The organism is Embleya sp. NPDC005575 (genome assembly GCF_040605455.1).
Lineage (GTDB): Bacteria > Actinomycetota > Actinomycetes > Streptomycetales > Streptomycetaceae > Embleya.
The window spans coordinates 1-48,227 of the sequence record NZ_JBEXCV010000059.1; the positions used below are offsets into that span (position 1 = coordinate 1).

Here is a 48,227-nt window from a genome sequence, read left to right on the forward strand (position 1 = left end):
CTTCACGCAGATCGCCGAACGCGTAGTCGCCCTCGGCCTCGCCGAACACATGACACGCCAACGCGTCGCGCAACTGACCGACCACCCCGACTGGCACCGCCGCTGCGGCAGGCGGGCGCGGCGGCGGTCCGGAGGCGTCGTACCCGGCGTACAGGAGGCCTGTGCCGCCGATCGCCAGCACGCCGCTGGCCGCCGCCCAGAGTAGGCGGCGGCCACCGGGTCGGTGCTGCCGATCCGCGGCACTCGCGGGTGCCTCGGGTGCGGAACGGGTCATCGGTCAGGCGAGGTTCGAGGCCCGGCGGCGCAGCGCGACGAAGCCGGTGCCGGCCGCGCCCGCGAGCACCAGACCACCCGCCACGCGCAGCGCCGGATCGCCCTCCTGGGTCCAGCCGAAGCCGGCCGTGGAAGCCATGGTCGGTGCGCTGCCCATCACGTGCAGGCTGCCGATCAGCTCCTGGCCTTCGCCGCAGACCACCTTGACCTCGTAGTCGCCGGTGGCCACGTCCTTGATGGTGGCCTGACCCTTGAGCTCGTCGCCGGCGCGGGTCAGAGTGACCGTGGCTGTGAACGCGTCCGAGGAAGCGGTCGCCGTGTTCGCGGTGCAGTGCTTGTCATCCGACAGCAGCACCGTGTCGCCGGGACGACCGGAATCGGCCTGCATCGGCGTGGCGGCGAACGCCGCGCCTGCGGAACCGCATACGGTGAGACCCACGATGGTGCCGACGACTGCGAGATGGGCACAGCGCATTTCGTCCTCCAATGGACATGCGGAATCGAACCCGACGAACCGGGTTTCGGGGGGACTTCCGCTACAAGGAACGTAAAAAGACGGCCAACTCCCCGCCACCGCTGGCCGCCGAACGGTGGATCACGTCGGGCGTCGGGGTGGAACGGGCCCACTCGGGGGTTTAGGGCGTGGCTTCATTTCCCCCCTCACCCACCCGACGGGCCGCCATCACCGCGATGCCGTCCTCCACCGGCGGCACCACCATGCGATCCAGGATCGCGCGTGGGTACCGCCGCGCGTTGTCCACACACGTGGCCGCGCGGTGCGCGAGGTCGTGGGCCATCTCCACGTCGTCCTCGGCGAACGGCAGCGAGTCGCCGGCCCGGACCAGGCTCGGCGTGCCGATCGTCTCGCCCCGTGCGACCGGCGCCACCATCATCGCCGAGTGCATCGCCGCCGCCCGGTAGACCGCCACCCGGGACGCATCCGGCGCGGTGGTTCCCGGCGCCTCGCGCGCCGGCGCGGGGCGGGCCCGGACCCGCTCAGCCGGTGGGCACGCCCGACGGCTCCGCGAGGGCCGCCAGGTCCTCGTGCAGCAGCCCACCCGCCCGCAGCGCGCAGGCGACCCGGGCCAGGTCGGCACCGGCGGTGACCGGGACCACGGTGCGCGCCCGGGCATCGGCGGAGCGCGCGAACGGACCGAGCACGTCGCGGGCGCCGGTCTCCACGAACACCTCGATGCCGCGCTCGCGCAATGTGGTCACCGCGTTGCGGTAGCGCACGGGGTGCCGCAACTGGCCCACGACACCGTCACGGAGTTCGCGCTCGTCGGCGTAGATTCGGCCCAACAGCGGCGACAACACCGGATAACGCGGGGCCCGGAAGTCGACGTCCGCCCCGAGTCGGCGCCACTCGGAGGCGGCCGATTCGCGCAACCGGTTGTGGAACAGCGTGCGGACCGTCAACGCCTTGGACACCACCGACTTGCGCTCCGCCAGCGCCGCGAACGTGGCCAGCGACTCGTCCGGGCCGGAGACCACGGTGTGCTCGGCGGAGTTGTCACACGCCAGATCGAGGCCGGGCAACTGCGCCGAGCACAACAGTTCGAGCGTGTGCCCCGGCGCCAGGCGCAGAGTGAGCAGACCGCCCGGATCACTGGTATGGATCGTGCACGCCGCCGCCCGAGCCAGGTACAACCGGGCACCGTCGCCCGCCGTATAGACCCCGGCCGCGGCCAGCGCGGCCATCTCGCCCAGGCTGTGCCCGAGCAACACATCGGGGCGAATCCCGAAATCGCCTTCGAGCAGCCGGAACGCGGCCAGCGCACCGGCGTAGATGGCCAGGTGCAGGGACAACTCGTGCCGGTCCATCAACTCGTGGGCATCCGGTGCCTTGGGATCGGTGAGCAGACGCGAAGGCGAGAGCGTGGCCCGGTCGCCGATCGCATCGTCGACCTCGGCCAGGGTGTCCCGAACTGCGGGCCGATCCTGGAGCCGGCGCAGTGCGCCCGGCACATAGGAGCCAACGCCGGGCATGATGATCGCGGTTCGTGGCACGCTCACGGAGACTCTCCCTTGGCTCTCGGTGGTCTCTGCTGCCATGGCCGGGAGGTTCACCGAACCCCGGCTACGGTCGGGGGTGGACTCCGGAGAGCGGCGGTACGGATGCGCCGAACGATCTCGCGGATCGACCCCGCTCATGGCGGTAACCGGGCTCGCGTGAAGGGGCGCACGTCCGGGGCGGATCGGGATGGGGGCTGTTCGCAGCGGATCGGGACGGGATTGTCGTAGCGGGCCGGGAGGCGGGCGATCCGGGCTGTCCGTAGCGGATCGGGATGCGGGCTGTCCGTCGGGATTGTTCGGGGGGTTGGAAGGAGGGCCCGATTCCAGAAGAGTCGAGCCGGCCGGGGAGCGCAACCGCGCCCGCGTGCCGTACGCCTGCGCCCCGGTCGATCCGCCACCCGGACGGGCGGGCAACTCACGTGGTGTCGACGGAAGCTGACTTCAAGTCAGTCCGCCCCGCCGGCGGGCATTCGGCGGCCTTCGCACCGCCATTCGGGGTATTCATCCGGATGGTCCGGGCGCGCCCACTCACGCTCGCCGATTCGGTGGCCGCCGACGCCCGCCCGTCGCCTCCGATCGGCCCGATCGTTGGTCCGAACGTGATGAACCCCAGTCGTGTACTGGCCGCCGGACTCGTCTCGGCCGCCGCGCTCGTCGCGTCCGCACCTGCCGCGCTCGCCACCGCCACCGCCACCGCCACCGGCACCGGCACCGGCACCACGGTCGTGGTGACCGGCGACGATTACTACGTGGCCGCGGACGACGTCGTGGTCCGGCGGAATCCCACCGAACAGTCCGCCGTGGTCGAGATCGCCCACCACGGCGACGGTACGGGAGTGAGACGAGGCCGGCAGCCGAACGCCGGCCCGGTCGATCCTCGTGGGCGCGACGATTCGGGTCGGCGTCGAACGATCCACCCGAACGCGTGTGCATATGCTGGCGGGGCCGTGAACCGGACGTGTGGCCCGGCGGCGCCGGCAGGAGGAGTTGCCTGATGGAGGTTGGCGTCATCGGTCTGGGTGACATCGCGGAAAAGGCGTACCTGCCCGTCGTCTCGACCCTGCCGGACCTCGACCTGCGCCTGTACACCCGCACGCCGGCGACGCTGAGTCGGGTCGCGGAGATCTACCGGGTGCCCGTCGAGCACCGGCACGCCGACCTGGACGGGTTGCTCGCCGAGGGGCTGGACGCGGCCTTCGTGCACGCGGCGACGTCGGTGCACCCCGAGATCGTGACCCGGCTGATCGAGGCGGGCGTGCCCACGTACGTGGACAAGCCGCTGGCGTACAGCCTGGACGAGAGCGCGCGCCTGATCGACCTGTCCCGGGCGCGTGGCGTCGGCCTGATGGTCGGCTTCAACCGGCGCCACGTGCCGGCGTACGTGGAGAGCCGCGCATTGCCGCGCGACCTGATCGTGATCCGCCGCAACCGCGTCGACACCGCACGCGAACTGCGTACGGTCGTCTTCGACGACCTGATCCACGTGGTCGACACGCTGCGCTTCCTGGCCCCGGGCGAAACCGAGCACGTCGACGTGCGGGCCCGGGTCCAGGACGGCCTCGCTCAGCACTTCGTGCTGCACCTTTCCGGCGCGGGCTTCAGCGCGATCGGCACGCTCAATCTGCGCAGTGGGTCGAACGAGGAGATCCTGGAGGTTTCCGGTCGGGACGCCACGCGCGAGGTGTACAACCTGGCCGACGTGGTCGACCACCACCACGGCCGTCCGACCACACGTCGGCGCGGCGACTGGACGCCGATCGCCCGTCAACGCGGCATCGAGCAGGTCGTGCTGACCTTCCTGGACGCGGTCCGCACGGGCGAGTTTCCCGACCTGGACGACGCGCTGCGTACGCACGAGTTGTGCGAACTGGTGGTCGGTGAGGTGGAGAAGCAGTTGGGGTGAGTGGGGCGGGAGTGGGCCGGATGTGGGGCCCGGGCCCGGGCCGAACCGGGTCGGGTTCGGGGAGTTGGTGGCCGGTCGTTCGGTGGGTTGCGCGATGTGTCGGGTGAGTCGGGGGACGGATGTGCGGACGGAGTTGTTGCCGCCGGTCGTCGATCCGGGGCGACTGGCCGAGGTGGCCGCCGAGATCGAGCGGATCGGTGAGCTGATCCGGTGCGATGGCGGATCGGGCGCCGCAGAGGTTGCGATGGCCGCCTTTCGAGCGGCGACGGGGCACGACTACCCGATCGGGGACTTCGTCGAGTACCACGGGTCGCGCACGCTCACGGAGTTCGCCTTGGAGGCGGCTCGACCGGCTTGGCCCAGGGTTGTCGACATCACCCGGGCGGAACTGGTGGAGATCGTCCGGCGGATCCTGGCCGGTGATCCCGAACTCGACTGGTATCTACTGGTGTTGACGGTGAACGTACCGCACCCGAGAGTGAGCGACCTGATCTTCGGGTGGCCGACGGAGGCGGATGACGCTCTCGGATCCGCCGATGATCCGACCGGGCCACCCGAGGGTCTGCTCGGATCCGCCGAGGCGATCGTCGAAGCGGCGTTGGCTCATCGCGCGATCGCGTTGTGAGCGGGCGCGGGCTCGCGATCGGCTGCGGTGCCCCGGGCCGTTCGTCGGCAGTTCGGTCCCGGTGGGGGAGCGCTCAGTCGGTTCGGGGCGGGTGCGCGCCGGCGGCCAGGAGGGCGGCCGCGGTCTCCGGATAGGGGCCCCTGACGGCCCAGTCGACCGGGGCGTGGCCCGTACCGTGGTCCTCGCGGAGATTGGGGTCGGCGCCGTGTGCGAGCAGCGTGCGGACGGTGTCGGTGTGACCCCAGCAGGCCGCCGCGCACAGCGGGGTGCCCTCGGACCCGGTTCCGCTTTCGGTGTCCGGCGCTGCGCCGGCGTCCAGGAGGAGCAGGACCACGTTTGTGGCCCCGTGTACGGAGGCCGCGTACAGCGGCGTGGTTCCGTACTGGTCGGCTCGCTCCGGATCGGCGCCGGCCCGGAGTGCGGCCGTTGCCTCCGCGAGTCGGCCCAGACCAGCCGCGCCCACCAGCAGTTTCGACAGTCGCTTGCGCTCGCGATGGTTCACGCGGCCGAGGGTAGTGGGCCGGCCGCGAGCGTGCCCGCGAATATCGGCGTGGTCCGCGTGGGGTGGGTCGCAGTCCGCCTCGTGGTCGCAGTCCGCTCGTGGGTCGCGTCCTGCCCTATGGGGTGCGTGCCGTCTGTGGGCCGGGTTCGCTCAGTGGGTCGCGTCCGCCGCGCCGCCGGGCGGGAGTCGGCGGGTGGCACGGGCGGCGGTGATTTGGGCGGAGACGTCCACCCAGGTGCTGCCGTACTCGCGGTCGAGTCGGTCCCGCTCGCCCTGGGAGAGGTTTTCGAGCGCCGGCAGCAGATCGCGTTGCTCGTGCACGAGGAGCCCGTCCATCGCGGATGCGGCGTCCTGCGCCTCGTCGTGGAAGCCGGGGCCGTCCGGGCCGAGCCGCTCGGCGGAGTCGAGGAAGCCCTCGATCCGGCGGCCCTGCGCGATGGCGTCGTCGACGTAACCGCTGCGGTGATCGTCGGCGTCCCGGACCGCCGGATACAACACGCGCTCCTTGGTCGCGATGGTCGCCCGGATCGCGTCGTCGGCCTCGTCGAAGAGGGCGACGGTGCTCTGCGGGGTGGCCCGCCACCGGCGGATCAGCTCACGAAGGTTGCGGTTGTCCAGCACGGCTGTCTCCTTGCGCGTCGACTCGGCTCACGCGGCCGTCGGCGCGGACCGGCCGCGACCACACCCGTGCCACTGCCCTTTTCGAGGCGGATCATCCCTTTGCCACCACGCGGAAGGGATGCCCGTCCGGGTCGGCCAACACCACGAAGTCGGGGTCGTCCGGGTAGTCCCACGGCAGCTTCTCGGCGCCGAGGTCGAGCAGCCGGCGCACCTCGCCGGCCTGGTCGTCGGCGTACAGGTCCAAGTGCACCCGGACGGGTTCGGTGCGCTCGCGGACCTCGCCCGATTGGAGGCCGAGTCGTTCCGCGCCGCGGGTCGGGACGGGGGCGGCGTTGTCGTTCGCGGTGCTGCCGGAGTGGACGCTCGGGTCGATCAGGACCACGAAATCGGTGTCGGGGCCGACCGTGTCGCGAGTGCGCAGGCCGAGCGCGGTGGTCCAGAACGCGACGGCACGCGGCAGGTCGGTGGTGGTGAGCACGGCAGGTCCGATACGAAGGGTCATGACGCGACATCTACCCGTTCGATGGGATTCGAGGCCGGCTCCGATTGTGGACGCGGAGGTGCCTGGAGGCTGGGCGGTCGATCGATGAGCCGGCATCGTGGTGCGGGTGACCGAACCATCGCGTAATCGACCCGTCAGGTCCTTCGTGGCCACCACGGTCGTCGCCGCCGTGTTGCTGGTCGCGGCTGCCTGTTCGTCGGACGATCCGGTCGACTTCAAGGACGGCGACCGGTCGGATTCCGTCGACGGGACGCTCGGACGGGACTTCGCCGAGGCCACGTTGCAGCCGGAAAAGCCCTTGGCGGCAGCACAGTTGACCGCCGCCGCGGCAATCGTTCGCAAGCGCGCGAGTTCGGGCGGGCTACCGGTCAAAAGCGTGAGGGTGCGCGACGACACCCTGGTGGTGCGCGTCTCGTCGACCAAGTTCGGCGCCGATACGAAGCAACGACTCGCGGCGATCGTCGGAACCGGGCAGCTGACCGTGCGTTCGGTGAGCAGCGTGACACCGTTGCTGCCCACGGACGCGGGACCGGGGAGCGGCACCACCCCCACGGGCGGATCCGAGTGCGCGGACCCGTCGGTGTCTCGGGCGGACTCGGCCGGCTCGGAAGTCGTCGCGTGCGACGACAAGTTGAAGGAGAAGTACGTACTGGCACCTGCCGTGATCACCGGGGCCGACGTCGCCGGGGCCGAGGCCAAGGCGCCGGAAGCAACCGGCCTGGGCTGGACCGTGATGGTCAAGTGGACGAACAAGGGGCAGAACGCGTTCACGCAGCTCACGTCCGAGGCCGCCGGCGGTCGGTTGCCGACGAATCGCATCGCGATCGTGTGCGACGGCAGGGTGCTGGTCGCGGCGAGTGTGCAGTCCGCGATTCCGGGCGAGGCCATGATTTCCGGTACGTACACTGAGGCCGACGCACGGCTGCTCGCCGGGACCATCGACGGTGGAGTGCTGCCCACCGGGTTCAGGATCGCCTCGTACACGGAGGGGCAATTGGGAGCCGGGATCGAAGGCGGTTCGTCGCGACCGGGACCGACGGTGACAGGCTGAGGAGGGTCTCGGCGCTGCCGGCGGCGATACGGTCGCGCATCGGGCGGTGGGCCGGGGCGTCGATCAAGCGGCCGAGGGGATACGGCAGTTCGGCCTCGAACGCGCGGGCCGCAGCTGCCGTGGCCGCCCACTCGGCGTTCTGAGGGCAGTAGGCTCTCGGCCTCCCGCGTCACGGCGACGATTCGTTGGCTGCTGGAGGGAGCGCGTCGGACCGGGTCGGCTCGGCTCGAACGCCCTTTCGCCGTATGGCGGCCACCTACCCGGCCCGACACATGCAGCCAACCAATCCGCCGGTTTCCCTTTCTCCGAAGGACTCGCTCATGACCAGCTCATCGCGATCCCCGTCGCCGTCTCCGAATCCCCCGATTGCCCTACATCCCCCCATCGAGCCGTACGACCACGGCATGCTCGACGTCGGCGACGGCAATCACGTGTATTGGGAGACCTGCGGCAATCCGGCCGGCAAGCCCGCCCTGGTCGTGCACGGCGGACCGGGGTCCGGCTGTTCGACGGGAGTGCGGCAACTGTTCGACCCGCAGCGCTATCGCGTCGTGCTCTTCGATCAACGGGGATGTGGTCGCAGCACCCCGCACGCGAGCGATCCCACCACGAAAATGCGGTTCAACACCACCGAACACTTGCTCGCCGACATGGAGCGACTACGCGAACACCTCGGACTGGCCAAGTGGTTGCTGTACGGCGGCTCATGGGGCTCCACGCTGATCCTGGCGTACGCCCAGCGCCACCCCGAACGCGTGTCGGAGATCGTCATCCCCGCCGTCACCACGACCCGCCGCTCCGAAATCGACTGGCTGTACCGGGGCGTCGGCCGCTTCCTGCCCGCCGAATGGGAGCGCTTCCGCGACGGCGTCCCATCGTCGGACCGCGAGGACCTCGTCGGGGCCTACGCCCGCCTGGTGGACGACCCGGATCCGGCGATCCGCGAGCGCGCCACCAACGCCTGGTGCACCTGGGAGGACGCGGTGGTCGCCACCGAACCGAACGGCCGCCCGGACGCGTACTCCGGCCGTCCCTCGGCAGCCCGCGCCGCCCTGGTCCGCATCGTCACCCACTACTTCGCTCACGGCGCCTGGCTTCCCGAAGGCATCCTCCTCGACAACGCCGACCGCCTCGCCGACATCCCGGGCACCCTCATCCACGGCCGGCTGGACCTCGGCAGCCCACTGGACACAGCCTGGCACCTGTCCAAAGCCTGGCCCAAAGCCACTCTCACGGTGATCTCCGACGCCGGCCACCTCGGCAGTCCCACCACGCGGTCGCAAATCCTCTCCGCCCTCTCCCACTTCGCCACCCGCTGAGCCGCGCCTCCGGCACGCCGGGCCAGGCCACGTGCTCGCGCACGATCGGCGTCTGCCTTGGCAGGGTGGTTGGTGGCCCGGCATGCTGGGGCGATGTTGATCAGGGAAGCCACCGAGGGTGACTGGGCGGGTATCTGGCCGTTCTTTCACGAGATCGTCGCTGCCGGCGAAACGTTCACGTATCCGCTCGATTTGGGTGCGGGCGAAGCTCGTGCGTGGTGGTTTCCGGCCGCGCCGTCTCGGACCGTGGTTGCGGTGGACGAGGGTGGGACGGTTCTCGGTACGGCGAAGATGAATCGCAATCACATGGGCAACGGCTCGCATGTCGCGAGTGCGAGTTACATGGTCGATCCCGCGCGCTCGGGTCAGGGGGTCGGGCGGGCGCTGTGTGAGTACTCGATCGAGTGGGCTCGTGCGCAGGGGTATCGGGCGATGCAGTTCAATGCGGTGATCGAGACGAACGTGTATGCGGTGCGGCTGTATCGCGACCTCGGGTTCGAGGTGATCGGCACGTTGCCGGAAGGCTTCAAGCATCCGAAGCATGGTTATGTCGGGTTGCACATCATGCATTTGGCGCTTTGAGACTTCGTGGCTCCGCTGCTCCGCCGCTTCGCCGCTTCGGTGCTTTCGAGGGAGTCGGGGCGTTGATGGCCTCTTGGCGGTTCGCGGGTTGCCCCGAGGACGAGGCGGATCAGCGCGCGGGGCTGCCCGTATGCACCGCCATCCAACGTCGCCGACCGGCCCGGGAGATCGTGGCGACGTACGAGCCACACACCTGCACCGGGCTTTTATGAGGCTGAATCGAACCATCGGGTGCGTCGCGGGTGTTCCGAGCGGATGAACGGCGAACCCTTCGTGGGTGATGATCCCGGAGACGTATGTAGCCATCGGGATAGGCGTGAGGGCGTACTTTCGTCACCCCCTCAGTGCGTCGTCGGGAGTAGTACCCCTAGGGGCGGCTCCTCCCCAAGCAGTAATCGGAGTACCTACACACGACTGATTCCCTGCCGCTTGGTCGCCCCTAGATTTAAGGAGCCGAAGACGAGGGACAGCCGAAGAAGAGGACCGGGGGACCCATGAGCGCCGCAACCAAGTCGGGGACAGTAGCCGCGTTCATGCGTTTCGTCTTCTTCGGTGGTGGCACCGGACTGGCGTCCGGCGCCGTGCTCGTGGCCCTGTCCGGGCACCTGTCCATCGTCGTCGCCAACGCCATGGTGACCGTGGTCTTCACGTTGCTGGCCACCGAACTGCACAGCCGGTTCACCTTCGGCGCGGGTCGGGCTCGCGGCCGGGTCCATGCCCAGTCGGCGCTCTCGGCGGGCGTCTCCTACCTGTTCACCACCGGCGCGATGCTGGCGCTGCACGCGCTGCAGCCCGTACCGGGGGTGCTCAAGGAGCAGGCGGTATACCTGACGGCCTCCGGTACCGCGGGGATCGCCCGGTTCCTGTTCCTGCGGTTCGTGGTGACGCCCAAGGCGGTCACGGCGACGGTCGTTCCGGCGATCGCGAGTGCGGGTGTGGAGATGGGGACAGTGGAGCCGACGGTCGTGGCCGGCACGGCTGCCGCTGCCGAGGCGCCGACATCGACCTCGACGCCGACGCCGAGCGCGGTCCCGATGCCGATGCCGATGCCGATGCCGATCCCGACCCCCGTTCCTGTGCCGGTGCGGGTGCCCGTGCGGGTGGCCGTCCCGACCTGGGCGTCCGCCGCCACCGTCGCGCTCCCGACGACGGGCGAGCGGACGGTGCTGACCCGCGCGTCGCTCGTCGCGACGGCGTAGGTTTCGAAGTTTTCCTGGAAGCGTTCGAACAGGAGTCCCGGTATGACCAGCGCCGCTGCCGACCACTACGAGCGGCTGCTCGCCGAGAACTACACCTGGATGTTGGGCGGCGAACTGATGCCGATCGTCGCCGGGCAGTTCGAGTTGCTCACCGAGTTGGGTATCGCGCCGACGGAGACGTCCGCGATCTCGGTGGATCTGGGGTGTGGGCCCGGCAACCAGACTCTGGCTCTGGCGGGCCTGGGCTTCACCCGGGTCCTCGCGGTCGACACCAGTCGCATCCTGCTCGCCGAACTCGCCGAACACGCGGCCGGATTGCCGGTGATCGAGCCCGTCCACGAGGACATCCGCACCGTATTGCCCGGGCTCACCGCACCGGGCGCGGTCGCGGCCGTCGTATGCATGGGCGACACGCTCACCCATCTGCCGTCGAAGGACGACGTGACCGCACTGCTCGGTGACATCGCGAAGGCCCTCGCACCCGGCGGTCGGCTCGTCGTCACCTATCGGGACCTGACCGAAACCCTCCACGGGATAGACCGGTTCATCCCGGTACGGAGCACGGACAACCGTGTGCTCACGTGCTTCCTGGAGTATCCGGACGACGACACGGTCCTCGTATACGACCTCCTGCACATCCACGACGGCACCGCCTGGACCCAGCACGTCGGCAGCTACTCCAAGCTCCGGATCGCCTCGACCTGGCTCGCCGATCGCTGCCGCGAAGTCGGCCTGACCCTCGAACGCAACGAACCGGGACCACGCGGCATGCAGGTGCTCGCGGCGCGCAAGGAGTGAGGGACGGACCCGGCTCGTAGCGAGGTGCGCGGGGGCCGGGTGCGTCGATGCCCGGGTGGTCGGCGACCGAGTACCGGGGTACCGGGTCCCGGGTGTGGCTTACGAGGACGCGCAGCGAGTACCGGGGCCGCGAAATTCGCATGCGGTTCGGCCGACCGTCGTGATACTCCAGGCTCCTATGAAAGATCTTCGAACCACACGGCTCGTGCTGCACCCACTGACCGTCGCGGAGACGGAGCGGGTGGTGGCCGGTACGCCGGCCGACGACGCGCACTGGACGCCCGGTTATCCGACGCAGGGGGATGTGGCCGGAGGTCGGCGGTTCCTGGACACGTGTGCGAGCAGCGGTGATCCGAGGCCGTTCGGCAATTACGAGATCCGCCGCCGCGCCGACGGGCGGGCGATCGGTGGGCTCGGCTTTCACGGAGCGCCCGATGCGAGCGGCACGGTCACCATCGGCTACGGCCTCATCCCGGCGGCGCAGGGCCACGGCTACGCGACCGAGGCCCTGCGCGAACTCCTGCGCTTCGCCCGGGAGGCGGGCGTCACCCGCGTACAAGGCGACACCGCGCACGACAACGTCGCCTCCCAGCACGTGATGACGGCGGTCGGCATGCGGCTGACCAAGGAGGACGGCGACCTCAAGCACTACGCGACCGACTGGCCGGAAGCGGAAGTGGAAGCGGAAGCGGAAGCGGGATCCGACCCGAATGTGCATTCGAGCACGGCCTCGGACGCGGTGGCCGATGCCCCACCGCCGCCCGCGCAGGCGGCGACCCAGGCGTGATCCGCCGGGAGCGCGCCCGCTGCGCGCTCCACCACTGCCGGTTGGTACGGCCGATACGGGCGCGCGATCGGCTGGGCCGAATGCCGCGTTTTGTGGGCCGGAGCCGGAAGGGAAGGCCCGGGCCGCCGTCTTTGGTCTTCCTCGGCACTGGCGGCGTGTGCTCCTGTTCCGGCCGCGCGTCCCTCTACTGCGGCCGCAGTACCCGGCGCATCGGGCTGTTCAGCAGGCCCGCGACGCCCGCGACGCCGACCGCGGCGGCGCACAGGATGGTTGCGGTGCTCGGACCGGTGCCGTCGGCGAGTGCGCCCAGGACGTTGTTGGCCAGTAGCAGCGCCACGGTCTGGACGAGGGTGAGCAGTGCCTGCGTCCGGGACAGGTGGGTGTCCGGTACGCCGGTCAGGACCAACGGGGCGATGTGACAGGCGAACAGCCCGGAGCCGATGCCGACGACGATGCCCGCGATCACCGCGACGGTGATGGTCGGGGCGAGGGCGATTCCGGCGATTCCGACGGCGGCGACGCACAACCCCAGGGCCGCGCCCACGCCGACGCGGCGCACCAGGCCTCGGCGGGTGATCAGCAAGGCCACCGCGATCATCCCGAGGCTCTGGCCGCCGGCCACCAGTCCGGCCGCCCCCGCGTCCCATCCGTGCCGACGCGTCAGCAGCGGGTTCAACAGGGACGCCACGGGCAGCAGGCATCCGGCCGCGACGGCCGTCAACAGCAGCGCGGGCCGCAGGATCGGGTCGGCGAACGCGAGTTTGACCCCGGCGACGGCTCCGGTCGCCAGGCGCTCGTCCCGAGGGGCCTGTTCGACATCGAAGGCGGGCCGGACGCAGACCAGTACGACCAGGACGATCGCAAATGTTCCCGCATCGAGCAGGGCCGCGCCGGCCGCGCCGGTGGAGGCGATCAGCACGGCCCCCAGCGGCGCGCCGAGCAGCGCGGCGACCTGACCACCGGCCTGGCGCAGGGCCAAGGCCCGCGGGAGTTGCGCCGGACCGACCAACCGGCGCGGCATCGAGCCGGTGGCAGGCAGATAGAACGCGTCGACCACGCCGATCAGGGCGGCGATCGCTACGAGCAGCCAGACCGGCGTGCCGAACCGGTAGGTCGCGACAGCCAGTCCGAGTGTGGTCACGAGCATCGCGGCGTCGCCGACGATCAGTACGCGGCGCGCGCCGAATCGGTCGCCGACCGCGCCGCCGAGCAGCAGGAGTAGGGCGCGCGGCAGCGTCACGGCGGTGAGCACCAGGGCCGCGGTGCTGCCGCCGTGTGCGGTGGCGGCCCAGCCGAGGGCGAAGTACAGGGCGGCGTCGCCCAGAAGCGAGGCCTGGGTGCCGGCGAGCCAGACCAGGTACATGCGGGGGAGCGGGGTGGGACGGGCGATCGCGGGGTGGTCGGTGCCGAGTGATGCCATGGCAGTCGACCCTACGAGCCGCAGGCGACATCGCGGCCGTTCGCCGGGTGAAGTGGTGGCCGGCGACGGCCGTGGTGGCGCCGTGGTCGGGAGTGGCGATGCCTGCGGAGCAGATGGGGTTCGATGCGGTACGGGAACGGCTGATCACTCGTGCCCGGTTCGTTCTGTGTGCGGCCACCCTGTGCCGAGGCCGACGGTCGTGGCGGGCTCGGCGTGGCGCGCCTTACGTGCGGGGGAGGATGGCGCGACGGTAGGCGTCGGGGGTTTGGCCGGTCCAGCGGTGGAAGGCGCGGCGTAGGGCGCGGGCGTCGGTGTAGCCGAGTCGGCCGGCTATGGATTGCACCGGCAGGTCGGTTTCGCGCAGGAGGGTGCCGGCGCGTTCGTGGCGGACGGATTCGATCTCGTCGCGCCAGGTGGTCTCCAGGTCGCTCAGCCGCCGCTGGAGGGTGCGTGGGCTCATCGCCATGCGTTGGGCGACCAGTTCGAGGCTGAGTTCCTCGCCCAGGGCGTGCGCGACCTCCGACCGGAATCTGCCGTGCCAGCCCGATGCGGGGCGGGAGTTCTCCAACAGGCCGTCCGCGTATCGGCGCAGGATCACGCCGAGTTCGTCGTCCGGGCCGGGCAGGCGGGGCGGCTCGGTGTCCAGGTCGAGGAAGGTCATCGAGTTCGCCCGGGCGCCGAAGTCGATGGACCGGGTGCCGAACGCCTCGATCAGGTGCCGATGGTTCTTCGGGGCCTCGTGCGCGAGGGCGACGTGGACGGGGACCACCGCCGGTCCGCGTGCGTCCCGGGCCCGCTTGAGCATCAGCGCCATCGCGAACTCGTCGATCGCGGTCACTGCCGACGGCGAGTAGAGCGCGATGCCGTAGGTGATGGTCAGCCGGCGGTCCTCCTCGATCACCGTCATCTCGACGCCCGGGTCGGTCACGGTCGGCAGGTAGCGGGCGGCGTCGCGGCAGCCCTCGGCGAAGGTGCCGGCGATGGTGAACAGGTAGTCCCACACGTGCAGCCGCCCCTGTGCGGCCGTCTCGGCGGCCCGGATGCCCGCACCGGTCGGGCTGTTGCGCGCGATCAGCTCCCAGATTCGGACCAGGCTCGCGGTGGGTACGCGCAGCAGCGGATCGGCCAGCGTCTCGGGTTCCAGGCCCGGCAGATGCGCGAGTTCACTGTGGGCCACCCCGGCCCGGAGCGCGGCATCTCGCACAACGCGTGTCATGTGCGAGGAAACCGTGTAGTCGATCACGGGCGGAGCATATCCGGACGGTCAAGCGCAATACAGATCCGGGGCGTGTCGTGGATGGTCCCCTTCTCGGCGTGAAGTGTCCCCCTGGTTTTCGGCAGCCGGGTACGACTGGGCGGCGGTCGGAATCCGGGCCCGGGAGCTCGGATCCGCCGCCGCCGTGGGTGGAACGGGCATGGCAACGGGCCGGCCGCGACGGTCGATGTCGCGGCCGGCGGGTGGGTCAGGGGCCGACCGTCCCGTCGATGCCCTCGCGGAGGAAGTCGGCGTGGCCGTTGTGCCGGGCGTATTCGTGGATCAGGTGGAGCATGACCAGGCGCAGCGACACGTCCTCGCCCCATTTGGCGTTGTGGCCGGTCACGTCGAGGGATTCGGCGGCGGTCTCGATTCGGCGCGAGTGCTCGATCTCGGTCTCCCAGGCGGCGAACGCCTCCGCACGGGTGGACGTGCTCGCGTCGTAGGCCACCTGGAAATCGCCTTGGTCCGACCACACGAGCGGGATGTCCTCGCCGTTGATCACCCGCCGGAACCAGGTCCGCTCCACCTCGGCCATGTGGCGGACCAGGCCGAGCAGGGAGAGCGTCGAGGGCGGCATCGACTGTCGGCGCAGGTCTTCGTCGGAGAGGTCGTCACACTTCATCGCGAGCGTCGCCCGGTGGTAGTCGAGGTAGCTGCGGATCATCTCGCGCTCGCCGGCGATCTTGGGCGGCTCGGGGCGTTCGGTGGGCATGATGGCTCGCTTTCGGTCGGAGTGGGTGGTGGGTGGGCGCATCCGTGTGCGGGTCGCGTACGGATATGGGCTGCGTGGGCGCGGGAGGATCACGGTGTCGTGCCTTCCGACAGCCTCGATTCTGCGCGAAGTGGTTGGGCGGGGGCGCTCGGGCGTGTGTGCGCGGGTGGGCGGGGCTTGGGGGGCGCTGCGCCTGGGTGGGGGTGCGTGTTTGGGCGGTCGGGCTCGCATGGGTGGCCGGTGCGCGTGCGGCTCAGCCTTCGGTGGAGGCGGCCGGAGTTGGGGCGTACCCCTGGCCGAAGTCGCGCAGGATGCGGGTGACGGCGCGGCGGGCATAGGTGGTCACGCCACCGCCGGAGCCGATGCCACCGTCGGCTCCGGCGCCACCGTCGGCCCCGGCGTCGGCTCCGGCCACCGCCCCGAAGCCGCGGTCAGAGGCAACCCCACCCGCCCGAAGCCCCCGGAGTACCCTCGCCGCCTCCGCCCGAAAGCGCGGGCTCAGCATCCCGAGCGCCGCAGCGCTTCGCCGAGTCGAGACGGGCGTCGCGCCCGAGTCGGCCAGAAGACGGCGCAGTTCCCCGGCCGCCTCGTCCACGAACCGAGGACTGAGTTCGCCCAGCAGCCGAGCCGCACGAGTGCGCACGTAGGCGCCGGCCGCGGAATCGGCCAGGACGGCCCGCACGGCCTCGGCGGCTTCGGGGACGTACGGCAGACCGAAGTCGAACAGGTGTCGAGCGATCGAGACGCGGTCGTGGGCGCCGGTGTCGGAGGAGGTGAGCAAGTGGCGGAGGGCGCGGATGCCCTCGGCCTGGTATCCCTGCCCGAGGTGAGCGAGATTCCTTGCCGCCGTGCCACGAGCCGACGGGGTGAAGTCGGGCGACACGAGGAACGTGCGCAGTCGATCGGCGCCTTCCTCGACGTAATCGATGCCGAGGCTGCCGAGCGTCTGCGCGGCATGAATGCGGGTGGTGGGGCTCGCCGCCCGATCCGTCGACAAGTCACGCAGCATCCCGTCGACTTCGCTTGTGCTGCCGCTTTCGATCATGAGGAGCGCGGCTGCTGCCCTGTAGCGCTCGTCGGCATCTCCATGCGGCGCGTCGAGCAACTGCCTCAGTACGTCGCCGGCTTCGGCGACATACCCCGGTCCGAGCAGGCCGAGGGTTTGTGCGGCCTCCGTGCGTAGAGCCGAGTCGTCATCGGCATCCCGGATGATGGTCCGCAACACCGAGGCCGGCTCCGCTGCGAAGCCCGGGCCGAGGTCGGACCAGCGCGCGGCGATCTCGACCCGAGATCGCATGTCGGAATCGGGCTCGACCAGGATGGCCTCCAGTATCCGCTCGGTCTCCTCGACGTACCCCTGCCCGACGAATGCCAGGAGTCGACCCGCCAATGCGCGGTCGGTGGCCTTCGTCGTCGTGGAGGCGGAGACCTCCCGGAAAACGTTCACCGCTTCGGTGTGGCACTCCCGCCCGAGAAAGGACACGGCATAGGCGATCCAAGCACGGTCGTTCGCAGTGGCGTCGTGCGCCGCGAGGAGGGAGCGCAGCGCGCTGGTGCCTTCCGTGCGGAAGGGTTTCCCCCGGCCCGCCAGCGCCTCCGCGGCGCGGCGTCGGTTCGCGATGGCGGTATGCGGCGCGTGGAGAACGGCACGAAGGACGTTCGCCGCTTCGGCGACACTTTTCGGCTCGACGATGCTGAGGATGCAAGCGTTCTCGATGCGGTCTTGGGCCGAGGCGTCCGGAGCGGCGAGGAAGACTCGGAGCACCTCTGCCATCCGCGAGCCCTGTTCCGGTGCGATGTTGATCAGGTTCTGCGCGATGGTGTTGCGCAGCGTATCGGCGGATTCCGGAGCGGCGAACAGTCGACTCAGGACGTCGACGGCCTCCGGCACGAATGCCGCGCCGAGTCGGGACAGGTCCAGGGCGGCGTTCGCGCGAACCGAGGCGATCGCATCGGGAGCCGTCAGCACCGCACGCAGCCCTTGCACGGCTGCCGGGACGAAGGCGGGCCCGAGCCCGGCCAGACCGACCGCGGCCCGCCGGCGTTCCTCCCCGCTCGCGTTCGGGGCATCGCGAAGCCCGCCCAACATCGCCGCCGCCTCCGGGATGTACTCCGGGCCCAACTCGCCCAGCCGTAGGGCGGCTCCGCTTCGCTCGTAGGCGCGCGAGATCGGAGCCTCGAAGACCGCACGGTTGGCGGCCACGGCGTCGACGACGTGCGCCGGGTCGAGCCGTGCCATGGTTTGCGCGAGTGCACATTGTGCCGATCCCAGGGTCGTGGGCGCCGACAGCAGCCGGCGCAGTGCGTCGAGAGCTTCGGCGAGGCTGTCCGGCGCCAAGCGGACCAACGTTTCGGCGCTCGCCTCGGCGATGTAGGTCTCGGTGTCGCGCGCGATCAGGTGCGCGCGCAGGAGGCGGATCGCCTCCGCCGCCTGGTCCGGACCGAGCGCGGCCAAGGACACGACGGCCGTGTGGCGGTCACCGGCACTGGCTTCGGGTGCTGCGAGGACGGCGTGCAGCGCCTCGGCCGCCTCGGTGAGGTAAGCCGGGCCCAGGTCGGCCAACCACTCCGCGGCATGCGTGCGATCGGTGACGGAGGCGTCCGGAGCCGTCCGGATCGCGCGTAGTGCGTCGGCGGCCGTCACGTCGTGCTCCGGACCGATTTCCCGCAACGCACGCGCTGCCCGACCGCGCTCCTCAGCGGTGGTGTTCGCGTCGCCGAGAATGCCGCGCAGCGTCTCGACCGCGGCATCGGTGTGTTCCGGCCCCAGGGCAGCGATTCCCGTCGCGGCATCGATCCGGGCGAGGACGTCCGTCAGTTCCGAGCAGCCGGCCGTACGCAGGGCCTCGGTCGCCTCGGCGACGTGTTCGGGCCCGCATCGCACCAAAGCCCGCATGGCCGTGACCCGTACAGGTGCGGTGGTGTCGGCCGCGGCCAGCACGTCGTGCAGGATGTCGGCCGCGGTTGCGGGGTCGTGGGCGATCAGCGATTGGGCTATCCCGACCCGCAGTTCACGATTCGTGTAGCAGCTACCGAGGTAGTCGTCGAGGACGCGGCGTATCGCCGGTTCCCGGATCAGCGCCGCTGCGTCGGAGACCACGCGCCGCAGTCGTTCCCATTTCGGCGGCTTGGTCAGCGTCAGCACCAAGTGGGCGGCGAACGACTCGACGTGCCGGGCCGAAGCGGGAACCCCGCTTGCCAGGAGCTCGCCCATCAGGGCAGCGTAGCCGCCGGTTCCTCCGGTCAACCAGGCCAGGACGGCGTCGCCCGACCCGTACCGATGCGCGTGGTGGGTGAGTACGGCGTGGGCGAACAGGTCGCCGGTGACGGCGCGATGCACCGTGTGGGCCCAGTCGGGATCGGTGGCGTCGAAGCGGGTCGGCAGTCGGTCGGCCCGTACGTCGGCCGCGATGTGTTCGGCGAAGCTGTAGTGGGTGAAGCGGAGGTAGTCGGTGTGGTGGGTGAAGACACCGGATGTGCCGAGGACCGAGGTGACCAGGGCGGACCATTCGGGGACGTTGCGGCGGGTGGGGCGGCAGCCGTGGGTGTCGAGCCAGTCGAGGGCGAGGTCGAGCAGGGCTCGGGTGGTGGCGGTCGGGTCGGTGACCACGGTGACGGCCAGGTGCTCGACGAGTTGGGCTCGGTGTTCGAACAGGAAGGCGGCGCTTGCCCGGTGCACGGCCGGGCGCAGGGTCCAGCGGTGCAGGACGGTTTGTTGCTGCTCGTGGACCTCTTCCAGGTGCGCTTCGGTCAGGAGCGTGAAGTAGTCGCAGTAGAGCGTGAATCGGCTGCCGGGGAGCGGTGTTCCGGGGTGTTTGCGGTAGACGAGCGCGGCCACGGTGGCCAGCAGTGGGACACGGACCAGGTCCCGGATCCCGGCCGCCTCCGTCTGGCGCAGGAAGCCGTCGGCCAGTACCGCCCCGTCCGCGTGGTCGCGGAACCAGCGATGCGCGAACTCGCGCAACTGATCGCGGTCGAAAGGCTCCAGAGTGTATGTCCCGGTCGCCGCGTGTTGCAGCGGAGCCAATTCGTCGTTGGGCAGCGGGCGGGTGGTGATCAGCAACCGGAAGCGGCCGTCGGGATTTCGGACCCGGCCGGCCAACTCGGCGACCAGCGCGCGTCGGCGCTCCGGATCGGTGATCTCGTCGAGGCCGTCGACGATCAGCAGGCAGGTGGTGCCCTCGGGCAGGTTCTCCAGCAAGTCGTCCGGAAGGGCGTAGTCCAGATGCGGGGCCAGTTCGTCGGACAGGATTCGAACCAGGCGCGGGATCAGCGCGCTGCGGTCGGCGGCCAGTCGGCCGGCCGTGACGCGAAGCGGCAACAGCCGTTCGGGGCAGGCCCTCTGCCCGGTGTGCGCCGGGCCTTCGGGGCCGGTCGTGGCGTCGGCCGCCTGCGTCGAGCGCGCCGCGTAGTCGGCCGCCAGGGACGCCGCCAGCTGCAGACTCAGCGTGGATTTGCCCTGGCCCGCGCCGCCGGTGATCAGGACGTGGCGGTGCAGCCCGAGGGTGTCCTCGGCGGCCCGCGCGGGGGCCACCGGTTGTACGGCCGGCTCCGTGGGCACGAAGTGGTGCTTGCGGCGCTCCGCGTCGTGGCGGCCGTGCTCGTGGTCCCGGAAGTCCTCGCGGGTTTCGACCGTGGTGCCGGTGGTCGTCGGTGCGCTGCGGGCCTGTTGGCGTACGTACACGGTGGCCAGGCCGTCGAGCGGGGCGTCGTACAGTCGATAGGTGAAGTTGCGTGCGGCGATGGTCTGCGCGTGCAGCAACTCCTGTATGTGTGGCGGCAATCCGGGCGCGTGATCGGCGGCCGCCGGGTGCCGGTTCCAACCCAGTACGATCCGGGCCCCATGGTCGTCGTTGCGCTGGTGCGGCGCCGGGAAGCCCGACTCCGACAACACGCGGTGCAGGTGGGTGTGCACGGTGGCCAGGTCCAATGCCCGCGGCCCACCCGGGACACCGTGCTCCAGGACGTCGATCAACCGGCCGGTGAAGGCCGTGTATCGCTCACCCGCAGGGGCGATCGCCTGCCGGGTCGCCGAGGCGGCGGCCAGGACGTAGGTGCCCTCCACCCGGGAGAGTTCGGTTAGTCGGGCGTCCTCGGGGCCCATCGCGCCGGTCAGGGCGCGGCCGGCGAAGCAGCAGTCCAGGAGGACCGCCTTGGCGGGGACGCGGCGGGCCGAGCGCAGCACGTTGCGGACGTCCTGGAAGGGCAGCGTGGTGTAGGCCCGGTCGGGCCGGCAGCGCGGCAGGGACAGAAGCAGGTCATCGGTGTCCGGCGAGATCAGGCCGTGGCCGGCGTAGTACAGGAGCACCAGGTCGGTCGCGGCGGCGGCTGCGTCGGTCAGCGCGTCCAGGACCTCGTCACGGTGTTCGGGCTGTTCGATCACCACACAGTTCTGCGCAGGCACCCCCCACACCTGCGGGTCGGTGAGCAACTCCCGCAGGCGGGACAGGTTTCGGGCCACCGCCGGCAGCGGCGCCAGGTGCGCGAAGTCGTGCGCGCCGACCAGCACCACCCGAGAGCCCTGCGGATCGTGCGGCGCGGCACTCACGTTGTCCCAGCCCGGCCGCCGATTCGGTCGCCGCTGCGCACACGCATCCATCCCCCTTGGCCGAGAGCGAGCAGCTCAGCGTAGTGCGCGCGAAGGGCGGGGGAGGTGTGGATCGTGCCGGCGGCGGCGGCGGCGGTGGAGCGGGTGCGTGGTCGGTGGCGGGGGCGGCTCTGCGGGTGGCGCGCCGAGCGTATTCCGACGATTCGTCCGAGGGTTGGCGGTATGGGTACGAAGTCGGCGGGTTGGGACGTGGCCGAGCTGGTGGATGCGGTGGAGCGGGCTTGGGGTGGGCGGTTTCGCCCGGGCGCCGAACAGGAACGAGCGGAGCCGGCCCCGAGTCGGCCGGGTGCCGCCGGGAGAGTGCCTCCGCGCCTGCGCGAGTACACCGGGCGGGGTCCGTCGCGAGTGTGTCCCAGGCGTGCTGCGGGCGGGTCACAGGCCGGATCGAGGCGTGACGTTCGTCCGGCGGCGATCGTTTCTTCAACCGAACGTTTGCAGCCGCAAGAAGGCTCTTGTCCCCGTTCGAGTTGGAGGCCGTCGTGTGTGGATCCCAGGTGCCCGGACCGCGCCCGCCGGCCGCGTCCACCTGGCCGGAGCGGTATGCGGAACCCGCGGTCGGCGCGGCCTGTTCGATGTGCGAGAAGGACTTCACCGCACCCGACATCGGCTGGGGGCTGTTGCTCAGGCGCGGCGTGTACGGCAACGCGTATCTGTGGCGCGCCGGTCGGGTGCGCGGCTACGTCGTGGTGGTCTGGACCGGTGGACACGTCGCGCGACTGACCGCGCTGTCCGCCCGCCAACTCGCGGGCTTCATGGCCGAGGTGACCTCGGCCGGACGCGCGATCGAGGCGCACTATCGGCCGGTGCCCAAGATCAACGTATCGCTGCTGGAAAACGACATCCCGCACCTGCACGCACATCTGATCCCACGTGACCCCGACGAACCGACACCGGAACGCGCCCCGGCGTTCGCCCACCTCGAACACGACCACCAGGACGAGGACGGGCTCCAGTCCGACGCCGCGGCGTTGCGCGCGCTTTTGGCCTATACGGGGGCAACCCATGGTGTGGCCACGGGAGATGGACCGTGCGACGACAGCGTCGGAGGGGGATCGGCCGACCCGGGCGGGGGTGCGGGGTCGTGAACGGCGGACGGACGGCGGCGTCGAGGGTATCGGGGGTGGGTCCCGCCGTTGGCCTGCCGGACCAGGTCATCACCGTGCCGTGCGATGTCGACGGGCATGCCCCACTCGCGCAACTTGCGGCTTCAGGTCTGGTCGGTGCCGTCCTGCCGCAGGTGTCCCTCCCGGCTGACGCCGTGGATGCGAACTCTCGTTGGTCCTGGTCCGATGCCCCCTGGCCGGTTGCGGCAAGAGGGCATCGGACCAGTCGCGCGGGGTGGGCGGTGTGTCAGGTGGTGATGGTGGCGACGGGTTCGAGGCCGTAGGTGCGGGCGTAGCCGTTCTCGGTGCCGACGAGGAGGTCGATGACCTCGAAGTAGCGGTCCCAGAACGGGGTTTCGCGCAGTGCGTCGATGAGGAGCTGATAGGCGTGGTGGTCTTCGGCTTCCCACACCCAGATGTCGGTGACGCGCGCGGAGTAGAACTCCGTGTCGTAGAAGCGTGACCGGACACCGGTGGTCTTGGCCTTGATGGCCGGCAGGACCTGGGAGGTGAAGGCGTCCACGCGTTCCTGGACGGTCAGGGCGAGCCACTCGGGTGTGGTCTTGACGAGCATGAACGCCGTGACCGGCGGTTCGGTTTCCTCAGCGGGCATCAGGACGCCTCCAAAGGCATAGGTGGTCTTGGTGCGCTGGGCACCATGTGTTCCGGCGACGGGTGGTGGGCCTCAGGAGAGGACGGCGGGCTTGAGGGTCTGGGCGCACCACTGCTCGAAGCCGGTGGGGGAGGCGGTGTCCGGGGTGCGGGCGACGCCGGCGTCGAGGCCTTCGTCCTTGGCCCGCTTCATGTCGACGATGCCTTGGACGAATGCCTCGTTGAGGCCGTAGCCGACGAGGGTTGTGTACAGCTCGTCGAGCGGCTGGCGTTCGTAGCGGACGGGGCGGCCGAACTGTTCGGTCATGATGCGGGCCAGGTCGTTGGGGGACAGGTCCTGCGGCCCGAGGACCGGGATGTTGTCGGTACCGGTCCACGAGCGGTCCAGCAGCAGGCCGGCTGCGGCGGCCGCGATGTCGGCGACAGCGACGAGGGGAGCCTTGCGGTCGGCGTCGACGGTGTCGGTGAAGACGCCCTTGTCGCGGATCGAGTCGGCCTCCTCCAGGAAATTCTCGAAGAAGGACGGGCAGGCCAGGGCCCGGTAGGCGACGCCGGTGTCGGCGATGAGGTCGTCCATGGCGAGGGAGGCGGTGACGACGCCGGCCCGGTCGGCGAGCGCGGTGCCGCGGCCGAGCGCGGAGACGCCGACGACGTGCCCGACGCCGTGGGCGGCGAGCGCCTTCGCGGCGGGGCGGGTGAAACCGCTCCAGGCGTCCGCCGGGGCCAGGGAGGAGTCCGGGGGGACGAGCCAGAAGACGGCGTCCGCACCCTCGAAGGCCCGGTCGAGAACCTCGGCTTCCGCGTGCGAGCCGGTGACCACCTCGACGCGTCCGCGCGCCGCGTCCGGAAGCCGGGCGGGATCGCGCACGATCACGCGCAGTTCCTCGCCCGCGGCGGGGGCGGACTCCAGGAGCCGGGAGAGCAGGTGACGGCCGATGTTCCCGGTGGGAGCGGTAATGACGATCATGAAAACCTCGTAGGTCGTGCCGGTTCGGTACGCCTCTCATCCTGCTGAGGGCCTCCGTGCTGCCACAATGGGAACTTCGGCACGGAATCATTGACTGAAATGGAATAATGCTGGTGAGCAGCCCGGATCCGGTCATCGACGCCAACCTCGCCATCGCGCTGGATGCTCTGCTGGCCGAGCACAGCGTGACCCGCGCCGCCGCACGTCTGCACACCTCGCCCGCCGCCATGAGCCGCACCCTCGCCCGTCTGCGCCGCATCCTCCAGGACCCCCTCCTGGTCCGGGCCGGACAGACCATGGTCCCCACCCCACGCGCCCAGTCCCTGCGCGAGGAAGCCGCCGCAGTGGTTCGCAGCCTCGGAGCGCTGCTCAGCCCTGGCGCGAGCGTCGACCCGGCAAGCCTCCGCAGCACTTTCACCCTCCAAGCCGCCGACCTGGTCGGCGCGGCACTGGCCCCCGGGCTGCTGCAACTGGCCCAGCGGGAGGCACCGGGGGTCTCGTTCCGGATCCGAGCCGAGGAACTGGAGGCCGGCCCCGCGCTGCGGGACGGCCGGATCGACTTGGAGATCGGATCCATCGACCACGTGGACCCCGAAACCCAGATCGAAGAACTGGTCAGCCTCCGAATGGTGGCGGCCGTCCGGCCCGGCCATCCGCTCACCGAAGGGCCACTGACCCCGGTCCGGCTTGCTGCCGCCCAGCACGTCGCGGTCAGCCGCCGGGGCCGGTTCACCGGTCCCCTCGACACCGCCCTGGCCGAGCAGAACCTCCACCGGCGGGTCAGCGTCGTCCTGCCCAGCCACCTCGCCGCAATGACCCTCGCCACCCGCAGCGACATCGTCTGCCTCGTACCTGCCGCACCCCCCGGCGCCGCCCCCTCACCCCTCACCGAAGACGCCACCGCCCTCGGACTGCGCCTCCTCGACATCCCCCTGGCACTGCCACCACTGACCATCGGCATGGCCTGGCACCCCCGACACACAACCGACGGAGCCCACCACTGGCTCCGCAACGCCATCCGCCGAACCCTTCGCACACCGGGAAGCCCAACCACATGATCCGACCGGGACACCGGGACGGCCTCGACCAGGGAAGCCGGCCGCCGCAGCCGCCGGCCCGTTGTCGACCTCGGCCTTCCCCGGCCTCGACCAATCTCCCCACCGGCGGCACAGCCTCCACAGCCGGCGACGCATGGCGGAACCGGCGGCCCGGCGGCCCGGCGGGTGTCCTGGCGACCCGGTTCGTCGCGCGGTGGGAGCGGGAGCGCGTTGGACGGTGCAGCCGGTGTCGGTGCCGGTGCCGGCAGGGTCGGTCGGGCGGTGGGCGGTCGGAAGCTAGGGTCGGACCGTGTATGCGATGCAGGTGCCGGAGTCGATGAACGCCACACGGTTGATGCGCTTGACGTGGTCGACGGATTCGGCAGTCGACCCGCTCGGGGTGCTCGGCTCGGTCGAACCGTATCCGTCCGGCATCCTCGGCATTCCGATCAGGTAAGGACGATCGCGACGGCGAGGCCGCGCGAGTGGGCCGGGTCGTACTGGCCTCGACAGGGGCGGCTGGTCGAGATCCGGGACAGCTGCACCCTCATCCCGCTTGATCAACCGGACGAACTTGCCGGAACCATCCGCGAGTTCACCAGCACACCCAAGACGGAACGGTGACCCCGGCCCGGCCCGGCGCGCCCTCCTGCCGACGAGCCGGGTCTCACCCGCTTCAACGCCCCACCGACACCGGCGACCGGCCGTCGTCGCCACCGTCGCGCACACCGGCGCGGACGCGACCCCGAAACCGACCCGGGCTCCGAAACCGACCCGGGCTCCGATCCTGATCCCGGACCCGGACCCGGACCAGGACACGCAACATCGCGATGCCCACCGCGATCGCGATCACGTGCAGAATCGCCGCGCAGGTGAGGTCCTCCGGCAACGTGGTGCCAACCGGGCTCGCCAGCGCCACGTACAGCGTGAGCGGCAGCTTCCAACCGCTCCAGGCGAACAGCGAGCCCGAGCCGATCCAACCCAGGGCCACCGGAAGTCGGCGCGCCAACCGGCCCGGGCGGCCATAGCCGATCACGGTGGTGGCGACGGCTGCCACGAGTGCCCAACCGCCCCAGATGCCGGTCAGGATCCGCCAATCGGCGTCGCGTGCCTGCGGGTGTGCGACGCCCAGCGTGCCGCCGATCGCCCAGTACAACCACACCGCTCCGAGCCCGGCGCCGCCGACCGCCGACCAAGGGATGCGCCGAAGTCCCGATCCGATGGGCGTGATCCGACCGCGGACCGCGTCGCCGACCCGCCCCGCGAATACGTCCGGCCAACGCCGACGCAGATACGCGGGCAGCGCGAGGGCCAATCCCAACCCCATCCCGACGAAGCCGATCTGGATCAGGACCGCCTCCCAACCCGGCATGGACGCGTCGTCCGCACTCGCGCCCCCGCCTGTGCCGGCGGCCGATTCCGGGTCGTCACCGGAGGATGTCACCAACGAACTCAGCACCGCGTACGGCAACACGGGAACCAGAAATCCGGTCCCGACCCAGGCGCAGAACGCCAACGGAGCGCCCGGTATCCGCATTCCCCACGGGCGGACCAGCGCGAGTGCCACGGCGATCCCGATCGCCGCCATGCCCACCGTCGCCGTGTTGAGCACCACCCACTCGGTCAGCCCGAACCCCGAGCCGATCGGTAGCACGCCGATCAGGGAACCGATCACCCACGACATCTTGATCACCGGATAGGGCGTCAATGCGAGTGCCGCCCCGTATGCTGCGACGCGACCCACCCGATCCCACCGTTGCACCGGAACTCCCCTTTCAGCCGAAGGAATTCCAGCCTCTGCTGCGAAGCCCGCCGCCGGCATCCACCCGCAGGCGTGCGCCAGTCCCCCGATCGGGGGACGGCAACGACCGCCCCGAGGTCGACTTCGCCCCCGGCGCGGTCCAGCCGGCCTCACCCCACCCGACCGGCCCGAACCGCCGGCCCCAACCGGCAAACTGCCTATCGGCGGGCGACACCCACCCACGCGCCGGCCGACCCATCCCGCTATGCGCGAGGTTCCCCGTACCAGCGCCAGGTTGTGCGTCGCGCCTGTCCCGGCAGGTCCGCGCGGCCGGTGGCCCACAACATCGTGGGCCAGGGGTCGGTGTCCTGCGGGACGTCCGGGAAGAGCCGGGCGAGTACGCGCGCGCACAGGTCGGCGGGCGGGGCCCAGGTCACTCCGAGGCCCTCGGCCAGGTCGTGGGTGTGAACGAGCGTCTCCACGATTCCCATCGCGGCAAAGCCCTCGGGGTCGGCGACGCCGAAGCCGTGGTGGGCGCGTACGCTCGACGGCGTCGTCCGCACCATGGCCACCAGCAGCGCGCCGCTCGCCTCCAGCACCTGCAACAGCCCGTCCGGGCCCGCCGCGTGGTCGGCGTGGATCGCGTTGGCCGGGCCGCCCGGTCGCCGACTCGCCCAGACGAACGGCACCTCGCCGGACATCGGCGGGACCCTGGGGCCCAGTTGGGCGGCGTATGCGAAGAGATCGTCGCTCAGGTGCTCGACCGTCTCCCAGCGGTCCCATTCCAGCGGGCCGGCCTTCGCCTCCCACGCCGTGGGCGGCACGCCCCGCAGCGCGGCCACCGCGAGCTGCACGGCCCGATCCAGATCGTCGGCGGTCACCGGCCCGGGTCCGTGCTCCGGCGGCGCGGACGTGGCGACCGTCGAGGTCGTGGACGCGTTGTCCTCAGGTGATTCGAGCATGGCAGGACCGTATCGTCACACATGCCCGACCCGCCGAGGCCCCGCCGAGAGCCGACCGCATCCGCCGGCGCGGTTTACATCGGCGAGCCGGCGTCTTGGCGTCGCGTCGTGAATCACGCCGGTCGACACGTTCAAGGGACTTCGGCAACGCGGGCGCGGTCCCGGGGCCCCGGCTGCGGCACGTGATCCGACCGCGGCCGGGGAATTGTTGTACGAAGCCGTGCGCCGCGACCGGCGGTGGTGGATGGACGAACGCGGCCACTACCTGGCCGGGTTGATCCACGCGGCGGGACTGCCTTTGGATCCTCTCGCCGGCATGTCGGCCGGTACCGAGGAGGAGTGCGAGCGGGCCGCTGCCATATTGAATCCGTCGGCCGAGGGCGGGCATCGCCTCGGCGCCCGACCAGGCGCCGATGCGGGCCCGGTTGGTCGAGTTGCGCGAGGTGCCGATGGAGGAGGACGGGTTCGGGGCCGCCGCGTTCGGGCGGTTGGCGGCGGGCAGGCGGCAGCGTGGCGCCGTGAGCGTCGACCGACAACTCGCGGCTGCCGCCGCCGAGTCGGCGCGCAGCCGCTTTCCCGGGGTAGGACTGGTCCGGAGCTGCCGCGCTGCGACTGGACGACAGGCCGATCCTGACCGGTACCGCTTCGGAGGTGCCGAACAACGCGGTGCGGCTATGCCACGAGAGCTGCGCGATCTGCGAGGCGTACAAGCACGGGTGGCGCGTGCTCGCCTCGGTGCGCGTGACCGTCGCCGACGAGGATCGCGGCGTGCCGGCTCCCTGCCGGGTGTGCCAGGAACGTCCGCCTACGGCCCGGATGTGGCCGTCGGCGGACCGGAGGCGGACGACCCGTGACGATGCCGTCCCTGCGGCTGCGGGACGCAACCCCGTTGGTTCGTGCGGGTGTTCCTGGAGGACCTTTGGCCCTACCCGCGGCCGGGCGAAGCGGAACAGGTCCGGTGGCGAGGGTGGTTGCGCGGCTGTGCGGCCGCCGTGGGGAACGTGCTTCCGACGGTTGGGGCGTGACGTCCCTCCGTGGCTCGTCGTTGGTCCGGGCGGAGGTGTGCGTTTCGGCGCGCGGGTCGGATTCCGAGGTCCGAAGCGCGCCGGCCGGCGACACCGCCGCGTAGCCGGGAGCCACTCCCGAAGCACCCGGACCGACCATGGGGAGAGCGACACTTGAGCGACCACCGCCACAACGCCATCGCGTATGCCGCCATCATCCTCGAACGCGCGGACGGCGCGGTGCTGTTCATGGAACGCAAGGACACCGGCTTCGCCGACGGCCTGCTCGCCCTCCCGGGCGGCTTGGCCGACCCGGGCGAACTCCTCATCGAGGCGTGTGCCCGGGAGACCAAGGAGGAGATCGCCATCGACGTCGCCACGGCGGACCTGCGCACAACGTACGTGTCCCAGGTCCTCGGCGAGACCGGCGCGCCGGTGATCGGCTGGTACTTCCACACCACCGCCTGGTCGGGGGACCCGGTCAACGCCGAACCCGACCACTGCGCCCGGCTGGCCTGGCTCGACCCGGCGGACCTGCCGGCCGACGTCGAACCGACCGACGCCGGCGCGGTCACCGCCTGGCACCGCAGGACCGCCACGACCCGATGGGCCTGATCGGGCCCCGAAACCGGCGGACGGCGCCCGTCTCGCACACCCCGCGAGCGGCCTACCCCGCCTCCCGGTCGGGCCATTGCACCCGACCGTCTCGGAAGACCAGCGGCCGGGCCTCGGTGTCCTCGATGAAGCGCAACCACCCGAGCACGACCGAGCCGTGCGAATCCGTGTGTGCGTCCTCGGCTCGCGCGGCCAGCCAGGCCAACAGCTCGCCGACCTCGTCGAATTGGTCGGGATGCAGTTCCCGACGCACGGTCAGCGCCCACCCGCCGCCGATCGGCGCCAAACCGGTGGCCGACTCCCCGCCGATCCGCAGCGCGATCCCGTCCGCGCCCAACACGGGATGCGGATCGTCCACCACCGCCGGTACTCCGAGGTCGTCCACCACGACCACCGGGAACTCGGTCACGATGCGGCGATCGCCCACGTCCGGAATCGCCCCGGCCGCGAGGCCCACATGCCACCGCAACTCGGCCACGTCCGGGCCCGAGAGCCGCCCGGCGCGCAACGCCAAGTCCATGGTCAACTCGTACAGATCACTCACGCGTCGAAACCCTACCGCCACGCCTTCGCCAGCAGACGGCGCCTGTGGGCACGGGACTTGGCCGCGCCCGCCTACTCCGGGCCCAGTCCCGCGCGGTACGCGATGATCACCAGGTGCACGCGGTCGCGCGCGCCGAGTTTGGTGAGCAGGTGGCCCACGTGTGTCTTGGTGGTGCCCTCGGTGATGTGCAGGGTCCGGGCGATCTCGACATTGGTGCGACCGGCGGCGACTCGGGTACGGGCGTCGCAACGGCCCGCACGCCGGGCGCGTCCGGGCGGCGGGCGAACTCGGCGATCAGCCGCCGGGTCACGCTCGGTGCCAACAGTGCCTCGCCGGCGGCGACCACCCGGATCGCATCGAGCAGGTCTTCGGGCGCGGTGTCCTTGAGCAGGAATCCGCCGGCCCCGCCGCGCAGCGCCGCGTAGATGTGCTCGTCCAGATCGAACATGGTCAGGATCAACACCCGCACCCCCGGCACACCCGGCGAACCGCCCGCACCGGTGATCAGCCGGGTCGCCTCCAGGCCGTCCATGCCCGGCATGCGTATGTCCATCAGCACCACGTCGGGCCGCTCCCGACGGGCCGACTCCACCGCGGCCGGACCGGTGCCCGCCTCACCCACCACGGTGAAGCCCGGTGCCACGTCGATGATGCCGCGAAAGCCCGCGCGGACCAGCGTCTGGTCGTCCGCGACCAGCACCCGCACGCTCATGCGACCCGCTCGCTCAACGGCAGCACGGCGGCCACCCGAAAGCCCCGCCCGGGCAGCGGTCCCGCACTGAACTCCCCGTCGTACAGCCCGACTCGCTCGCGCATGCCGGCCAACCCGTGCCCGTACGGCGGCTCGTACGACTCGGCCGACTCGGTGCCCGCGAACGCGGGACCCAGATCCACCCCGTCGTCGGTGATCTCGATCGCCAACGCGTCCGCGCGGTAGTCGACCCGGACCCGACCAGACCCGGTCCGCGCGTGCCGGCCGATATTGGTCAGTGCCTCCTGGATGATCCGGTACGCGGACAACTCGATTCCGGCGAGCGTGCGTGTCCCGGCGGACATGTCTCGTTGCAGGCCCCGTTGCCATCCAACGTGCGGATTGCCATGCAGCCCGCCATGCAAGTACCAGGTCAGGGGGCTTTTACGTCGGTTTACAAACCGCCGAAGGCAGGTGCCTATCGCGGGTTCTGTCGGTTCGGCCTCGGCCGGCTCGGGGCGGGCTCGCGGTCGGAGTGCGCCCTGCCGGTGAGGGCGAGGAAGACATCGTCGAGGTCGGGGGTGTGCACGGTGAGCGACTCGGCCCGGATGTCCGCGTCGGCGAGTGTGTCGAGGACGGTGCGCAGCGTCGGGATGTTGTCGTCGCCGGGGATGCTGAGGGTCAGCGTCTCGTCGTCGCAGGTGGTGGCACGGAAGAGGTCGGCGGCCACGTCGAGGTGGTGAGGGTCGCTGAACCGGACCCGGATGTGCGCGCCGGGAATGCGGCGCTTGAGTTCGGCGGCGGTGCCCTCGGCGACCAGCCGGCCGTGGTCCAGGACCGCGATCCGGTCGGCGAGTCGGTCCGCCTCCTTCAGATACCGGGTGGTGAGCAGGATGCTCACGCCGTGCTCGGCGACCAGGTCGCGGATGATGTCCCAGATGATTCGGCGGCTGCGCGGGTCCAGGCCGGTGGTGGGCTCGTCGAGGAAGATCACCCGGGGGTGGCCGACCAGGGTCATTGCCAGGTCGAGCTTGCGGCGCATGTCGCCGGAGAGGGTGACGACGGGTTTGCGAGCGGCGTCGGCGAGGTCGAATCGGGCCAGCAGTTCGTCGGCCCGGCGGCGGCCCTCCACCCGGCCCAGATGGTGCAGGTCCGCCATCAGAAGCAGGTTCTCCCGGGCGGTGAGCAGATTGTCCATGGCGGAAGACTGGCCGGTGACGCCGATCGCCCGGCGTACCGCGTCGGCCTCGCGGGTGAGGTCGTGGCCGGCCACGTGCACGCGGCCGGCGTCGGCGCCGACGAGCGTGGACAGGATCTGCACGGTGGTGGTCTTGCCCGCACCGTTGGGACCGAGCAGGGCGAAAACGGTGCCCTCGGCGACGTGCAGGTCGATGCCGTCCAGCACCACCTTGTCGCCGTAGGACTTGGCCAGGCCGACGGCGCTGATCGCCGGTGTACGGGTGGCGGAAGTCGTGATCATGGCAGTGGTACCCCTTCGGTCATGGCTCTGCGGTCTCGGCCGGGCCGCGCGCCGAACTCAGGCGCGCCGGATCAGGATGTGGCCGAGGGCGGTCCGGGCGCGGACCTCGACGGTCTGCTCCGACGCGTCGGGACTCCCGGTCGAGCCGAGCGAGTTGCGTACGCTGCCCATCCGGGTCTGCACGTCCACCCAGGCGGCGGTGGCCTTGCGGATGCCGACTTCCAGGTCGCCGGCGCCGGTCTGTAGGTGGACCTGGCCGCACGCCACCTCGTCGACCCGGATCGCGCCGTGGGCGCACTTGGCGTCGACGTCGGCGTGCGCGACGCCGATGGTGATCCGGCCGTTGGAGGAGTTGGCCCGCAGGTCGCCGCCGACCTCGTCGATGGTGGTTTCGCCGTTGGTGTTCCTTATCGTTGCCGCGCCCGTGACGGTGCCGACCTCGATCCGGCCCGCTGCGACGATCTCGGCGTCCCCGGTGATGCGGGCCACCCGGATGTCGCCGTGGTCGGCCCTGGCGTACAGGGTCCGGGTTTCGTCGATCCGGATGGTGCCGACCGAGGTCTTGAGTCGGCAGTCGCCCAGCGGGCCCGCACACGTGAAGTCCGCCATGGGCGTGGCGCCCTGCACGTCGGAGCCGGCCGGCAGTTCGACGATGATCCGCACCGAACCGCTCTTGCCGAGCGGCGAGCGCTTCTTGGGCCCTTTGATCAGCAACCTGCCGCCGGAGCAGGTGACCGTGGTCTGCTGGGCGGCCCACACGTCGATCTCGTCGGCGTCGTTGCCGGGTAGTACCTCGACAACCGTGTCGGTGCGGTCGCTCGCTCTGATCCGGACCGAGCCGAGGTCGAATTCGAGGGTGGCGGAGATCGGCTTCGGGGTGTCGAACGTGGGCATGGCGGTGCCTTCCTCTCGGCTGTGGGCTCCGGCCGGCCGGGCGGGGCGGCGGGAGTCCGGCCGGCGCGGCGTCGGGGCCGGCGCCGTGCCGCGGTGCGCGGGCTGCGTCTGTGTCCGCGTGTGCGGTTGTGCGTGCGCTGCGTGTGCGGTGGTGCGGTGCCGTGCGTGGCAGGGGTCAGCGGACCCAGCCGGTGTAGCCCTGGCGGACCCGGTGCCGGCTGGTGGGGTCCGGTGCGCCGTGGCGGGCGGGGTCGGGCGCCAGTGCGCCGGTGGCGGCGCGTACCAGCCAGGCGTTGACCGACAGGCTCTCCAGCGCGGCGACGTCCTCGACTCGGGACTTGAGGTGGGCGGGCAGCCGGAAGTTGATCCGCGCCATGCCGCCCTCGTCGCCGTCCGGCGGTGCCGCGGTCGGCATCGGTGCGGGTGCACTCGGCGCGCTTTCGGGCGTCGCGGGTTCCGCGTATGCCTCCGGACCCGGTGGCGCGGTCACCACGAACTCGGGGTCGAGCCCGCGCAGTCGAAGCTCGACCGACCCGGGGGCGAGGTCGCTGGTGACCTCGGCCATGGCGGCGGACAGCGCTCTGAGCAGGACGAGCCGGGTGGCCGACTCCAGCGGGGCGGTGAGGCGTTCGGCCAACTTACGCGCATCGCCACCGCCCGCGTCCGCGGCAACCGCAAGCTCGTTCCGAAGGCTGTCGACGTACGGCGTGAGGTCCATGACGCCATTGTGGCACATTAAGTGGCGCCGAGACGAGATTATATGACGTCACAAATGCGCCATCCATATGTGCATCACGGTGCGCAAGTGTCGAGAAAGAAGCATCCGAGCCGCTGAAGGCTGGTAAATGCCAGGTCGGATCAGGCCGGATCGATCTTTGCGGCGAGGTGCACCGGCTGCGCCATGACGGCTTCCGGTTGTGCCACGGCGGCACATCGGCCGCGCCCGCCCACGCGCGACTCCGAGCGACGGCCGGTCCGCGGGTGCCGGGGCGGGGCCGGGCGGGTATGGGGGGCGGCTCGTGGCCGGCACGCCGATGCACGGCACCGGACGCTGCGGAGCCCGGCGGGGCATGGAGACACGCCCTAGAGTGATCATGACGGGGTGGCACGACGGGTGGCACGACGCGGTGTGCGGCGAGGGGGCTTGGGGACGTGGCGATACGGGATCAACTGCGGGGCATCGGTGGGGCGGTGGGGGCCGCGGCGGCTTCGGGGCGTGCGGCCGTGGGAGGTCGGATCGGCGCCGGTCGGGCTCGGGTCGCGTCGGGGGACTGGGTGCACGGGACGTTGGACGCGCTGCCCGCGCCGGCCGCGCCCGCCGCCGTGGCCTGGGAGTTCTCGTTGGGTGCGCTGGTGTGTCGGCACCCGAAGGTGCCGGCGATCACCGCGCGACCGCTGCGGCTGCTCGACGGCCTGGGTGCGGTGCGGTTCGGCCCGGAGACGGTCGGCTTCGACGGGGAGGACATCCCGTGGGAGAAGGTAATCCGACTCACCCTGCACGACGCGTTCGCCTCGATGACCACGGCCGCACTCGACACCGAGGTGGACCGGATCCGCGATGTACTGCCGCCGTTGCCCGGCCGCAAGTGGGCGGTCACCAAGGTGGTGGAGGGCCTGCTCACGGTGGTCCTCGCGTCGCTGGAACAGGCCGACGACCGCCGCTTGGACAGTGCGGAGGTGGCCTGCGAGATCACCTACCGCGGCCTGCTCGGTCGGGAGAAGACGCTGCGCGCGAGCCTGTTCGCCACCGCCCTGCTGGCCCGGCAGACCGCCGTCGCGGACAGCCTGGTGGCCACCGCGCGCGCCCACGGCGTCGAGGTGATCGCGGCCGTGCCCGAAGGCGGCACCGGCGATGCGGCGGCGGCCGAGCGAATCCGCGTCCTGCGGGCCCGGACCGACGGGGTCTCGGCCAAGCTGCGCGCCCAGCGCGAGCAGGCCGCGGAGATCGCCCCGCCCGTCGAGCCGACGGCGGCCGCGGGTAGCGCGCCGAACGCGACACCCGCTCCGGCCTCTCGCACAGCCGGCCCCCACGGCGCCGCCCACCCCAGCGACGCCACGGATCCCACCGACCCCTTCGCCTGCTGATCGACTCGGTGCGACCGGGCCGGCTCACCTCGCTCGACGGGACGGCTACGCGCGGGCTTCCATCCCATAGGGACGCAGGCCCCGGGCACGGTAGTTGACGAGGGCATTGGAGTGGTCCTCGGAGGACGTGTGCAGCCAGACTCGGCGCACCGGCTCGGCGCTCGAGTAGGGGGCGGTGAGCCAGGCCTGGCGGAGCACCAGGGTCAGTGCGCAGCCGCCCAGGCCCTTGCCGACGTATTCGGGAAGCAGGCCGAACGTGGCCACCTCGACGTTCCCGCCGGGCTGCGGCTCCAGGTTGCCGATGCCCGCGGTCTCGCCGGCGTGCGTGATCAGCCAGGGTTGTAGCAACGGGTGCGCGGCGTGAAGTTCCGCCCATTCGTGCTCGGTTCGGGACGCGCTGCGCCACCCGTACGGTGCGCCGATTCGGGCCTGCAGGGCGTGCAACAGCGGCGTGGCCGGGTCGACGCGGCGCAGCGCGAGCGCCGGCACGGGGCGGGACGGCCGGAGGTCGTCGAGCGAGGTCATCTCCAGGTACATCACGGTCTTACCCATCGCGCCAGGCTATCCCCGGCCACCGACACCCGGCCCGGGCCGGCGATCCCAACCTCGTCACGCCCCACGCGTCGTGCGGCGGACGGTGGGTCGGCTGCCTCGGGGGCCCCAGGGATCCTGTGCGTCGTACGTCGGTTGCCACAGGTTCAGGTAGGTCGGGCGGACGGATTCCGGCAGTTGGCCGAGGATGATCGCGGTACTCTCGGGGCTCGGGTGATCGAGCAGCCACGGCAGGTAGCGACACGTACCGGAGCCGATCCGTCGGCCGTGTTCGGCGCCGAAGCGGCGTATCTGCTCGGTGGTGACCACGGCGTCGATCAGTGGCAGTGCCTCGTCCTCCTCGTGCCCGAGATGCCCACGCAGCCCGCCGACCCGTCCGTCGAGCAGGTCACCGAGCCGCAGACCTCCCGTGTCGCGGTCGGCCGGCGCCGTGTCGATGGCTTCCAACAGCGGGTCGAATGTGGCGTGTTCGGCCTCCATCACCGCAATCAGGCCCAGCTCGTCCGGCCGATCGGCCGGCGCCCGGCGCAACACCGGCCACAGCAGGTCGCCGGAACAGGTCCCACCCGGTGCCGACCCGCAGGATGTGCCACGGGTCGTCGTCCGTACGTGCGGCGACCCGGGCAAGTCGCTCCAGATCGCGGCGCAGCGCGTCGTGGATCGCGAACATCATCGTCATGTCGTGTCGGAAGTCCTTGCCGCGCACGGGATTCCTCGCTTGTCGAGCGTTGTCGTCGTAGGGACGAGCGGAGCGGGTGGAAGGTGGGCGAAGGTGCGGGACGGATCGTCCCTCCGGCGCCGCGACGAAACCGCCGCCGTGGTGCCGGCATCATCCTTCGTCCCGGGCTGGGAACCTTCATTCCGGGCCCGGAACGCTTCGTCCCGGGCCCGGAATCCCCCGTCCGGGCCGGGAACGTCCCTCCTTCCCGAGCCCGGGAGCCTTCGTCCCGGTGCCGAAGCAGTCGGCTCGTGGACGGAACCTCCATCCCTTTGACGGACGCCGGCCCCTTGATGTGACCGCAGCGCTGCTTCCCCCGTTCCGTGGCCGGGCGCGTCGTCACCGGCAGGCACGCACCGCCGCTCGGACGGACGCGCGCCCTTGCGTTGTCGGTGGCCGGCGATAGAGTGCCCGGTCGTGATCGAACCCGACTTCTTACACGCCACCCGGGTGTCCTACGACGCCGTCGCCACCGAGTACACCGAACGCGCTCGGACCGAACTCGCGAACAAGCCACTGGAGCGGGCCCAACTCGCCGCCTTCGCCGAACTCGTGCGCTCGGTCGACCCCGGGACCGGACCCGTGGCAGACGTCGGGTGCGGGCCCGGTCGGATCACCGCGCACCTGCGCGATCTCGGGCTGGATGCCTTCGGGATCGACCTGTCGCCGGGGATGATCGCGGTGGCCCGCCGCGAGCACCCGGATCTGCGCTTCGAGGTCGGCTCGATGACGGACCTGGACCTTCCGGACGGCTCCCTTGCCGGTCTGGTGGCGTGGTACTCGATCATCCACGTCCCGATGGAGCAACTTCCCGGCGTGTTTGCCGAGTTCCATCGCGTTCTGGTCCCCGGCGGCCGACTCCTGCTCGCCTTCCAAGTCGGCGATGAACCGCTGCGGCTGACCGAGGCGTTCGGCCGATCGGTTTCCCTCGACTTCCACCGCCGCCGACCGGAGCGGATCGCCGACCTGGTGACCGATGCGGGCCTGACCATGCATGCGCAGATGATCCGCGAGCCCGACCCCGGCGAGAGCGTACGACCCGCGCAGCAGGCCTACCTGCTGGCCCGGAAGCCCTTGCCCGCGGAGGACGACTGACCTGATCCGCGGGCCGCGGGCCGGCCCGAACAGGGCGCGGGCGTCGGCCGGGCGTCGGCCGGGCGTCGGGTCGACGGACCCACGCGCCGCGCCGATCGGTGGTCGCGGATGGGGTCGGTGCTCGCCGGTCGGATCGGTGGCCGCTGACGAGATCGGTGCTCTCCGGTCGGATCAGGGCTTGCCCACGGGATCATCGCCCGCTGACGAGATCGGTGCTCACCGTTGGGTTTGGTGCCTGCGGATGGGATTGCTGCTTGCCGGCCGGTTCGGTGCTCGCCGACGCGATCGGTGCTCATCAACGGGATCAGCGCCCGCCAATCGGATCGGTGCCCGCCGACGCGATCAGTGCTCGCCGACGGGTTCGGTGGCCGCCGATGGGACCAGCGCTCGCCGATGGGACCAGCGCTCGCGGATGGGATCAGTGCTTGCCGAACGGGTTCGGTGCCCGCCAGCGAGATCGACGCCCGCTCACCGCGCAGGCGAATGCCTTCCACCGCCTCCGGCACCGGAACGCGAGCCGTTGCGCGGCCACTCCGCGCGGAGCGCCATCCACCCCCCTACGCCACCGGCGCTGTTGCGGGCGGCGAGTCGGTGACCCGGCCGAGGCGGTGGTGGTCCATCGCGCCGGCCCGGTCCGACACCGAACCGGTCGACCCCCCCGGGAGTGACAGCTGGTCGCCACTCGGGCGGCGGCGTCGAGGGGTGCGGTGACGCGTGCGGTCATGGTCTGGACCGCGCGGTCACCGACGCCCTCGACGCCGTCCGTACCGCGGTCGGGTCGGCCGGGTTCAGCCCAGCGAAGCCGTCAGGGTGATCTCGGCGCCCGGCGAAAGCAGCCTGGAGATCGGACAGTTCTGCTTGGTGACGTCCGCGATCTTGAGGAACTCCGACTCGTCGATCCCGGCGGCCACGACGGCGGTCTCCAGGTCGATCCGGGTCACCGTCGGGGCACCCTCGACCTGGACCAGGTGCACCTTGGCCGTGGTGTCCACCGAGTTCGCCGGGAAACCCGCGTCGCCCAGGCCCTTGGCCAGGGCCATCGAGAAGCAGCCCGCGAGCGCCGCGCCGATCAACTCCTCCGGGTTGGTGCCCTCGCCTTCCTCGAACCGGGACTTGAACGAATAGGCACCCTCCAGACCGCCCTTGCCGGTGCGGATGGTGCCGGCACCATCGAGGATGGTGCCCTGCCACTGAGCCGTCGCGCTACGAATAGTCATGGGCCGATGCTAGTACCGGGACAAGGGCTCGATGGCCAGGCACGCGCGCGAGCCCCGAGTCGGGCATCGGGCATCGGCGCGGACCGGGACGTGCGACGCCGCCCCGGAACGGTTCCGGCGCGGCGCCGGCGGTGTCGACCGCCGGCCCCACTTCCGGCTCTCGACCTGCGAGGTCTGCGACGACTGCTACGACCCGCTACGCCCGCGCGGACCGCTATGCCTGCGCGTCGTCCGCCGCCGGTGTCCCGAGGTCGAATCGGATCTCCGGCGTGGCGGCCTGCTCCGTACCGGCGTTCGCCACCGCCTCGGCGGAGCTCATCGAGCCCTTGCCCTTCGGCATCAGCAGTACCGCGAACAGCAGGGCGACCACGCCCAGGCACGCGGCGGACAGGAACGCGTCGTGGTTGACCGCCAGTTGCGCCTCGCGGATCCGGTGCCCGTTGTCTCCGGCCGCGGCCATGTCGTCGGCGAAGCCGCTGTACGCAATGGTCGCGACCACCGCCAGGCCCAGCGCGCCGCCCGCCTCCTGGCTGGTGTTGATCAGGCCGGCGCCCAGGCCCGCCTCTTCCTCGCCGATCCCGACGAACGCGGCGATCTGAAGGGTCACGAAGCACATGCCGCAGCCGAGGCCGAGCGCGATGAACGCGGGCAACACGTCCACCGGGTAGCTGCCGTCGACCGGTGCACGCCACAGCAGCAACAGCCCCACGGTGGTGATCGCCAGGCCCACGATGAGCACCGGCCGGGCGGCCACCTTGGTGATCAGCTCGGACGCGACACCCGCACCGATGGCCACACATACCGCGAGTGGCACGTATGCGAAGCCCGCCCTCAGCGGCGTGTACTCGTACACCTGCTGCATGAACAGGCTCGCGAAGAAGAACATCGCGCCGAACATGCCGAACACCAGGATCGCGGAGAGGTTCGCGGTGCGCATCGTGGCCAACCGGAAGACCCGCAGCGGCAGGATCGGCGACGCGGCCCGCGCCTCGATCACCACGAAGGCGGTCAGCAGGACGAATACACAGCTCAGGCTCACGATGGTGCGGGTGGTGGCCCAGCCGACCGTGGTTGCCTCGCCCAGGGTGAAGATCAGCAACAACAGGCCGCTGGTCAAGGTGATCGCGCCGGCCAGGTCGAACGGCCGACCGCGCTCCTCGGCCACGCTCTCCGGCAACACGCGCGGTGCGAGTACGGCCACGCCCAGGCCGATCGGCACGTTGATCCAGAAGATCCACTCCCACCCGGGCCCGTCGGCCAGCACGCCGCCCAGGATCACCCCCAGGATCGACGCGATGCCGGCCAGCGAACCCCAGATGCCCAGCGCCTTGTTGCGTTCGGCGCCCTCGGCGAAGGTGTTGGTGAGGATGGACAGTGCGGCGGGCGCGATCATCGAGGAGCCGAGGCCCTGGAAGCCGCGCGCGGTGATCAGCATGGTGCCGTTCTGCGCGAGACCTGAGGCCAGCGAGGCAAGCGCGAATACCACGAAGCCCGCCTGGAGCAGGCGGCGGCGCCCGAATGTGTCCGCGAGTCGGCCGCCGAGCAGGAGGAAGCCGCCGAGCACGGTGCCGTACGCGGTGACGATGTAGTTCTGGCTGACCTCGGACATGTCCAGGCCGTCCTTGATCGACGGCAGCGCCAGGTTCACGATCGACACGTCGAGGAACACCATGAACTGGCCCAGGCACAGGAAAGCCAGAATCGCCCCGGTGCCGACGCCGGGTCCTGATCGGCTCGGGGCCGAGTCGGTGGCAGACATCACTAGTCTCCTAAGCCATGCGGGATCGGGCGAGCGAGGGACCGGGCGCCTGACCGATCGCGCTGTCGGGGCCCCGAGTTCGCTCGTCTTCTGTTTTTGGTCTTCGGTGTCCGAGAGCGGCCTCGGCGTCGCCGGACACCACCGGGCCGAGCGTCGTGCCCGGGTGGCTGCCGAACCGGCGGGTCGTACCGTCCGCACCGGTTCCGCCCCCGGCCGGAGCGGCCGAGTTCGTTCGTCACCGCATTGACGGATCCCGGCGAACGAATGTGACCGCCGGCCCGCACCGATTTCCTCGACGTGGTCGCCCACCCACGGCCTCGACGCGAAAGCGCCCCGCGTGCCCGCCGCCCCGTGCCGGGCCGAAGCCCCGCGCCGGCCACGCAGTGTCACATCGTCGGTGGCGCTTACGTCAGGGAACCGAGGGTCGCGCCAACGACCGAGACGCGACCAGAGGATGGGATGAAGCCGATGAACGAGCACGACTTTCTGGCGGAACGCTTCGAGGCGCACCGCAGCCACCTGCTCGCCGTGGCCTACCGGATGCTCGGCTCGCTGACCGAGGCGGACGACGCCCTGCAGGAGACCTGGCTCAAACTCAGCCGCTCCGACCCGGACGAGGTGGACAATCTGGCCGGCTGGCTGACCACCGTGGTCGGCCGGGTCTGCCTGGACATGCTGCGCTCGCGCCGTTCCCGCGGCGAGGAGCCGCTGGACGCGCAGGTGCACGTCCCCGACCCGATCATCGCCGGCATGCCCGACGCCGACCCCGAGCACGCGATACTCCTGGCCGACTCGGTCGGCCTGGCGCTCCTGGTGGTGCTGGAGACGCTCGCGCCCGCCGAGCGGCTGGCCTTCGTACTGCACGACCTGTTCGCGGTGCCGTTCGACGAGATCGCGCCGATCGTGGACCGTACGCCGGCCGCGGCTCGGCAACTCGCCAGCCGCGCGCGCCGACGCGTCCAGGGAGCCGCGCCCTCCCCCGACGGCGACCTGGCCGTGCAGCGCGAGGTGGTCGACGCGTTCCTGACCGCCGCCCGCGGCGGCGACTTCGACGCGCTGGTCGCGGTGCTCGACCCGGACGTGGTCGCCCGCGCCGACGGTGGCGCGCTGCGTCCGAGCGGTGTGGTCCGAGGCGCGGAGCAAGTGGCCGGACAGGCGCTCACCTTCGCGCGGTTCGCCGCGGTGGCCCGACCCGCGCTCGTCAACGGCATGGCCGGCATCGTGTCGGTCGCCGGCGGACAACCGATGTCGGTGCTGGCCTTCACGATCGTGCACCGCCGGATCGTCACCATCGACATCCTGGCCGACCCGCAACGCCTGAGCCGGCTCGACCTGACGGTGCTCGCGAGCTGACCGTCCGTGCCCGTCCGTGCCCGGGCCGGGTCCGCCGCCCCGGACCCGGCCGCACCGGCCCAACTCGCCCCGCCGGTTGGGAAGATCGATTACCGGGCCGGCTGGGTACGTACTGCGGCATGAGATTCCTCCACGACCAGGTACCGCCGCACGACCTCACCTACAGTGACGTCTTCCTCGTACCGTCGCGCTCCGGCGTGGGTTCGCGCCTGGACGTGGACCTGACCACCTCCGACGGCACCGGCACCACCATCCCGGTGGTGGTGGCCAACATGACCGCCGTGGCCGGGCGCCGGATGGCGGAGACCATCGCCCGCCGCGGCGGCCTCGCGGTGATTCCGCAGGACATCCCGGTCGACGTGGTCGCCGAGGTGACCTCGTGGGTCAAAGACCGCCACCTCGTCTACGACACCCCGATCACGATGGCCCCCACCGACACCGTCGGCGAGGCGCTGAACCTGCTGCCCAAGCGGGCGCACGGCGCGGTGGTGGTGACCGAGGGCGGGCGCCCGGTCGGCATCGTGGCCGAGGCCGACTGCCTGGGCGTGGACCGCTTCGCCCAGCTCGCGCGGGTGATGTCCACCGAACTGCTCACCCTGCCGGCCGGCGTCGATCCGCGCGAGGCGTTCGACCGGCTCTACGAGGGCCGGCACAAGCTCGCGCCGATCGTGGAGCCCGACGGCCGCCTGGTCGCCGTGCTCACCCGCACCGGCGCGCTGCGCTCGACCCTGTACACACCGGCCTTGGACGCGGCCGGACGCCTGCGCGTGGCCGCCGCGATCGGCATCACCAACGACGTCGCGCACAAGGCGAAAGGCCTGATCGAGGCGGGCGTGGACACGCTGGTCCTGGATACCGCACACGGCCACCAGGAGCAGATGATCAAGGCGCTGCGCGCGGTCCGGGCGCTCGACCCGCCCGTACCGGTCGTGGCGGGCAACGTGGTCACCGTGCAGGGCGTGCGCGATCTGATCGAGGCGGGCGCGGACATCGTCAAGGTCGGTGTCGGCCCGGGCGCGATGTGCACCACCCGGATGATGACCGGCGTCGGGCGCCCGCAGTTCTCCGCGGTCGCCGAGTGCGCGGCCGAGGCGACCCGGCTGGGCCGGCACGTGTGGGCCGACGGCGGCGTCCGACACCCGCGCGACGTCGCGCTGGCCCTGGCGGCCGGCGCCTCGAACGTGATGGTCGGCTCGTGGTTCGCGGCCACCTATGAGTCGCCCGGCGACGCGTACCGCGATGGCGAGGGCCGACTGTACAAGGAGAGCTTCGGTATGGCGTCGGCACGCGCGGTCCGGCTGCGTACCGCCACCGAATCCGCCTTCGACCGGGCGCGCAAGTCGCTGTTCGAGGAGGGTATTTCGTCCTCGCGAATGTACCTGGACCAGAACCGGCCCGGCGTCGAGGACCTACTCGACTCGATCGGCGCCGGTGTGCGCAGCGCCTGCACCTACACGGGCGCCCGCACGCTGGCCGAGTTCCACGAACGCGCCGTGCTGGGCATCCAGAGCCCGGCCGGCTACGCGGAGGGCAAGCCGCTGCCCGAGAGCTGGTGACGATGCGGCGGTGCGGCGATGCGGCGATGCGGCGGTGCGACGGTGCGGCTTCGACGGGTCGCGCCGTCGTGCGCCGGCTTGCGCGGTCCGGGCGCGCCGCGTATGCCCCCGGTGGCCGTCGCCGCACCCGGCAGGCAAACGGTTTGACGGGTACGGAACACTTTTCCCATGCCCACCGCCGCACACAGCACGCAGACCTGGACGATCGCCCCGAGCGCGGTCGATTCGCCCGAAGCGCTCGCGCTGCTGCGCGCGTACTTCGTCGAGGTCAGCGACCGCTACTACCGGCTGCACGAAGGCCGGGACTCGACCCCCGCCGAAATCGAGGAGGGCCTCGCCGACGCGCCGAGCGACCATCTCGCACCGCCGCGGGGGCTCTTCCTGGTCGGCAGGTACGGCGCCGAGCCGGCCGCGTGTGCGGGACTGCTGCTGCGGGACGAGCACACGGCGGAACTGACCCGCGTGTTCGTGCGACCCGACCTGCGCGGCACCGGCGGCGGCCGACTGCTGATGGCCGCCGTCGACGCCGCCGCCCGCGCCTTCGGTGTGACCCGGATCGTGCTGGACACCCGCCTCGACCTGATCGAGGCCCGCACCCTTTACACCAGGACGGGTTACGTCGAGGTGCCGGCATACAAGGACGGCAAGTACGCCGAGATCTGGTACGCGAAGAACCTCGCCGCCGCCGATCGGCCCGATCCGGCCTGAGGCGGCCGGACTTGGCAGAATCCGGTGGCGGGACCGGCGGAATCCGGCGGTGGGATGCCGCCGACACGAGGACGGCTACGACGAACGGAAGCGGCCATGACCGACAGCGGCGAGCGCAAGACTTGGCGGACCATGGGATGGGGGCCGTGGGACGACGAGGGCCTGCCGTCCGAGCCGTTGGACGAACAGACCCGACAGCAAAGGGAGTTGCCTCGAACGCTGGTATCCGTGGTCGACCCCGGAGTGCGCCAACGGCCGGTCTTCGACCCTGCCTTGAAGCAGTACGGCAGCGCGATGCGAGCCGGCGAACCGCAGTTCGTCTCGCCCGGTGTCGCCGAGCGCTGGCACACCGCCCGCCGATACGCCGTCGACCATGTGCTTGCGGCGGTGGCCGAGTCGCCCTGGGCGGCACACCTGGTGCTGCGCGGCAGCATGCTGCTCCGGGCCTGGTACGGCCCGGCCGCCCGCGAGCCCGGCGACCTCGACTTCGTCGTGGTGCCGGCCACCTGGGAACTGGTCGAACCGCGCACCGACCGGATGTTCGCCGACATCGCCCGCGGCGCGGACGCCCGCTCGCGTGCGGCAGGCGACGTGCGGATCGACGCGGCCGGCGCGGTCGACGACGAGATCTGGACCTACGACCGGGTACCCGGCCGGCGCCTGGTGCTGCCGTGGCGGGCGGACGGGCTGCCGTCGGGCATCGTGCAACTCGACTTCGTCTTCAACGAGTCGCTCCCCTCGGCGGCCGAGTACACGGACGTGCCACACGGGGACGGCTCCGGGGCGCCGCACCGCATCCTGGCCGCGACCGCGGAGCAGTCGCTGGCCTGGAAACTGCTCTGGCTGCTCTCCGACTCCTATCCGCAGGGCAAGGACCTCTACGACGCTGTGCTGTTGGCCGAGTCGACGCCGCTGCGGGCGGAACTGCTGCACCGGACGCTGGTCGCCGGTGAGCCGCACTGGGCCGGGCGACGCATCTCGGCCGGCACGTTCGTCGACCAGGACGCCGACTGGGACGAGTTCGTCAAGGAATACCCGGACGTCGACGGCACCGCCGAGGAGTTCATGGGCCGCCTGCTCACCGCGCTGGAGCCGGTCTTCGTCGAGGAGAGCGCCGGACCCGCCGTCGACGGCTACGCGTGGCGCCTGCGCTGGTTGGAGCAACTGCTCCCCGAGGCACGCCGGGAGGCGGCCCGCGCGGGCATGCCCGCACTGGTGGCGTGGCTCAAGGGCCGCGCACTGGGCCTGGCGGAGAGCATCGTGATCATCCGAGAGGTGGTCGGCCCGCAGCAGTGCACACCCGAACAGGCAGCCGACGCGTATGTCGCGCAACTCCCTTACACATCCGGCGAACTCGGCTACTACAGTCGCAACCCCGGCGCGATCGGAGACGCGCTCGCGGCACTGCGGGACCAGGTCTGACCACACCGGTCGTGCACCCTGGCCCGACGTACGCCCACGTGGGCCCGACGTACGCCCACGTGGGCACCACGGGATGCCCGCCCGGGCCCTACGCACGCACCGGTCGGCACGTCGGTACCCGCGTGCCCGTCGACGCGCCCGTCCACCCACTGCACCGGAGGATCTTGTGAACAGCATCGACCCGTCCGTGGTCAGGGCCGTCTTCACGCTGGCCGATCCCGCCCTGGCGCCGGCCCTGGTACAGCGACTGGGCACCGAACTCGTGCCGGCGCTGCGGGTGATGACCACCGTGCCGACGGCCCTGACCGACGCGGTGCGCGCCTTCGGCCACGCCGAACTGATCGCCGCGATCGAGGCGCGCGAGGCGCGCGGAACACGCGACGACCGCCCGATGCCGATCACCGCGCCGGCGCTCCCGCTGCCCGTCTTCGCCGGACCCCGACCCGACCGGTCCATTGCCGAGGACCCGGTCGAACGGGCCGCCCGAGGCGACCTGAGCGCCGCCGAGGTGGACGCACTCCTCGGCCTGGACGATCCGCACGTGGACGCCCGACTGTTCGCGGGCTCGCTGCTGCCCGACGCGGAACGCGCCCGGTTGCTGGCGGGTGTTCGCCGCGACGGCACCGCGGGTCCGGTGCCCGGCCCGCTCACGACCCTGCTGTGGGACGCGGAACTGGGCCGCTGCGCCGCGTGGCTCGCCGCCGGGATGACCTCGGGCGATCCCGAGGTGGCCCGGGTCGTTGTCAACCGGCTGCCGCTGCGTACCGAGGCCGGTCGGCTGCGGGTGGTGGTCGGGGTGTGGACACGGTACGGCCGGACCCAGGCCCGGCGGTTGCTGGCCGAGACCGACTTTCCCGCAGGCACGCGCGAACCGATCGAGGACGCCTTCGCCGATCGTGACGGGCTGGCCGTGCTGCGCGCGAGGCTGAGCGCCGAGGAGGACCCCGAACGGGTCGTGGCACATCTGCGCGACGGCGAGGAGCGTGAACAGCGCGAGCGGGTCGACGCCGTCCTCGCCGATGGCGGCGGCATCCCGTGGGCGGAGCTGCTGCGCTCGCACCGGGCCGCCGCGCTGCCCGACCCGCTTCATGCACGGCTGGCCGAACTCCCGGACTGTCCGCACGAGTTGTCGCTCGCGCTGCTGGCTCGGGGATTGCCCGAGCAGGCTCGAAACGAGCGGCCGTGGCTGCACGAGGCGCTGGTCCACGGCCGACTGTCCGGCGCCGATCTGCTGCGGTACGCCCGTCCCGCCCCGGTGGTGTTGTCGATACTCGCCGGCATCGACGACCGCACGTCACCCGAGTGGTGGGCCTCGGGTGTGCCCCGCGCCGAATCGGATGCGCTGGTCGACGAATACCTGGGCGGCAACGCCGAGGCGTGGATCGTGGCGCTGCGCCTGTTCCCGGAGTTCACCGGCACGATCGTGGAACTGCTGGCCACCGCCCGCGCGATGGCCGCCGGCCGGGGCGGGTCAGCGGCCGGATGAGCCGGCCGCCGGCGCCGGGACCGAACCGGCGAACAGCGAGTCGGTCGCGTCGGCGGATGCCTCGTCCGGGTCGTCGTCCGGCTCTTGCTGCTCGACCGCGCCGCGACCCTCGTCCGGCGTTGCGCCGAAGCTGAGCAGATCCAGTTGGGTGGGGCCGGTGGTGCGGCCGGTCGCCTCCGCGGCCGGCGTCCACGACCCCCGGCAGGAGATCGGTGCGTCGTCGGCGCGAGCGTGGCCGGGGTCGTCGTGGCGCCAGACCGCGTGCGTCTCGGTCACCGCGACGCGGCGACCGCACACGCCGCAGGTGCCTCGTGGCCGATGCGTGTTCATGTCCCCATGATGTCCGATCGGGCGGACAACGGCCGGTTCGACCGGCCTGGGAGCCGTCGCCGCCTCCGTGTGGTGCACACCGTCGGCGGCGGCGCATGCCCGAGTGTCGGGTGGCCGGAAAGTCGTGGCCGCGGATCGGTCACATTCGTGGGCCGGCATCCGTCATTGGTGTGTCGGGCGGCAGCGAGCCGCCGAGGACGAGCCGACGACAACGAGCCGAACGGACCGGTACCGGCACCCGGTGGCAGCGCCGCCACGTCGGGCGCGCACCGGCCGTAGCCGAGGTCGGCAGAACGCGAAATCGGAGCACACCATGACCGGCAAGACCTTCAAGAACGACATGTCGATGATGTACACGTTCCATGACGCGCTTCGTCGGGAACTGGGCCAGATCGCCAGGGTCACCGCCGAGGCGACCGACGACCCGCGTCAGGTCCTGCGGACGGCGCTCGGCTGGGAACTGTTCAAGCGTTACCTGCACGTCCACCACAGCGCCGAGGACGATGTGCTGTGGCCCGCGATCCGGTCGGCCGTTCAGGACCTGCCGGACGAACTGGCCGTGATCGAGGCGATGGAGGCCGAGCACGCCATCGTCGACCCGGGCCTGAACGCCGTCGACGCCGCCCTGGCCGACCGCGAATCCGGTCCGGAAAGGCTGGCGATGATCGTCGAGCGCCTGGTCGCCGGCCTGGGCGGACATCTCAAGCACGAGGAGGACGAGGCACTCGAAATCATCGACCGGCACGCGACGCCGGAACTGCTCGGGCGCTTCGGCGCCGAACACGGTATCCGGGTCGGCAACGACAGCCCCCTGTACGTGCCGTGGTACCTGGACGGCGCGAGCGAGGACGTCGTCGCGACCGTGCTCGGCCGACTGCCCGAACCGCTGCGCCAGGCATACCGGGACGAGTGGCAGCCGGCGTACGCCGCGCTGGACCTGTGGGGCCCCGAGCAGGGCTCGACCCGGATCTGAACGGCCCCACCGGCGGATGCGCCCGACCCGCGCCCGACCCGCGCCCGAGCCACCCCCGCCGATCGGCGCACGCTCGACGGGACGCGGACCGGCTGGCGGCGGCGGTGCGGGCCGCACCGGTGCGCGGTCGACGGTGTCGGGTGCGGG

At 71.4% G+C, this 48,227-nt stretch carries 44 protein-coding genes and 2 pseudogenes; 20 read left to right on the forward strand and 26 right to left on the reverse strand.

The window, feature by feature from the left end:
- The 4 genes and pseudogenes from ABZS54_RS20830 to ABZS54_RS20845 form a co-directional block, all read right to left on the reverse strand.
- A pseudogene (locus ABZS54_RS20830) lies at positions 1-274 on the reverse strand (hypothetical protein); the annotation flags it as partial.
- Between the two features lie 3 nt (positions 275-277).
- Complete coding sequence (locus ABZS54_RS20835; protein ID WP_355537844.1) at positions 278-748, reverse strand: hypothetical protein; 471 nt, start codon at positions 746-748, stop codon at positions 278-280.
- Positions 749-908: 160 nt separating this feature from the next.
- On the reverse strand, positions 909-1,202 hold the full coding sequence (locus ABZS54_RS20840) for a hypothetical protein (RefSeq protein ID WP_355537847.1): 294 nt from the start codon (positions 1,200-1,202) through the stop codon (positions 909-911).
- A 67-nt stretch (positions 1,203-1,269) separates the two neighbouring features.
- Positions 1,270-2,289: an acyltransferase domain-containing protein gene (locus ABZS54_RS20845; protein ID WP_355537850.1), complete on the reverse strand. Its 1,020-nt coding sequence runs from the start codon at positions 2,287-2,289 to the stop codon at positions 1,270-1,272.
- A gap of 602 nt (positions 2,290-2,891) precedes the next feature.
- Here ABZS54_RS20845 and ABZS54_RS20850 point away from each other — a divergent pair.
- The 3 genes from ABZS54_RS20850 to ABZS54_RS20860 all read left to right on the forward strand — a co-directional run bounded on the left by ABZS54_RS20850 (position 2,892) and on the right by ABZS54_RS20860 (position 4,817).
- Positions 2,892-3,284, forward strand: coding sequence for a hypothetical protein (locus ABZS54_RS20850; protein ID WP_355537853.1), 393 nt, complete (start codon positions 2,892-2,894; stop codon positions 3,282-3,284).
- Entirely contained in the window at positions 3,284-4,192 is a 909-nt protein-coding gene (locus ABZS54_RS20855) for a Gfo/Idh/MocA family oxidoreductase (protein WP_355537856.1), read from the forward strand. The genes ABZS54_RS20850 and ABZS54_RS20855 overlap by 1 nt, the downstream gene beginning before the upstream one ends.
- Positions 4,193-4,295: 103 nt before the next feature.
- Positions 4,296-4,817, forward strand: a complete 522-nt coding sequence (locus ABZS54_RS20860; RefSeq protein ID WP_355537859.1) for a hypothetical protein — start codon at positions 4,296-4,298, stop codon at positions 4,815-4,817.
- Between the two features lie 73 nt (positions 4,818-4,890).
- Here ABZS54_RS20860 and ABZS54_RS20865 read toward each other — a convergent pair whose 3' ends face one another.
- From ABZS54_RS20865 to ABZS54_RS20875, 3 genes are all read right to left on the reverse strand, one after another.
- Complete coding sequence (locus ABZS54_RS20865) at positions 4,891-5,319, reverse strand: ankyrin repeat domain-containing protein (RefSeq protein ID WP_355537861.1); 429 nt, start codon at positions 5,317-5,319, stop codon at positions 4,891-4,893.
- 150 nt (positions 5,320-5,469) lie between these two features.
- Positions 5,470-5,940, reverse strand: a complete 471-nt coding sequence (locus ABZS54_RS20870) for a hypothetical protein (protein WP_355537864.1) — start codon at positions 5,938-5,940, stop codon at positions 5,470-5,472.
- Between the two features lie 91 nt (positions 5,941-6,031).
- Positions 6,032-6,442, reverse strand: coding sequence for a VOC family protein (locus tag ABZS54_RS20875; protein ID WP_355537867.1), 411 nt, complete (start codon positions 6,440-6,442; stop codon positions 6,032-6,034).
- Between the two features lie 106 nt (positions 6,443-6,548).
- Between ABZS54_RS20875 and ABZS54_RS20880 the strand changes: the two genes are divergently transcribed.
- The 6 genes from ABZS54_RS20880 to ABZS54_RS20905 all read left to right on the forward strand — a co-directional run bounded on the left by ABZS54_RS20880 (position 6,549) and on the right by ABZS54_RS20905 (position 12,178).
- Positions 6,549-7,493 carry a hypothetical protein gene (locus tag ABZS54_RS20880; protein WP_355537870.1) on the forward strand — a complete coding sequence of 315 codons (945 nt, stop codon included), beginning with the start codon at positions 6,549-6,551 and terminating at the stop codon, positions 7,491-7,493.
- Between the two features lie 320 nt (positions 7,494-7,813).
- Positions 7,814-8,812 carry a prolyl aminopeptidase gene (pip, locus tag ABZS54_RS20885; RefSeq protein WP_355537873.1) on the forward strand — a complete coding sequence of 333 codons (999 nt, stop codon included), beginning with the start codon at positions 7,814-7,816 and terminating at the stop codon, positions 8,810-8,812.
- Positions 8,813-8,905: 93 nt separating this feature from the next.
- Positions 8,906-9,394, forward strand: coding sequence for a GNAT family N-acetyltransferase (locus ABZS54_RS20890; protein WP_355537876.1), 489 nt, complete (start codon positions 8,906-8,908; stop codon positions 9,392-9,394).
- 494 nt (positions 9,395-9,888) lie between these two features.
- On the forward strand, positions 9,889-10,593 hold the full coding sequence (locus ABZS54_RS20895) for a hypothetical protein (RefSeq protein WP_355537879.1): 705 nt from the start codon (positions 9,889-9,891) through the stop codon (positions 10,591-10,593).
- A gap of 42 nt (positions 10,594-10,635) precedes the next feature.
- On the forward strand, positions 10,636-11,391 hold the full coding sequence (locus ABZS54_RS20900) for a class I SAM-dependent methyltransferase (RefSeq protein ID WP_355537881.1): 756 nt from the start codon (positions 10,636-10,638) through the stop codon (positions 11,389-11,391).
- Positions 11,392-11,569: 178 nt separating this feature from the next.
- Entirely contained in the window at positions 11,570-12,178 is a 609-nt protein-coding gene (locus tag ABZS54_RS20905; protein ID WP_355537884.1) for a GNAT family N-acetyltransferase, read from the forward strand.
- A gap of 184 nt (positions 12,179-12,362) precedes the next feature.
- Here the strand turns inward: ABZS54_RS20905 and ABZS54_RS20910 are convergent, their stop codons facing one another.
- The 4 genes from ABZS54_RS20910 to ABZS54_RS20925 form a co-directional block, all read right to left on the reverse strand.
- Positions 12,363-13,598: an MFS transporter gene (locus tag ABZS54_RS20910; protein ID WP_355537887.1), complete on the reverse strand. Its 1,236-nt coding sequence runs from the start codon at positions 13,596-13,598 to the stop codon at positions 12,363-12,365.
- Between the two features lie 223 nt (positions 13,599-13,821).
- Positions 13,822-14,841, reverse strand: a complete 1,020-nt coding sequence (locus ABZS54_RS20915) for a helix-turn-helix domain-containing protein (protein WP_355537890.1) — start codon at positions 14,839-14,841, stop codon at positions 13,822-13,824.
- Positions 14,842-15,061: 220 nt separating this feature from the next.
- On the reverse strand, positions 15,062-15,568 hold the full coding sequence (locus ABZS54_RS20920) for a DinB family protein (protein ID WP_355537893.1): 507 nt from the start codon (positions 15,566-15,568) through the stop codon (positions 15,062-15,064).
- Between the two features lie 253 nt (positions 15,569-15,821).
- Positions 15,822-21,116, reverse strand: coding sequence for a caspase family protein (locus tag ABZS54_RS20925; RefSeq protein ID WP_355537896.1), 5,295 nt, complete (start codon positions 21,114-21,116; stop codon positions 15,822-15,824).
- Positions 21,117-21,628: 512 nt separating this feature from the next.
- On the opposite strand from ABZS54_RS20925, the gene ABZS54_RS20930 reads away from it, so the two are divergent.
- Positions 21,629-22,261 (forward strand): HIT domain-containing protein, encoded by a 633-nt coding sequence (locus ABZS54_RS20930; protein ID WP_355537899.1) that lies wholly within the window; start codon positions 21,629-21,631, stop codon positions 22,259-22,261.
- A 265-nt stretch (positions 22,262-22,526) separates the two neighbouring features.
- Here ABZS54_RS20930 and ABZS54_RS20935 read toward each other — a convergent pair whose 3' ends face one another.
- Complete coding sequence (locus ABZS54_RS20935) at positions 22,527-22,892, reverse strand: darcynin family protein (RefSeq protein WP_355537902.1); 366 nt, start codon at positions 22,890-22,892, stop codon at positions 22,527-22,529.
- Positions 22,893-22,964: 72 nt separating this feature from the next.
- Entirely contained in the window at positions 22,965-23,858 is an 894-nt protein-coding gene (locus ABZS54_RS20940; protein ID WP_355537905.1) for an NAD(P)H-binding protein, read from the reverse strand.
- Between the two features lie 107 nt (positions 23,859-23,965).
- Here ABZS54_RS20940 and ABZS54_RS20945 point away from each other — a divergent pair, with 107 nt between their 5' ends.
- Complete coding sequence (locus ABZS54_RS20945) at positions 23,966-24,916, forward strand: LysR family transcriptional regulator (RefSeq protein ID WP_355537908.1); 951 nt, start codon at positions 23,966-23,968, stop codon at positions 24,914-24,916.
- 655 nt (positions 24,917-25,571) lie between these two features.
- On the opposite strand, the gene ABZS54_RS20950 is transcribed toward ABZS54_RS20945, so the two are convergent.
- A complete protein-coding gene (locus ABZS54_RS20950) occupies positions 25,572-26,639 on the reverse strand; it encodes a hypothetical protein (RefSeq protein ID WP_355537911.1) in 1,068 nt (355 codons plus the stop codon).
- Between the two features lie 260 nt (positions 26,640-26,899).
- A complete protein-coding gene (locus ABZS54_RS20955; protein ID WP_355537914.1) occupies positions 26,900-27,598 on the reverse strand; it encodes a hypothetical protein in 699 nt (232 codons plus the stop codon).
- 1,178 nt (positions 27,599-28,776) lie between these two features.
- Between ABZS54_RS20955 and ABZS54_RS20960 the strand changes: the two genes are divergently transcribed.
- The gene (locus ABZS54_RS20960; RefSeq protein WP_355537917.1) at positions 28,777-29,217 is read left to right on the forward strand and encodes an NUDIX domain-containing protein; all 441 of its coding nucleotides are present in this window, start codon (positions 28,777-28,779) and stop codon (positions 29,215-29,217) included.
- A gap of 52 nt (positions 29,218-29,269) precedes the next feature.
- Here the strand turns inward: ABZS54_RS20960 and ABZS54_RS20965 are convergent, their stop codons facing one another.
- The 6 genes and pseudogenes from ABZS54_RS20965 to ABZS54_RS20990 all read right to left on the reverse strand — a co-directional run bounded on the left by ABZS54_RS20965 (position 29,270) and on the right by ABZS54_RS20990 (position 33,544).
- Positions 29,270-29,761 (reverse strand): hypothetical protein, encoded by a 492-nt coding sequence (locus ABZS54_RS20965; RefSeq protein WP_355537920.1) that lies wholly within the window; start codon positions 29,759-29,761, stop codon positions 29,270-29,272.
- Between the two features lie 71 nt (positions 29,762-29,832).
- Positions 29,833-30,473, reverse strand: a pseudogene (locus ABZS54_RS20970) (response regulator transcription factor).
- Positions 30,470-30,817 carry an ATP-binding protein gene (locus ABZS54_RS20975; protein WP_355537923.1) on the reverse strand — a complete coding sequence of 116 codons (348 nt, stop codon included), beginning with the start codon at positions 30,815-30,817 and terminating at the stop codon, positions 30,470-30,472. The pseudogene ABZS54_RS20970 and the gene ABZS54_RS20975 overlap by 4 nt, the downstream one beginning before the upstream one ends.
- Before the next feature lie 113 nt (positions 30,818-30,930).
- Positions 30,931-31,932: an ATP-binding cassette domain-containing protein gene (locus ABZS54_RS20980; RefSeq protein ID WP_355537926.1), complete on the reverse strand. Its 1,002-nt coding sequence runs from the start codon at positions 31,930-31,932 to the stop codon at positions 30,931-30,933.
- 57 nt (positions 31,933-31,989) lie between these two features.
- Positions 31,990-32,826, reverse strand: a complete 837-nt coding sequence (locus ABZS54_RS20985) for a DUF4097 family beta strand repeat-containing protein (RefSeq protein WP_355537929.1) — start codon at positions 32,824-32,826, stop codon at positions 31,990-31,992.
- A gap of 175 nt (positions 32,827-33,001) precedes the next feature.
- A complete protein-coding gene (locus ABZS54_RS20990) occupies positions 33,002-33,544 on the reverse strand; it encodes a hypothetical protein (protein WP_355537932.1) in 543 nt (180 codons plus the stop codon).
- A 506-nt stretch (positions 33,545-34,050) separates the two neighbouring features.
- Between ABZS54_RS20990 and ABZS54_RS20995 the strand changes: the two genes are divergently transcribed.
- Positions 34,051-34,911: a hypothetical protein gene (locus ABZS54_RS20995; protein WP_355537935.1), complete on the forward strand. Its 861-nt coding sequence runs from the start codon at positions 34,051-34,053 to the stop codon at positions 34,909-34,911.
- 45 nt (positions 34,912-34,956) lie between these two features.
- Here ABZS54_RS20995 and ABZS54_RS21000 read toward each other — a convergent pair whose 3' ends face one another.
- Positions 34,957-35,463: a GNAT family N-acetyltransferase gene (locus ABZS54_RS21000; protein WP_355537938.1), complete on the reverse strand. Its 507-nt coding sequence runs from the start codon at positions 35,461-35,463 to the stop codon at positions 34,957-34,959.
- Positions 35,464-35,520: 57 nt separating this feature from the next.
- A complete protein-coding gene (locus ABZS54_RS21005) occupies positions 35,521-35,997 on the reverse strand; it encodes a hypothetical protein (RefSeq protein ID WP_355537941.1) in 477 nt (158 codons plus the stop codon).
- A gap of 601 nt (positions 35,998-36,598) precedes the next feature.
- Here ABZS54_RS21005 and ABZS54_RS21010 point away from each other — a divergent pair.
- Positions 36,599-37,276, forward strand: a complete 678-nt coding sequence (locus tag ABZS54_RS21010) for a class I SAM-dependent methyltransferase (RefSeq protein WP_355537944.1) — start codon at positions 36,599-36,601, stop codon at positions 37,274-37,276.
- 788 nt (positions 37,277-38,064) lie between these two features.
- On the opposite strand, the gene ABZS54_RS21015 is transcribed toward ABZS54_RS21010, so the two are convergent.
- Positions 38,065-38,493 (reverse strand): OsmC family peroxiredoxin, encoded by a 429-nt coding sequence (locus ABZS54_RS21015; RefSeq protein ID WP_355537947.1) that lies wholly within the window; start codon positions 38,491-38,493, stop codon positions 38,065-38,067.
- Positions 38,494-38,707: 214 nt separating this feature from the next.
- Entirely contained in the window at positions 38,708-40,252 is a 1,545-nt protein-coding gene (locus ABZS54_RS21020) for an MFS transporter (RefSeq protein ID WP_355537950.1), read from the reverse strand.
- A gap of 468 nt (positions 40,253-40,720) precedes the next feature.
- Between ABZS54_RS21020 and ABZS54_RS21025 the strand changes: the two genes are divergently transcribed.
- The 5 genes from ABZS54_RS21025 to ABZS54_RS21045 all read left to right on the forward strand — a co-directional run bounded on the left by ABZS54_RS21025 (position 40,721) and on the right by ABZS54_RS21045 (position 46,777).
- On the forward strand, positions 40,721-41,605 hold the full coding sequence (locus ABZS54_RS21025) for a sigma-70 family RNA polymerase sigma factor (protein WP_355537953.1): 885 nt from the start codon (positions 40,721-40,723) through the stop codon (positions 41,603-41,605).
- Positions 41,606-41,724: 119 nt separating this feature from the next.
- On the forward strand, positions 41,725-43,161 hold the full coding sequence (locus ABZS54_RS21030) for a GuaB1 family IMP dehydrogenase-related protein (protein WP_355537956.1): 1,437 nt from the start codon (positions 41,725-41,727) through the stop codon (positions 43,159-43,161).
- A gap of 168 nt (positions 43,162-43,329) precedes the next feature.
- Complete coding sequence (locus tag ABZS54_RS21035; protein ID WP_355537959.1) at positions 43,330-43,869, forward strand: GNAT family N-acetyltransferase; 540 nt, start codon at positions 43,330-43,332, stop codon at positions 43,867-43,869.
- 96 nt (positions 43,870-43,965) lie between these two features.
- Complete coding sequence (locus ABZS54_RS21040) at positions 43,966-45,291, forward strand: nucleotidyl transferase AbiEii/AbiGii toxin family protein (protein WP_355537962.1); 1,326 nt, start codon at positions 43,966-43,968, stop codon at positions 45,289-45,291.
- A 166-nt stretch (positions 45,292-45,457) separates the two neighbouring features.
- Positions 45,458-46,777: a hypothetical protein gene (locus ABZS54_RS21045; RefSeq protein WP_355537965.1), complete on the forward strand. Its 1,320-nt coding sequence runs from the start codon at positions 45,458-45,460 to the stop codon at positions 46,775-46,777.
- On the opposite strand, the gene ABZS54_RS21050 is transcribed toward ABZS54_RS21045, so the two are convergent.
- Positions 46,763-47,107: a hypothetical protein gene (locus tag ABZS54_RS21050; RefSeq protein WP_355537968.1), complete on the reverse strand. Its 345-nt coding sequence runs from the start codon at positions 47,105-47,107 to the stop codon at positions 46,763-46,765. The two genes, ABZS54_RS21045 and ABZS54_RS21050, sit on opposite strands and share 15 nt — an antisense overlap.
- A gap of 313 nt (positions 47,108-47,420) precedes the next feature.
- Between ABZS54_RS21050 and ABZS54_RS21055 the strand changes: the two genes are divergently transcribed.
- Positions 47,421-48,080 (forward strand): hemerythrin domain-containing protein, encoded by a 660-nt coding sequence (locus ABZS54_RS21055; protein ID WP_355537971.1) that lies wholly within the window; start codon positions 47,421-47,423, stop codon positions 48,078-48,080.
- The last annotated feature ends 147 nt before the right edge of the window (positions 48,081-48,227 follow it).

What these genes read in the sequence shown, in the direction of transcription:
- ABZS54_RS20835 (WP_355537844.1), bottom strand. Translation starts at nt 748, where the DNA reads ATGCGCTGTGCCCATCTCGCAGTCGTCGGCACCATCGTGGGTCTCACC.
- ABZS54_RS20850 (WP_355537853.1), top strand. Translation starts at nt 2,892, where the DNA reads ATGAACCCCAGTCGTGTACTGGCCGCCGGACTCGTCTCGGCCGCCGCG.
- ABZS54_RS20855 (WP_355537856.1), top strand. Translation starts at nt 3,284, where the DNA reads ATGGAGGTTGGCGTCATCGGTCTGGGTGACATCGCGGAAAAGGCGTAC.
- ABZS54_RS20875 (WP_355537867.1), bottom strand. Translation starts at nt 6,442, where the DNA reads ATGACCCTTCGTATCGGACCTGCCGTGCTCACCACCACCGACCTGCCG.
- pip (WP_355537873.1), top strand. Translation starts at nt 7,814, where the DNA reads ATGACCAGCTCATCGCGATCCCCGTCGCCGTCTCCGAATCCCCCGATT.
- ABZS54_RS20890 (WP_355537876.1), top strand. Translation starts at nt 8,906, where the DNA reads ATGTTGATCAGGGAAGCCACCGAGGGTGACTGGGCGGGTATCTGGCCG.
- ABZS54_RS20895 (WP_355537879.1), top strand. Translation starts at nt 9,889, where the DNA reads ATGAGCGCCGCAACCAAGTCGGGGACAGTAGCCGCGTTCATGCGTTTC.
- ABZS54_RS20900 (WP_355537881.1), top strand. Translation starts at nt 10,636, where the DNA reads ATGACCAGCGCCGCTGCCGACCACTACGAGCGGCTGCTCGCCGAGAAC.
- ABZS54_RS20905 (WP_355537884.1), top strand. Translation starts at nt 11,570, where the DNA reads ATGAAAGATCTTCGAACCACACGGCTCGTGCTGCACCCACTGACCGTC.
- ABZS54_RS20910 (WP_355537887.1), bottom strand. Translation starts at nt 13,598, where the DNA reads ATGGCATCACTCGGCACCGACCACCCCGCGATCGCCCGTCCCACCCCG.
- ABZS54_RS20920 (WP_355537893.1), bottom strand. Translation starts at nt 15,568, where the DNA reads ATGCCCACCGAACGCCCCGAGCCGCCCAAGATCGCCGGCGAGCGCGAG.
- ABZS54_RS20935 (WP_355537902.1), bottom strand. Translation starts at nt 22,892, where the DNA reads ATGCCCGCTGAGGAAACCGAACCGCCGGTCACGGCGTTCATGCTCGTC.
- ABZS54_RS20940 (WP_355537905.1), bottom strand. Translation starts at nt 23,858, where the DNA reads ATGATCGTCATTACCGCTCCCACCGGGAACATCGGCCGTCACCTGCTC.
- ABZS54_RS20945 (WP_355537908.1), top strand. Translation starts at nt 23,966, where the DNA reads ATGCTGGTGAGCAGCCCGGATCCGGTCATCGACGCCAACCTCGCCATC.
- ABZS54_RS20955 (WP_355537914.1), bottom strand. Translation starts at nt 27,598, where the DNA reads ATGCTCGAATCACCTGAGGACAACGCGTCCACGACCTCGACGGTCGCC.
- ABZS54_RS20975 (WP_355537923.1), bottom strand. Translation starts at nt 30,817, where the DNA reads ATGTCCGCCGGGACACGCACGCTCGCCGGAATCGAGTTGTCCGCGTAC.
- ABZS54_RS20980 (WP_355537926.1), bottom strand. Translation starts at nt 31,932, where the DNA reads ATGATCACGACTTCCGCCACCCGTACACCGGCGATCAGCGCCGTCGGC.
- ABZS54_RS20985 (WP_355537929.1), bottom strand. Translation starts at nt 32,826, where the DNA reads ATGCCCACGTTCGACACCCCGAAGCCGATCTCCGCCACCCTCGAATTC.
- ABZS54_RS20990 (WP_355537932.1), bottom strand. Translation starts at nt 33,544, where the DNA reads ATGGACCTCACGCCGTACGTCGACAGCCTTCGGAACGAGCTTGCGGTT.
- ABZS54_RS21000 (WP_355537938.1), bottom strand. Translation starts at nt 35,463, where the DNA reads ATGGGTAAGACCGTGATGTACCTGGAGATGACCTCGCTCGACGACCTC.
- ABZS54_RS21015 (WP_355537947.1), bottom strand. Translation starts at nt 38,493, where the DNA reads ATGACTATTCGTAGCGCGACGGCTCAGTGGCAGGGCACCATCCTCGAT.
- ABZS54_RS21020 (WP_355537950.1), bottom strand. Translation starts at nt 40,252, where the DNA reads ATGTCTGCCACCGACTCGGCCCCGAGCCGATCAGGACCCGGCGTCGGC.
- ABZS54_RS21025 (WP_355537953.1), top strand. Translation starts at nt 40,721, where the DNA reads ATGAACGAGCACGACTTTCTGGCGGAACGCTTCGAGGCGCACCGCAGC.
- ABZS54_RS21030 (WP_355537956.1), top strand. Translation starts at nt 41,725, where the DNA reads ATGAGATTCCTCCACGACCAGGTACCGCCGCACGACCTCACCTACAGT.
- ABZS54_RS21035 (WP_355537959.1), top strand. Translation starts at nt 43,330, where the DNA reads ATGCCCACCGCCGCACACAGCACGCAGACCTGGACGATCGCCCCGAGC.
- ABZS54_RS21040 (WP_355537962.1), top strand. Translation starts at nt 43,966, where the DNA reads ATGACCGACAGCGGCGAGCGCAAGACTTGGCGGACCATGGGATGGGGG.
- ABZS54_RS21050 (WP_355537968.1), bottom strand. Translation starts at nt 47,107, where the DNA reads ATGAACACGCATCGGCCACGAGGCACCTGCGGCGTGTGCGGTCGCCGC.
- ABZS54_RS21055 (WP_355537971.1), top strand. Translation starts at nt 47,421, where the DNA reads ATGACCGGCAAGACCTTCAAGAACGACATGTCGATGATGTACACGTTC.